This is a genomic window from Actinacidiphila epipremni (assembly GCF_012034175.1).
GTDB classification, from domain to species: Bacteria; Actinomycetota; Actinomycetes; order Streptomycetales; family Streptomycetaceae; genus Actinacidiphila; species Actinacidiphila epipremni.
This window is the reverse complement of sequence record NZ_JAATEJ010000013.1, coordinates 1-57671: the sequence shown is the minus strand read 5'-3', so window position 1 is coordinate 57671 and position 57671 is coordinate 1. Positions and strand designations below refer to the sequence as shown.

45 protein-coding genes (1 of these 45 running past the window's edge) are annotated in these 57671 nt (G+C 72.7%); 25 read left to right on the top strand and 20 right to left on the bottom strand.

Translation table 11 applies throughout. From position 1 onward, the window contains the following. The 3 genes from HCN08_RS35420 to HCN08_RS17575 all read right to left on the bottom strand — a co-directional run. Positions 1 to 1191, bottom strand: the 5' portion of a protein-coding gene (locus HCN08_RS35420) for an ABC transporter substrate-binding protein (RefSeq protein ID WP_240970172.1). It extends 456 nt beyond the left edge of the window; the window shows 1191 of its 1647 coding nt (coding positions 1–1191); it begins with the start codon at positions 1189 to 1191; its stop codon lies beyond the left edge, outside the window. A gap of 55 nt (positions 1192 to 1246) precedes the next feature. After that, positions 1247 to 2287, bottom strand: coding sequence for an LLM class flavin-dependent oxidoreductase (locus HCN08_RS17580; protein ID WP_167984060.1), 1041 nt, complete (start codon positions 2285 to 2287; stop codon positions 1247 to 1249). 196 nt (positions 2288 to 2483) lie between these two features. Continuing rightward, a complete protein-coding gene (locus HCN08_RS17575) occupies positions 2484 to 3929 on the bottom strand; it encodes a DHA2 family efflux MFS transporter permease subunit (RefSeq protein WP_322974508.1) in 1446 nt (481 codons plus the stop codon). 79 nt (positions 3930 to 4008) lie between these two features. Between HCN08_RS17575 and HCN08_RS17570 the strand changes: the two genes are divergently transcribed. Then, a complete protein-coding gene (locus HCN08_RS17570; RefSeq protein ID WP_167984059.1) occupies positions 4009 to 4704 on the top strand; it encodes a TetR/AcrR family transcriptional regulator in 696 nt (231 codons plus the stop codon). A gap of 41 nt (positions 4705 to 4745) precedes the next feature. On the opposite strand, the gene HCN08_RS17565 is transcribed toward HCN08_RS17570, so the two are convergent. The 8 genes from HCN08_RS17565 to HCN08_RS17530 form a co-directional block, all read right to left on the bottom strand. Beyond that, positions 4746 to 5243, bottom strand: a complete 498-nt coding sequence (locus HCN08_RS17565; protein ID WP_167984058.1) for a flavin reductase family protein — start codon at positions 5241 to 5243, stop codon at positions 4746 to 4748. Then, positions 5240 to 6337, bottom strand: coding sequence for an alpha/beta fold hydrolase (locus HCN08_RS17560; RefSeq protein ID WP_167984057.1), 1098 nt, complete (start codon positions 6335 to 6337; stop codon positions 5240 to 5242). The genes HCN08_RS17565 and HCN08_RS17560 overlap by 4 nt, the downstream gene beginning before the upstream one ends. Beyond that, complete coding sequence (locus HCN08_RS17555; RefSeq protein ID WP_167984056.1) at positions 6334 to 7251, bottom strand: 2-oxo acid dehydrogenase subunit E2; 918 nt, start codon at positions 7249 to 7251, stop codon at positions 6334 to 6336. The genes HCN08_RS17560 and HCN08_RS17555 overlap by 4 nt, the downstream gene beginning before the upstream one ends. Next, a complete protein-coding gene (locus HCN08_RS17550) occupies positions 7248 to 7475 on the bottom strand; it encodes an acyl carrier protein (RefSeq protein WP_167984055.1) in 228 nt (75 codons plus the stop codon). The genes HCN08_RS17555 and HCN08_RS17550 overlap by 4 nt, the downstream gene beginning before the upstream one ends. Beyond that, positions 7472 to 9448 carry an HAD-IIIC family phosphatase gene (locus HCN08_RS17545; protein ID WP_322974506.1) on the bottom strand — a complete coding sequence of 659 codons (1977 nt, stop codon included), beginning with the start codon at positions 9446 to 9448 and terminating at the stop codon, positions 7472 to 7474. Before HCN08_RS17545 ends, HCN08_RS17550 begins: the two co-directional genes overlap by 4 nt. Further along, entirely contained in the window at positions 9445 to 10482 is a 1038-nt protein-coding gene (locus HCN08_RS17540) for a 3-oxoacyl-ACP synthase III family protein (RefSeq protein ID WP_167984054.1), read from the bottom strand. Before HCN08_RS17540 ends, HCN08_RS17545 begins: the two co-directional genes overlap by 4 nt. Before the next feature lie 54 nt (positions 10483 to 10536). Further along, positions 10537 to 10944, bottom strand: a complete 408-nt coding sequence (locus HCN08_RS17535; protein ID WP_167984053.1) for an allene oxide cyclase barrel-like domain-containing protein — start codon at positions 10942 to 10944, stop codon at positions 10537 to 10539. 103 nt (positions 10945 to 11047) lie between these two features. After that, positions 11048 to 13630, bottom strand: coding sequence for an RHS repeat protein (locus HCN08_RS17530; protein WP_322974505.1), 2583 nt, complete (start codon positions 13628 to 13630; stop codon positions 11048 to 11050). A 260-nt stretch (positions 13631 to 13890) separates the two neighbouring features. Between HCN08_RS17530 and HCN08_RS17525 the strand changes: the two genes are divergently transcribed. Further along, positions 13891 to 16593, top strand: a complete 2703-nt coding sequence (locus HCN08_RS17525) for a helix-turn-helix transcriptional regulator (RefSeq protein ID WP_167984052.1) — start codon at positions 13891 to 13893, stop codon at positions 16591 to 16593. 80 nt (positions 16594 to 16673) lie between these two features. On the opposite strand, the gene HCN08_RS17520 is transcribed toward HCN08_RS17525, so the two are convergent. From HCN08_RS17520 to HCN08_RS17510, 3 genes are all read right to left on the bottom strand, one after another. Beyond that, positions 16674 to 17441 carry a thioesterase II family protein gene (locus tag HCN08_RS17520; protein ID WP_167984051.1) on the bottom strand — a complete coding sequence of 256 codons (768 nt, stop codon included), beginning with the start codon at positions 17439 to 17441 and terminating at the stop codon, positions 16674 to 16676. 2 nt (positions 17442 to 17443) lie between these two features. Then, positions 17444 to 18217 carry an AfsR/SARP family transcriptional regulator gene (locus HCN08_RS17515; RefSeq protein ID WP_167984050.1) on the bottom strand — a complete coding sequence of 258 codons (774 nt, stop codon included), beginning with the start codon at positions 18215 to 18217 and terminating at the stop codon, positions 17444 to 17446. A 200-nt stretch (positions 18218 to 18417) separates the two neighbouring features. Continuing rightward, positions 18418 to 18954 carry a DUF1697 domain-containing protein gene (locus HCN08_RS17510; protein ID WP_167984136.1) on the bottom strand — a complete coding sequence of 179 codons (537 nt, stop codon included), beginning with the start codon at positions 18952 to 18954 and terminating at the stop codon, positions 18418 to 18420. Positions 18955 to 19080: 126 nt separating this feature from the next. On the opposite strand from HCN08_RS17510, the gene HCN08_RS17505 reads away from it, so the two are divergent. From HCN08_RS17505 to argF, 9 genes are all read left to right on the top strand, one after another. Further along, positions 19081 to 20331 (top strand): AAA family ATPase, encoded by a 1251-nt coding sequence (locus tag HCN08_RS17505; protein ID WP_167984049.1) that lies wholly within the window; start codon positions 19081 to 19083, stop codon positions 20329 to 20331. Next, positions 20328 to 20675, top strand: a complete 348-nt coding sequence (locus HCN08_RS17500) for a nucleotide pyrophosphohydrolase (RefSeq protein WP_167984048.1) — start codon at positions 20328 to 20330, stop codon at positions 20673 to 20675. Before HCN08_RS17505 ends, HCN08_RS17500 begins: the two co-directional genes overlap by 4 nt. Positions 20676 to 20841: 166 nt before the next feature. After that, positions 20842 to 21279, top strand: a complete 438-nt coding sequence (locus tag HCN08_RS17495; protein WP_167984047.1) for a DUF6099 family protein — start codon at positions 20842 to 20844, stop codon at positions 21277 to 21279. A 33-nt stretch (positions 21280 to 21312) separates the two neighbouring features. Then, positions 21313 to 22233, top strand: a complete 921-nt coding sequence (locus HCN08_RS17490) for an LLM class F420-dependent oxidoreductase (RefSeq protein ID WP_167984046.1) — start codon at positions 21313 to 21315, stop codon at positions 22231 to 22233. A 3-nt stretch (positions 22234 to 22236) separates the two neighbouring features. Next, positions 22237 to 23175: a homocysteine S-methyltransferase gene (mmuM, locus tag HCN08_RS17485; protein WP_167984045.1), complete on the top strand. Its 939-nt coding sequence runs from the start codon at positions 22237 to 22239 to the stop codon at positions 23173 to 23175. A gap of 75 nt (positions 23176 to 23250) precedes the next feature. Next, positions 23251 to 24858, top strand: a complete 1608-nt coding sequence (locus HCN08_RS17480; protein ID WP_167984044.1) for a 3' terminal RNA ribose 2'-O-methyltransferase Hen1 — start codon at positions 23251 to 23253, stop codon at positions 24856 to 24858. Continuing rightward, positions 24855 to 27491: a polynucleotide kinase-phosphatase gene (locus HCN08_RS17475; RefSeq protein ID WP_167984043.1), complete on the top strand. Its 2637-nt coding sequence runs from the start codon at positions 24855 to 24857 to the stop codon at positions 27489 to 27491. The genes HCN08_RS17480 and HCN08_RS17475 overlap by 4 nt, the downstream gene beginning before the upstream one ends. Before the next feature lie 138 nt (positions 27492 to 27629). Beyond that, positions 27630 to 28853 carry an arginine deiminase gene (locus HCN08_RS17470; RefSeq protein ID WP_167984042.1) on the top strand — a complete coding sequence of 408 codons (1224 nt, stop codon included), beginning with the start codon at positions 27630 to 27632 and terminating at the stop codon, positions 28851 to 28853. Positions 28854 to 29024: 171 nt separating this feature from the next. Then, positions 29025 to 30038, top strand: a complete 1014-nt coding sequence (argF, locus tag HCN08_RS17465; protein WP_167984041.1) for an ornithine carbamoyltransferase — start codon at positions 29025 to 29027, stop codon at positions 30036 to 30038. A gap of 89 nt (positions 30039 to 30127) precedes the next feature. Here the strand turns inward: argF and HCN08_RS17460 are convergent, their stop codons facing one another. Both HCN08_RS17460 and HCN08_RS17455 read right to left on the bottom strand, forming a co-directional pair. Continuing rightward, the gene (locus HCN08_RS17460; RefSeq protein ID WP_167984040.1) at positions 30128 to 30994 is read right to left on the bottom strand and encodes a geranyl diphosphate 2-C-methyltransferase; all 867 of its coding nucleotides are present in this window, start codon (positions 30992 to 30994) and stop codon (positions 30128 to 30130) included. Positions 30995 to 31107: 113 nt separating this feature from the next. Further along, positions 31108 to 32163 carry a family 2 encapsulin nanocompartment cargo protein terpene cyclase gene (locus HCN08_RS17455; RefSeq protein ID WP_167984039.1) on the bottom strand — a complete coding sequence of 352 codons (1056 nt, stop codon included), beginning with the start codon at positions 32161 to 32163 and terminating at the stop codon, positions 31108 to 31110. A 286-nt stretch (positions 32164 to 32449) separates the two neighbouring features. Here HCN08_RS17455 and HCN08_RS17450 point away from each other — a divergent pair, with 286 nt between their 5' ends. Both HCN08_RS17450 and HCN08_RS17445 read left to right on the top strand, forming a co-directional pair. After that, positions 32450 to 32977, top strand: a complete 528-nt coding sequence (locus HCN08_RS17450; protein WP_167984038.1) for a MarR family winged helix-turn-helix transcriptional regulator — start codon at positions 32450 to 32452, stop codon at positions 32975 to 32977. Positions 32978 to 33140: 163 nt separating this feature from the next. Next, entirely contained in the window at positions 33141 to 33983 is an 843-nt protein-coding gene (locus HCN08_RS17445; protein ID WP_167984037.1) for an SDR family NAD(P)-dependent oxidoreductase, read from the top strand. On the opposite strand, the gene HCN08_RS17440 is transcribed toward HCN08_RS17445, so the two are convergent. Continuing rightward, a complete protein-coding gene (locus tag HCN08_RS17440; RefSeq protein WP_240970171.1) occupies positions 33928 to 35538 on the bottom strand; it encodes a metallophosphoesterase family protein in 1611 nt (536 codons plus the stop codon). The two genes, HCN08_RS17445 and HCN08_RS17440, sit on opposite strands and share 56 nt — an antisense overlap. A 409-nt stretch (positions 35539 to 35947) precedes the next feature. Here HCN08_RS17440 and HCN08_RS17435 point away from each other — a divergent pair, with 409 nt between their 5' ends. Together HCN08_RS17435 and HCN08_RS17430 are read left to right on the top strand one after the other, a co-directional pair. Beyond that, positions 35948 to 37222 carry an IS256 family transposase gene (locus tag HCN08_RS17435; protein WP_167984135.1) on the top strand — a complete coding sequence of 425 codons (1275 nt, stop codon included), beginning with the start codon at positions 35948 to 35950 and terminating at the stop codon, positions 37220 to 37222. Between the two features lie 28 nt (positions 37223 to 37250). Continuing rightward, positions 37251 to 38375, top strand: a complete 1125-nt coding sequence (locus tag HCN08_RS17430; RefSeq protein ID WP_167984036.1) for a tyrosine-type recombinase/integrase — start codon at positions 37251 to 37253, stop codon at positions 38373 to 38375. A 149-nt stretch (positions 38376 to 38524) separates the two neighbouring features. On the opposite strand, the gene HCN08_RS17425 is transcribed toward HCN08_RS17430, so the two are convergent. The 3 genes from HCN08_RS17425 to HCN08_RS17415 form a co-directional block, all read right to left on the bottom strand. Further along, the gene (locus HCN08_RS17425; RefSeq protein WP_167984035.1) at positions 38525 to 40054 is read right to left on the bottom strand and encodes a helix-turn-helix domain-containing protein; all 1530 of its coding nucleotides are present in this window, start codon (positions 40052 to 40054) and stop codon (positions 38525 to 38527) included. A 390-nt stretch (positions 40055 to 40444) separates the two neighbouring features. Further along, on the bottom strand, positions 40445 to 41719 hold the full coding sequence (locus HCN08_RS17420) for a hypothetical protein (protein WP_167984034.1): 1275 nt from the start codon (positions 41717 to 41719) through the stop codon (positions 40445 to 40447). An 83-nt stretch (positions 41720 to 41802) separates the two neighbouring features. Then, entirely contained in the window at positions 41803 to 42660 is an 858-nt protein-coding gene (locus HCN08_RS17415) for a class I SAM-dependent methyltransferase (RefSeq protein ID WP_167984033.1), read from the bottom strand. A 251-nt stretch (positions 42661 to 42911) separates the two neighbouring features. Here HCN08_RS17415 and acnA point away from each other — a divergent pair, with 251 nt between their 5' ends. The 10 genes from acnA to HCN08_RS17365 all read left to right on the top strand — a co-directional run bounded on the left by acnA (position 42912) and on the right by HCN08_RS17365 (position 57621). After that, a complete protein-coding gene (acnA, locus tag HCN08_RS17410) occupies positions 42912 to 45656 on the top strand; it encodes an aconitate hydratase AcnA (RefSeq protein WP_167984032.1) in 2745 nt (914 codons plus the stop codon). A gap of 426 nt (positions 45657 to 46082) precedes the next feature. Further along, positions 46083 to 47504 carry an N-acetylglucosamine/diacetylchitobiose ABC transporter substrate-binding protein gene (ngcE, locus tag HCN08_RS17405; RefSeq protein ID WP_167984031.1) on the top strand — a complete coding sequence of 474 codons (1422 nt, stop codon included), beginning with the start codon at positions 46083 to 46085 and terminating at the stop codon, positions 47502 to 47504. A 42-nt stretch (positions 47505 to 47546) separates the two neighbouring features. Further along, the gene (locus HCN08_RS17400; RefSeq protein WP_167984030.1) at positions 47547 to 48473 is read left to right on the top strand and encodes a carbohydrate ABC transporter permease; all 927 of its coding nucleotides are present in this window, start codon (positions 47547 to 47549) and stop codon (positions 48471 to 48473) included. Positions 48474 to 48483: 10 nt separating this feature from the next. After that, the gene (locus HCN08_RS17395) at positions 48484 to 49407 is read left to right on the top strand and encodes a carbohydrate ABC transporter permease (protein ID WP_167984029.1); all 924 of its coding nucleotides are present in this window, start codon (positions 48484 to 48486) and stop codon (positions 49405 to 49407) included. 298 nt (positions 49408 to 49705) lie between these two features. Next, on the top strand, positions 49706 to 50908 hold the full coding sequence (locus HCN08_RS17390; protein ID WP_167984028.1) for an ROK family transcriptional regulator: 1203 nt from the start codon (positions 49706 to 49708) through the stop codon (positions 50906 to 50908). 139 nt (positions 50909 to 51047) lie between these two features. After that, a complete protein-coding gene (locus tag HCN08_RS17385; protein WP_167984027.1) occupies positions 51048 to 52151 on the top strand; it encodes a sugar ABC transporter substrate-binding protein in 1104 nt (367 codons plus the stop codon). A gap of 259 nt (positions 52152 to 52410) precedes the next feature. Beyond that, positions 52411 to 53199 carry an ATP-binding cassette domain-containing protein gene (locus HCN08_RS17380; protein WP_167984026.1) on the top strand — a complete coding sequence of 263 codons (789 nt, stop codon included), beginning with the start codon at positions 52411 to 52413 and terminating at the stop codon, positions 53197 to 53199. Then, positions 53196 to 54479, top strand: coding sequence for a sugar ABC transporter permease (locus HCN08_RS17375; protein ID WP_167984025.1), 1284 nt, complete (start codon positions 53196 to 53198; stop codon positions 54477 to 54479). The genes HCN08_RS17380 and HCN08_RS17375 overlap by 4 nt, the downstream gene beginning before the upstream one ends. A gap of 221 nt (positions 54480 to 54700) precedes the next feature. Continuing rightward, a complete protein-coding gene (gene dxs, locus HCN08_RS17370) occupies positions 54701 to 56635 on the top strand; it encodes a 1-deoxy-D-xylulose-5-phosphate synthase (RefSeq protein ID WP_167984024.1) in 1935 nt (644 codons plus the stop codon). 143 nt (positions 56636 to 56778) lie between these two features. Next, positions 56779 to 57621, top strand: a complete 843-nt coding sequence (locus HCN08_RS17365; RefSeq protein ID WP_240970170.1) for a DsbA family protein — start codon at positions 56779 to 56781, stop codon at positions 57619 to 57621. Positions 57622 to 57671 lie beyond the last annotated feature (50 nt).

Sequence of the window (57671 nt, the reverse complement as noted above, 5' to 3'; positions counted from 1 at the left end):
GTAGACGGGCGCCCGCACGGTGAGCCGCTTGCCGTTCTTGGTGCGGTAGCCCTGCGCGTCGCGGCCGGTCCAGCCGGCCTCGTCCAGCAGCTTGCCGGCGAGCGTGCGGTCCACCGGCCAGGAGTTGTCGAGCGCGGCGTCGTAGCCGTCGGGCGTGGTGGGCGCGAGCAGGCCCCAGGCGCGCTTGCCCGTGCCGAGGAAGACCGACTTCACCAGCGCGTCGAGGTCGATGGAGCGCTGGAAGGCCTGCCGGACCCGGATGTCGGAGAACAGCGGGCTCTTGGTGTTGAGGTAGAAGCTGTCGACGGCGCCGGGGTCGGCCTTGCTGAGCACCGTCAGGCTGCTGTTGCGGGCGACGGCGGTCTGCTGGTTGGCGGGCAGCGCGCCGGCCGCGTCCACCTGCCGGGAGTTCAGCATGCCGACCCGGGTGGCCGGTTCTGGCACGAAGCGGATCGTGACGCTGTCCAGCCGCGCCGGCCCGGACTGCGCCGCGTCCTTGGGCGCCCATTTGTAGGCGGGGTTGCGGCGGTAGACCCGCTGCTGCCCGCGTACGTACGTGCTCGCGATGAACGGCCCCGTGCCGACCGAGTCGGTGCCGGCGCACAGCTTGTCGGCGCCCGCGGTCAGCGTCTTGGGCGAGGCGATCCCGAGGTAGGTGGTGCTCGCGGCCTGCAGGAACGGCCCGTACGGGCGGCTGAAGGACACCTTCACGGTGTACGGGTCGACGACGGTGGTGGAGACGTACGGGCCGAGGATGCCGGCCGCGTACTGCGACTGGGTGGCCTTGGCGGTGATGTGGTCGAAGTTGGCCTTCACCGCGGCGGCGTCGAAGCGCGTGCCGTCGGTGAAGGTCACGTCCTTGCGCAGCGAGAAGGTGTACGTCTTCCCGCCGTCGCCGATCGTCCACGACGACGCCAGCCACGGCTCCAGCGTGCCGTCCGGCGTCTGGTACACCAGCGAGTCGAAGACCGGGCGCTGCACGAACGACGTGACGTCCTGGGCGCTGACGTGCGGGTCCCAGCAGTCCGGCTCCTGGTCGGTGGCGTAGGTCAGCGAGCCGCCGGACCGCGGGGCGGCCCCGGCCCCGGGCTTGCTGGTGTCGTCGTCACCGCCGCCGAGGCTGCAGCCGGCCGCGGCGACGACGAGGGGGAGGAGCAGGGCGGCGGTGCGGACGGTCCGGCGTGGGTGCATGGGAGCTCCGTGGAAGCGAAGGGTGCGTGTGCCGAGGGAACTGTCGCCACTGCTTCTAAAGCGGAGCTGAAACACTGCGCGTAGAGCCCGGCACGACCGCCTGCGCGGCCTGCGCGAGCAGCTCGAACGACCGCAGCCGCTCCTGCTGGTCGGGCACGACGGTCAGCGCCATCACCTCGTCGGCGCCGGTCGCCGCGACCAGCGCGGCGAGCTTGCCGCGTACGGTGTCGGGTCCGCCGATCAGCTGCGGCTCGGCGAGGTCGTCGAGGAAGGCCCGCTCGGCGGGCGTGAAGGCGTGCGCGGCGGCGGTCGCGGCCGACGGGAAGGCGTCGAAGCGCGGCACGGACCGCATGGCGATCTTGCCGAGCAGGTACGGGGCCGCGACGCGCCAGGCGTCCTTGTCGCTGTCGGCGACCGTGGCCAGCGCGGCCACCAGCGTCCTGGGCGCGCTCAGGTGCGGGGAGGGGCGGAAGGCGGCGCGGTAGGCGTCCAGCGCCGGCACCGTCGCGAACGGGTTGATCTGGTGGGCGTACGCGTACGGCAGCCCCAGCACGCCGGCCAGTTGCGCGCTCGACGGGCTGGAGCCCAGCGCCCACAGCTCGGGGCGGCCGTCGGCGGCGGGCACGGCGACGATGCCGGACGCCGGGTCGGCGGGCGCGAAGTAGCCGTCCAGCTCGGCGATCTGCTGGGCGAAGTCGTCGCCGCCGCGCTCGGGCGCGCGGCGCAGGGCGCGGGCGGTGAGCGGGTCGGTGCCGGGAGCGCGGCCCAGGCCCAGGTCGATACGGCCCGGGTGCAGCGCCTCCAGGGTGCCGAACTGCTCGGCGACGACCAGCGGGGCGTGGTTGGGCAGCAGCACCCCGCCGGAGCCGACCCGCAGCGTGCTGGTCGCGGCGGCGAGCCGGCCGATCAGGACGCCGGGCGCGGAGGTGGCCAGCGACGGGGTGTTGTGGTGCTCCGCGACCCAGTAGCGCCGGAAGCCGAGCGCCTCGATCCGCGGCGCGAGGGCGACGGTGTCGCGCAGGGCGGCGGTGGCGGTGCCCCCTTCGAAGACGGGTACGACGTCGAGGACGGACAGGGGTATCGCGGACTGGCTCATCTCGGGGACTCCTCGTTCTCCGCAAAGGGGTTGTCGCGCAAGGGGGTTTCCGGGGCGCTGGGGCCCGGCGCGGCCGGGGCGCCCGGTTCCGGACAGGAGTTGCCGGACAGGGGTGCCGCACGGGGGACGCCGGGCAGGCGGGTGCCCGCCGGTTCGGGGGAGCGGACCGGCGGGCGGTCGGACGCCCGGCGTACCGTCAGGCGGGGTCCGCGACCGGCTCGGGCGCGGGGGCCGCGGGGACCGGCTGCGGCCGGCCGGGCAGCAGCAGCCCGGCGACGAAGACCACGACCGCGGCGGCCACCGGCCACCAGAAGGCGTTGCCGAACGTGCCCGTGGTGGGCGCGTGGTGCGACCCGCCGCCGGTGAGGATCAGCGCGACCACGGCGATGCCGAGCGAGGCCCCGATCTGGTTCAGGATGAACACCGCGCCGGTCGCGCCCGCGACGGCCTCGCCGGGCACGGTCCGGTAGACCGAGCCCATGGTCGGCGCGCCGACCAGGCCCATGCCGAAGCCCGCGGCGAGCTGCGCGATCGTCAGCAGCACCTGCGAGCTGCCGGCGTCGGACTGCGTGAAGACCAGCGCCCCGGCCCCGATGAGCAGGGCCCCGGTCGGCACCAGCCGCTTGGCCCCGAACTTGTCGGCGAGGTTGCCCGCGACGGGCATGCCGATCAGGGTGCCGAAGCCGAGCGGCGCGAGCAGCAGCCCGGACTCCAGCACGGAGTGCCCGTGCACCTGCTGGTAGTACAGCGGCAGCAGGAACAGCAGCGAGAACAGGCCGCCGCCGAGCAGGAACATGGTGGCCACGCTCGCCGAGAAGCCGCGGCTGGAGAACAGCCGGACGTCCACCAGCGGCTGCCGGGTGCGCAGCGCGTGCGCGGTGTAGCCGGCGAACAGCACCACCCCGAGCGCGAGCCCGACGACCACCTCGGCGCTGCCGAAGCCGTTCGCGCCGGCCCGCGACAGGCCGAACACGATCGCGGCGAAGCCCGGGCACAGCAGCGCCACACCGAGCCCGTCCAGCGGCACCGGGTCGGAGCCGCGCGGCGGGTCGGGCGGCAGCACCCGCAGCGCGGCGACGATCGCGGCGAGCGCGAAGGGGACGTTGACCAGGAACATCCACTCCCACGACAGGTGGTCCAGGATCAGGCCGCCGACGATGGGGCCGACGACCGGGCCCAGCGTGATCGGGATCGAGATCAGGCCCATGACCCGGCCCATGCGCTGCGGTCCCGCCGCGGTCGCCACCACCGTCATCATGATCGGGTCGACCATGCCGCCGCCGAGGCCCTGGAGCACCCGGAAGGCGATCAGGCTGTCGGCGTTCCACGCCACCGCGCACAGCGCGGAGCCGGCGAGGAAAAGCGTCAGGCCCAGCAGCCACATCCGCTTGGCGCCGAAGCGCACCAGCGCCCACCCGGCGATCGGGATGGCGAGCGCCACCGCCAGCAGATACCCGGTCGTCACCCACTCGATGGTCGACAGGGAGGCGTCGAACTCCCCGCCGAGCGTGCTGATACCGACGTTGACGATGGTCGCGTCGAGGTAGGACATCATCCCGCCGAGCACCATCACGCCGACCACGGTGAGCAGCGCGCGGTCCAGCCCCGGGGGCGCGCCCTCCTCCGTCTTCGTTACAGACACAGCAACTCCTTTTTACTGTCCCACGCTACAAACTAAACCGGGTAGTTAAATTCTATGCGTGAGACGGTAGCATGGCCGTATGACGGTTGGCGAGAGCGAGAAGCCGGGCGAGAAGCCGGCGGGCGTGCCGGGCGAGCGCGGGCGCATGGACAAGCGCAGGGCGATCGTGGACGCGGCGCTGCACGTGTTCGCCCGGGTGGGCTACGCGCAGGCCAGCCTGGACATGATCGCCACCGAGGCGGGCGTGTCGAAGCCGACGATCTACAACCACCTCGGCTCCAAGGAGAACCTGTTCCGGCACGTCATGACCGAGACCGCCGCCCGGTCCAACGCCAAGACGCTCCAGGTCCTGCTCGACTTCCCCACCGACCCCGGAGCCCTGCGGCCGGGCCTGCAGGACGTGGCGCACAAGCTCGTCGACTGCTACTGCGACGAGCGCTCCGAGGCGGTACGCCGGCTGCTGTACGCCGAGGCGGTGCGCTTCCCCGACCTCTTCGACGCGGTGCGCGCCAGCGGCCCCGACCAGTTCACCGAGGCGCTGGCCGGCCGGCTCGCCCGGCTCGCCAACGCCGGCCACCTGACGATCAAGGACCCGGTGCGGGCCGCGAACCAGTTCATCGCCCTCATCTACGAGGAGCTGCCCGGCATGAGCGCGCTGGGCACCCGGGCGCTGGACCCGGCGGAGGTCTCCGAGGTCGTCTCGGCGGGCGTCGACACCTTCCTGCGCGCGTTCGGCCCCGACGGCGAGCGCGCCGACGGGGCCGGGACGGACTGAGCGGGCAGGGCATGCCGGCCGGCGGGCCGGCGCCCGCCGGGTCAGCGGCTGAAACCGCCGAACGTACCGCGGTAGAAGAGCAGCGGCTCGCCGTCGGCGATCGCGTCCAGGGCGCGCACCCGGGCCACGACGATCGTATGGTCGCCGGCCGGGTGCTCGGCCTCCACCGTGCACTCCAGCCACGCCAGTGACCCCTCCAGCACCGGCGCGCCGCCCGGCGAGGAGATCCAGGGCAGGCCGTGGAACTTGTCCGTGCCGGACGCCGCGAGCCGGTCGGCCGCCGCGCGCTGCTGCGCGCCCAGGATGCTGATCGCCAGCAGCCCGGCGCCCCGCATCAGCGGCCAACTGCCGCTGGTGTGCGCGACGCAGAAGGACACCAGCGCCGGCTCCAGCGACACCGAGCAGAACGAGTTCGCCACCAGCCCCGCCCGCGTCCCGTCCGCCGGGTCGGCCGCGGCCACCGCGACCACACCCGTGGCGAACCGGCCCAGTACATTGCGCAGACATCGCGTGCCGCCCTCCAGCAGCGCCTCGCTCATGCGACCCGCGCCCGGTCGGCGCCGTACCGCAGCTTCGCGAACTCCCGCGTCAGCGCGGTGCGTTCGGCCCGGTAGCCGCCCGCGATCCGCAGCACCGACAGCAGCGTCCACAGCCGGGTCTGCGCGAAGTGCGACGGCGAGCCGTGCACGTCGTCGTGCGCCAGCAGCCGTATGCCGCGCACGTGCTCACGCAGCAGCCGGGCGTCGCCGGGCGGGATGATCTCGTCGCGCAGGCTCGTCACATGCGCCACCGGCACGCGCAGCGCGGCCAGTTCCGCGGGCGTCAGCGCCCAGTCGCGGATCAGGTCGTAGACCTTCTCCGGGGTGCTGCCGGTCAGATGGGCCAGCGTGTCGGTGGTGATCCGCGGGACGCGCGGCTGCCACCCGGTGTCGGTGAAGAAGTCCCGCACCGGCAGCCCCGCGCCCACCACGCCCTTGATCCGGTCGTCGCGCAGCGCCGCCTTCAGCGCCAGGTGCCCGCTGAAGCTCAGCGCGAGCAGATACGTACGCGACACGTCCGCGCGGGCCGCGACCGCGTCCAGCAGCGCCGGGAACATCGCGGGCGCGTCCGCGTCGTACGGCAGCGTGTTCTCGCCGACGCCCGGCATCTCGGTGACGACGCCCGCGAAGCCGAACGCGTCCAGCTGCGGCAGCACCGCCGCCCACTGCTCCTTGATCGACACGATCCCGCCGGTCATCACCAGCAGGGGCCGCTTCTGCGCGGTGTCCAGGCCCACCGTCCAGCAGCGCACCCGCCCGCCGGGCAGCTCCACGTCGAGCCGCCCGATCGACGGGAAGGCCGCCGTCCGCCAGGCGTCGAAGGCCGCCGTACACCGCTCCAGCGCCGCCTGCCGCGGCGCGCCGTCCACGAACGGGAAGCGGGCCATGTTGTAGTGCACGCTCGCCTCCAGCGGCTTGCCCTGCGCCGCCAGCAGGTCCGCCGCCCGCGTCCACTCCGCCACCCACGAGCCGGGGCCGCCGCCGGGGTCGTCGTGGGCGACGCGGTCCAGGATCGGGTCGTAGTGCTCGGGCGGCAGTCCTTGCGAACTGGTGTGCGCCACCACGAAGTTCTTCAGCTCTGCGATGTCGCTCATGCGTCTCCCACGTTCCCCACGTTCCCCACGTCCCCCACGTTCCGTACGTCTCCCACGCTTTCCAGTGCCTCCTTGACCTCGGTCAGGACGTCCGCGGCCTCGGCGCCGTCGATCACCCGGTGGTCGAAGCTCATGCTCAGCCGCATCACCGGCGCGACCGCCAGCCGCCCGTCGCGCACCACCGCCCGGTCGGCGACCCGGCCCACGCCGAAGGTCAGCGTCGTGCCGCCCACCGAGTGGAAGGAGTCCACCGCCCGGTGGCCCAGCGACGTCACCGCGAAGGTGCCCGTCAGCCTCGGCCGCAGCTCCAGGTTCGCCGCGACCTCGCGGAACCTCAGCCGCGCCTCCTGCGCCGGGCCCTCGTGCACCGCCCGGATGCCGGCGAATTCGGGTGCCGTCTGCGGATCGCTGTCCCGGGCGTGCTCGATGTGCCGCTGGATGTCGGCGAGTTCGGCCTGCTGCAGATCGGGGACGACGGTGCCGAGCACCACCCGCTGGCCGTCCAGTGTGGCGTCCAGCGTGAGCTTGCCGGCCACCGTGTCGTAGCGGGCGATCCGCAGGTCCCACGGCGGGCCCTGCACCGCCGCGTTGGCGTCCGGGTGCCCGGCCAGCACCCGGCCGGCCGCGTGCAGGACGTAGGCGGTCGTGGAGTAGTGCACGCCGGCCGACTCCCGGGCGGCGGCGCGGTGCGCGCGGACCGCGCTCATGTCGACCTCGGTGTCCAGGAAGACCGGGGCGAAGTCCCGTACGACCTCCAGGAAGAACTGCGTGTGCCGGCGCCGGCGCGGCAGCGGCTCACCGGCGGCCCCCGGCACGTTCGCGGTGTCCGGCACGTTCGCGGTGTCCGGTGCATCCACGGTGTCCGGCCTGTTCGCGGTGTCCGGTGCGCCCACCTCCGCCTCCGGCACGCTCATGAGCCGGTCGCCAGCCGGTAGACGGCCTCCAGCGAGGGCGCCTCCAGCACCTCCGACAGGGCCAGCGGCCGGCCGGTCTCGCGTTCCAGCACCGTGCACAGCGACAGCAGGTGCACCGAGTCCCAGGACGGGACCGCGTCGAAGCCCTGCCGGACCTGCTCGGGCGTGACGGACAGGGCGAGTTCGTCGCGCAGCAGCACCACGAAGTCGTCGATGGAATTCATGCGGTCTCGTTCCCTTCCGGCGCCGGCCGCAGCCGCGCGGTCAGACGGATGTGCGCGGGCGGCGGCGGCACGTCCGCGAGGTCGTGCTCGAAGACCGCCTCCGCCGGGCCGGCCTGCTCGCCGCCGGGGCCGTCGCCCGGCTCGCCGTCCCGGCCGGCCACCGGCACGAAGCCCGAACGGAGGTAGAAATCGGCGACCTTGCCGTTCTTCGCGCTCGGCACATAGCGGCCGACGACCCGGCGCGCACCGGTGGCGCGGGCGTCGGCGAGCACGGTCGCGAGCGCGGCCTGCTCGATGCCGCGGGAGAACACCCGGCAGCTGAGCAGGAAGTTGTCCACGTGCACGGTGTCCCCGGCCCGCCGCAGCAGCACCGCGCCGACCAGCCCGTTGTCGCCGAACCGGTCGGCGGAGGCGATCGTGAGCACCTGCGCGTCCGGTGACTGCGCCAGCGCCTCGACGTCCGCCGGCTGCAACCGCTGCGTGGTGAGGTTGAACTGGTTGGTGCGCAGGGTGATCTGCGAGACCCGGGGGATCTGCTCGGCCGCCGCGGGCGCCAGCGTCACCGAGACGCCGAGCTCGCGCAGATAGCCCTCCAGCGAGTCGAAGGTGTCCAGGAAGTCCTGCCGGGCCCGCTCCTCCTTGTAGCGCTCGGGCCGCGCCCGGTCCTCGGCGGTCAGCTCCCGTACGTCGAACCAGCCGTCGCGCAGCAGGTCCTCGACGTGCCGGGCCGGCTCCTCGCCCACCGCCACCACCGCGACGCCCGGCAACTCGCGCCGCACCAGGCCGCGTTCGAAGGAGCTGTCGTCGACGAAGACCACGCTGTCCACCGACAGGTTCAGCTCGCGGGCGATCGCCGCCAGATTCTCGTGCTTGGGCGCCCAGTTGGCCCGCACCTGGAGGAAGTCCTCGTCGCGCACGGCCAGTCCGGGGTGCTCGCGCAGCACCTTCAGCACCGGCTCCAGGTCGTTCTTGCTCACCACGGCCGGCAGCACGCCCTGCGCCGCCAGTTGGCGCACGACCTTCTGGAAGCGCTGGAATGCCTCGCCGCGGTAGCCCTCGGACACCTCGATGCCCTCCGGCCCGACCTCGCCGAGCACCCCGCCCCACAGCGTGCCGTCCAGGTCCAGCGCCAGCACCTTCTTGCCACCGCCGGCCGCCTGCCGCAGCAGGTGCCCGACCTCGCGGGCGTAACCGGCGAGCAGCTCCGCCGACAGATGCGCCTTGGCGTACACGCTCTGCCGTACGTCCCGGGCCGGCAGCCCCGCCGCGAGCAGCGGGTCGAGGTCGACGGTGACCACCTGCGACCACCGCTCCGGCAGCCGCAGCAGCCGGACGTTGGCCTCCCGCCACAGCACGCCCAGCCGGGCGCGCGAGCGCAGGTCCACCAACTGCGCGGTCAACTCCCGCGGCAGCGGCAGGGTGTTGAGGACGAGCGTGCCGCCCGGCGCGGCCTGCGCGAAGACCTCGGCGGCCCGCTCGACCAGCGCCAGCTTGGCGGCGAGGACGCGCTCGGCGTCCGCCACGCTCCACGGCACGGGCAGTTCGCCCGCGACGACCTCCGCGTCCAGCACGCACAGCGCGAACTGCGGGCGGGCGGCGTAGAGATCGCTGTCCGGGGTGAGCAGGTCGAAGACCCAGCTGTCGAAGTCCGACAGCTCCACGCGGGCGAGCAGCCCGTGCCGCGCGGCCTGCGCGACGAGCGCCGGCCGCAGCGCGGAGAGCGTGCCGTGCCCGGTCACCGCGATCCCCGGCGCCGGCGTGCCGGGATGCGCGGCGAGGACCTGCTGCGGATCCAGCCGGGCCAGCAGGTTCCCGGCGCGCAGCACGGCCGCGTCGTCCAGTTCGGCCAGCAGTTCACGCACCCGCGGGTAATGGGCGGCGAGTTCGCCCGCCTCGTGCAACTCCACCAGCCGCGCCCAGGCGTCGGCCGGCGCGGACGGCGGCTCCTGGCGCCGCACGGCCTCCTGCGTCACGGCGCACTCCCCTCAAGCGCGAAACCGGACTTGATCCACTTGCTGGACTCGATCGAGATGCCCAGCGCCCGCCGCCCCGGGCCCAACTCAGCCAGGGCGCGCTCCAGTTGCAGGAAGACGATGGCGTTGCCGCAGTTGCCCGCCTCGTCGACGACCGACACGTCGCGCGCCTGCGGCAGCCCGAGCCGCTTGCTGATGAGCGCGGTCATCCGCCCCGACAGCTGCGGCGGCAGCAGCAGCGCGACGTCCTCGGGGCGCCACCCGGCGTCGTCCAGCAGCTCGTGCAGCACCTCCTGCGACATCCGCGGCACGTGCTCCTCGATCGCCTTGTAGTCCTCGGTCGCGGCCGGCCGGTCGCTGCCGCGGTCCAGCGGGCCGTACCACTCCAGTACGGCCCCCGGCTCGCGGCCGAGGCCCACCAGCCGGGTGAACAGCGACCGGACCGTGGCCGCGCCCGGCGCGGGGTCGGCGGACAGCACGGCAGCGCCCGCCGCGTCGCCGAACAGCACGAAGCTGACCAGCTCGGCGGGCGCCGCCTTGCGCAGGTCCTTGGTCACGTCGTAGAAGCGGGCGATGACGTCGCCGCCCAGCACCAGCACCCGCCGTGCGGTGCCGGCGAGCACCAACTGCCGTGCCAGGTCCAGCGCCTGGACCGCGCCCGAGCAGCCGGACTGGAGCTGGAAGGTGCGGACCTGGTCGATGCCGAGCCGGTCGGCGACGATGTTGACGGTGGCCGGCATCAGCCGGTCCGGGGTCGCGGTGCCCAGCACCACCGCGTCCACGTCCTGCGCGGCGAGCCCCGCGGCCTTCAGCGCCCGGCGCCCCGCCTCCTCCGCGAGGTCGGCGAGGCTGCCGGTGACCGTACCGGTCGCCAGGTCCAGGGCCAGGTGCCGCGACCGGGTGCCGATGAACGCGTCGACCCACTGCTCCCACAGCGCGTCCATGCCGAACCGCCGGCCCAGGGCCGCGTTGTCCACCGGCGGCCCGGGCAGCGCCGACGCGGCCGACAGAATGTGCACGTCCCGCTGGGACATGTGCCGTTCCTCTCTCGAAGCCTCGGGAACCGTGGCCGCATGCCGCGGCCGTGGTCAGTCGGCGAGCAGGATCCGCGCCTCGGCGGACGCCCGCACCCCGGTCATCCGCCAGGAGCGGAAGCCGGTCAGGCCCTCGTAACGGCCGCTGGTGCCGACGGCGGGGTAGAAGACCCACTTGCTGGTCTTCACGTCGTTGAAGTCCGCCCAGCCCTCGGCGTGGATGGTGCCGTCCTCCAGCGTGATGTCCTCGGAGTACCAGCTGAGCAGGCCGTTGTCGCCGGGGCGTATGTAGCGGATGGTGAAGGTGCCGTGGGCGGTGCCGATCAGCTTGCCGCCCTCGTCGTACAGCTCGTCGTCGAAGGTGCCGCCCTGCCCGATCTGCGGGTCCGCGAGGTTCGTCACGTCGTCGACGACCTTGACGACGATCTCCTTGGGCACGCGCAGGGTGATCTGGTCAGCCACGGTGGGTCCTTTCCTGGTCGCGGGATCGCGGGGTCGCGGGGTCTCGTGTGCTGCGGTGGGGGTGCGAGGGGTGCTGCGGTGGGGGGATCGGGGCGTGGGGGGATCAGTCGGTGTGCGGGTCGCGCCGCGGGGTCGGCCCGGCGATCAGCGGCTGCCGGTCGGGCAGCACACCGGGGCCGGTCACGTCGAAGACGGGGCCGCCGGCGGGCGTGGCCGGCGCGGGCGGCCGGGGGAAGAAGCCCTCCCGGCCGTCGCCGGTGGCGAGCACCGTCCACAGGCCGTGCCGGGTCCACGTACCGGAGTTGACGGGGTCGTTGTCGCTGAAGGTGTAGGGCGCGTAGTTGCGCCGCGTCGGGTCGGGCTGCGTGAAGCGGCCCCAGTAGCCGTTGTAGAAGTGGTGGTCCAGCAGGTGGGCGCTGCGCAGCAGTTGGTAGCCGCCCCGGTAGCGGAACGGGTTCGCCGCGGCGGCGTCGCCGGACGGTGTCACGGCGCCGTGCGGGGTGTGGCGGTAGCGGGCGGCGACCGTGCCGTCCTCGTCCAGCAGCGCCAGCACCGAGCCCTGCTGGTCGGTGACCGCCCAGTAGTGCCGGCCCTCGGCGGTGAGCACCGCCAGCAGCGTGCCGTCGGGGGCGCGTACCACCTCGGTGGGCACCCCGTCGTCGAGGACCCGCACGATGCCGAGCGGGGAGTAGGTCAGCACATGGGTGACGGTGCGGCCGTCCAGCGCGGTCTCGGTGATCCGCCGCGGCTGCTCCTGGCCGAGCGCGTCGTAGCGCATGTCGGCCACCAACTGCCCGCCGAAGACGCCGGTGAGCGTCTGGTTGGTGGGGCTGTAGCTGAACGAGCCGGTCGGGTTGACCTCGTCGGTGAAGTTCCCGGCGCCGTCGTAGCCGAACTCGGTCTGCCCGAACCGCACCACCTGGCCGGCGTCGTTGAGGGTGAAGCCGACCTCGCCGAGCCGCACGATGTGGTGGGCGGCGTCGTAGGCGTACGTGACGTCGCCGGCGCGGGCGAGCCGCTTCAGGGCGTCGTAGCCGTACGCCGTGGTCTCGCCGTCGACCGTCGCCGTACGCAGCACGTCGGTGTCGGTGCCGTCCGGCGCGGCGTAGCCATAGGCCGCGCGGAAGAGCTCCGCACCGTCCGCGCCGCGCACCACCAGGGAGGTGCGGCGGCCCGCCGCGTCGTGGTCGATCTCCTGCACCGCGCCGCCCACGTCGAGCCGGGTAAGCCGGCCCGCGGCGTCGTGGGCGAACCGCACGGCGCGCCCGGAGGGGCCCGTGACGGACTCCAGGGCGCCCGCGGCGTCGTAGGCGTACCGGGTCGTGCCGCCCGCCGTGGTGAGCGACAGCGGCGCGCCCGAGGCGTCGTACGCCAGCCGCACCTCCTCGCGCGCGGCGCCCTCGGTGCGTACCGCGGTCGCCAGCCGGCTGCCGGCGGCGGTGCGCACCCACGTGAAGTCGTAGCGCCAGCCCGCGGCGGCCTTGCGCACCACCCGGCCCAGCCCGTCGTACGCGAGGCTCAGCAGCACCTGTCCCGCGTCCTCGTCGGTCACCTCGGTGAGCCGGCCGGCCGCGTCGTGCCGGTAGCCGGTGCGGCGCCCGGCGCCGTCGGTCACGGCGGTGACGCGGGACAGCGCGTCGTAGGCGTAGGAGGTGCGGCCGAGCGGCGCGGGCGGGGTGACGGTGGTGAGCCGGCCCGCGCCGTCGTAACCGAAGGACGTGGTACGGCCGTTGCCGTCGGTGAGGGCGGCCGGCCGGCCGCTGCCGGGGTCGTAGGCGCGGGTGTCGAGCGGGGTCTCGCGGCCGGGCGCCGCGGTGCGCACCAGCCGGCCGCGCTCGTCGTAGGCCAGCAGCAGGGCGCTGCCCGCCGGGTCGTGCAGCGCGGTGGGCAGCGCGGGGTGGGCGGGGTCGTCGTAGCGCGCGGTGGAGCGCGCCGACGTCGGGAGCGTCAGCGCGGTGAGCCGGCCCTGCGCGTCGCGCGTGAAGCGGACGGTGTGGCCGGTGGCGTCGGTGACGGACGCCGGCTGGCCGTGCTCGTCCCACGTCCAGCGGCGCACGCCGCCCGCCGGGCCGGTCACCGCCAGCGGCCGGCCCTCCGCGTCGGACTCGTGGACCGTGACCCGGCCCAGCGGGTCCGTCACCGTGGTGCGGCCCGGCGCGTAGCCGAAACCGACCGCCGCGCGGCCCCCGAGGCCCTGCCAGGCGACCTCCGCGACCGCGCCCGACGCGGTGTAGCGCACCTCCACCGGGCCGCCCTCGGGCGGCACGACCGCCGCCAGCCGGCCCCCCTCGTCCCACCGGTAGCCGGTGACGTGGCCGGTGGCGTCGGTGTGCCGGGCGAGCGTGCCGTCCACGTCGTAGGCGTAGCGGGCCGCGGGCAGCTCCAGCGGGTCCAGCAGCGCGACGACTAGGCCGTCCTCGTCCCGCAGCGCCTCCGACCCGGCCCCGCCGGCTCCTCGCAGCGCCCAGCCCGGCCCGAACCCCGGCTCGCCTTCTGGGGACTTGCCGCTCGCCCGGTATTCGCGCACCACCCGCACCTCGCGGCCGGGAGCGCCGCCCACGAACAGGTCCTGCGCCCGGAACACCAACTCACCGGTGGCCAGGACGACATGCAGCCGCTGCCCGTCGCCGACGGGGAAACGCCACACCGCGGCGTCGGTCACGGGGTCGGAAGGGGACAGGCTCACGGGCGGGCTCCTCGTTCCGGTCGGCGGAACGCCAGCCTCACCCGGCCCTCTAAAGCTGGCCTAAGGGCTCCGGTCGGCCCTTTCCGGCCGCCTCCCATACCCTGTCTGCCATGAAAGGCGTATGAAGCTGCTGTTACGTGCTGCCCTGTGCGGAACCTGTTACGTACTCTTGGGCGAGTCGAAGCGTTCCCGTGCGCCGTCTCGGGTCCTCGTACCCTGAAGACCGCGCGCAGCGGGACGGGGGGAAGGAGACCGCTGCGTTGGCCACCACCACGACCCGAATACGATCTTCCGCGCCGTTCACCGTCCGGGACGGCGAACTCCACCGCCTGCTCGCCGTGTTGGAGCAGGCCGCGGCGTGCCGGGGCGGCTTCGCCGAGGTCGGTGGCGACCCGGGCACCGGCAAGTCCCGGCTGCTGACCGCCCTTTCGCAGCAGGCCCGCGACCGCGGGGTGACCGTGCTGCGCGGCACCTGCGCCGAGGCGACCGCGCACCTGCCCTTCCAGCCGCTCATCGAGGCGTTCGGCAACTGGACCGACGACGCCCCGCAGGCCCTCCCCGAGCTGATCCGCGCGCTCGCCACCCCGCCCGACGGCACCGAGCCCGCCCAATTCACCAGCCGCTGCCGCTTCTTCGCCGAACTGCGCAAGCTGCTCAGTGCATGCGTCGCCACCACCGGCGGCGGCCTGCTGCTCGTCCTCGACGACGCCCACTGGGCCGACCTCGGCACCGTCGAGCTCCTCGACATGCTGGTGCGCTGGCCGCTCACCGGCCAGCCCGCGGTCGTGGTCGCGCACCGCCCCCGGCAGAGCCCCGCGGAACTGCGCGCCGTCCTGGAACGCGGCGCCGAACTCGCCGCCGTCGACGTCGTCCGGCTTGACCCGCTGACCCTCTCGCAGAGCGCCGCGGTGCTCCAATGGGCGGGCGGCGTCGATGAGTTGGCGGCCCTGCACCGCCGGGCCGAGGGCAACCCCCTCTACCTGGGCACCCTCGCCGAGACCGCCCGGCTCGGCGGCCACGACGGCCCGTTCGCCGGCGCCCCGCCCACCCTGACTGCCCGGCTGTTCACCGAGACCGCCCGGCTGAACGCCACCGAACGCGCCGTCCTGCACGCCGCCGCCGTCCTCGGCGACCCCTTCGACGTCGACGGCGTCGCCGAGGTCGCCGGCGTCGACCGCGACGACGCCTGCCGCGCCATCGGCCGACTGCGTGCCCGCGACCTCGTCCGCAACGGCGCGGAACCCGGCCAACTCGTCTTCCGGCACCCGCTGCTGCGCCGCGGCCTGTACGCCGAGGCCGACGGCTGCTGGCGCGGCACCGCCCACCGCAGGGCCGCCGTGCGGCTCGCCGCGGCCGGCGCGCAGCCCCTCGAACTCGCCCCGCACATCGAACGCGCCGGCGCCGGTGTCTCCGACGCCGAGGCCGACGTCCTGGCCGGCGCCGCCCGCGCCGCCCTGCACCTCGGGCGCCCCGCCGAGGCCGCGCACTGGCTGTCGGTGACGCTGCGGCTCGCCGGCCCCGCCGCGCCCGCCCTGCGCGGGCTGTGGCGCTCGGTGGTACGGGCGCTGGCCGCGCAGGGCGCCGCCGACCGGGTCCGGGCGGTGAGCCGGGCCTACCTCGGCGTGCCCGGCCAGGGGTGCGGCGCGCCGTGCGCCGACGTCGCCTTCCTGGCCACCGTGCACGCCGGCCTCGGCCGCCCCGAGGAGGCCCGCGACCTGATCGCGGGCCACCTCGTACGGCTGCCGCCCGACGCCGACCCGGACGAGGAGGCGCTGCTCCAGCTGCACATGCAGCTCGTGCAGGTCATCGGCGGCTCCCTGCCGACCCGCTCCGACGTCGAGGCGCTCATGCGCGGCACCCGGCACGCCGACCCTGTCACCTCCGCGGGCGCGCTCGCGCTGCAAGGGCTGTGCGCCGTCCTCACCGGCGACACCTGCGCCGCCGAGGTCCGGCTGGGCGCCGCCGCGGAGATCCTCGACGGCGTCGAGGGCGTCCCCGCCCCGCACCTGGCCGAGCATCTGCTCGTCCTCGGCTGGGCCGAGGCCCTGATGGGCTGGCACGGCGCGTCCCTCGGCCACGTCGAGCGGGCCGTGCCCGCGGTGCGGGAGAACCGCGACACGCACCTGCTGGCGCCGCTGCTCAACACCCTGGCCTACGCCCACTACCAGTCCGGGCGGATGGCCGACGCCCTCGACGCCGCCCAGGAGGCCCGCAGCACCGGCCGGGCCGTCGGCCGCGCCGACCAGGTCGGCCTCGCCGAGGCCGTCATCTCCGCCGCCCTGGCCCAGCTCGGCGGCAGCGCCGCCCGCCGCCGCGCCGGCACCGGGCCGACCCCCGAGGTGCCGCGCACCCCGCTGAACTCGCTGCTGCACGCCGAGGCCGCGCTGGCCTGCGGCGACGGGGCGAGCGCGCTCGCGCTGCTGGCGCCGACGGGGGCGGCCTGGCGGGTCTCCGAGCCGGTCCCGGTGCTCGCCGCACGCGGCTACGAACTCCTCGCCGCCGCCGCGCTGCTCAGCGGCGCGCAGGACGCCGACATCGAGGAGTGGGTCGGCCACGCCGGCGAGTCCGCCGCCAGCACCGGCCTGCCCGAGCAGAGCGGCCACGCCCTGCTGGCCCGCGGCCATCTGCTGACCCACCGCCGCCGGCACGACACCGCGGCCCGTACGTACGAGGACGCCGTCGACCTGCTCGGCGCCGACACCCCGGCCGGCGTCCGGGCCCGCCAACTGGCCCGCACCGCCCGCGCCGAGGCCGGCCGGGACGGCGCCGGCACGCTGCTGGCCGACCTCACCTCGCGCGAACGCGAGGTCGCCGGGCTCGCCGGGCAGGGCTTCAAGACCAAGGACGTCGCCGAGCGGCTGCACATCAGCCCGCGCACGGTGGACGTCCATCTGGCGCGTATCTACACCAAGTTGGGGGTGGACTCCAAGGCCGCGCTGGTACGGCTGATGGCGGCGGGCTGACCCGGCGCCGGGCCCGGCACCGTGGCGGCGGGCTGCCCGCGGTCGCGGCGCTGCGCGCGGCCCTTCTGGCGGTGGCGGCGTCACACCCGGGCGGCCGGCAGGCGCGAGGCGACCAGTTGCGCCACGGCCGCCCAGTGGTCGGCGAGGAAGAAGTGCCCGCCGGGGAAGACCCGCAGGTCGAAGGGGCCCGTGGTGTGCTGCCGCCACGCCGAGACGTCGGCGAGCGACGCCTCGGAGTCGCTGTCGCCGGTCAGCGCCACGACCGGACAGGAGAGCGGCGCGCCGGGCGTGCCCGTATAGGCGGCGACCGCGCGGTAGTCGGCCCGCAGCGCCGGCAGGATCAGCTCCTGCACGTCCGCGTCGTCCAGCAGCCGGGCGGCCGTACCGCCGAGCCTACGTACCTTGTCCAGCAGCGCCCGGTCGTCGCGGAAGGACTCCGCGGTGCGCCGCGGGCGCGAGGGGGCCCGGCGCCCGGAGACGAACAGCACCCGCGGCCCGGCGCCGCCCAGCAGCGCGGCCGTCTCGTACGCCACCGACGCGCCCATGCTGTGCCCGAGGAACGCCCAGGGCGCCTCGGCCCCGCCCACGCTGTCCCGCAGCACGTCGGCGACCCGCGCCGCCAGCGCGTGCAGGTCCTCCACGGCGGGCTCCCGGTGCCGGTCCTGCCGGCCCGGATACTGCACGGCCAGCACCTCCACCCGGCCCGGCAGCGCATCGGCGAGCGGCTGCCAGTAACCGGCGGCGCCGCCCGCGTGCGCGAAGCACACCAGCCGCGCGGTGGCGCCGGGACCCGCGGGCCGCAGCGTCCGCAGCCAGCCGGCGCCCGCCCGTACCGTGGGCCCGGTCACCGTCAGCCCGCCAGCGACAGGTCGAGGTAGCGGTCCGAGGTCAGGATCGCCTGGTGCATCCGGCGCAGCGAGCGGCACGGCTCAAGGCCCAGCTCACTGCGCAGCACCCGCTGCGCCGACCGGTAGACCTGCAACGCCTCGGCCTGCCGCTCCGAGCGGTAGAGCACCAGCATCAACTGCCGGTAGAAGGACTCGCGCAGCGGATACTGCGCCGTCAGCGACGACAGCAGGCTGATCACCTCGCGGTGCCGGCCCAGCGCGATCCGCGCCTCCACCAGCAGTTCCAGGCACGCCAGCCGTTCCTCCTCGACCCAGGTCGCGAACGCCGCCAGCGCCGTGCCCTCCGCCGTGCCGGCCAGCACCGGCCCGCGCACCAGCGCGAGGGCGAGGTCGAACTCCGCGGCGGCCCGCTCGTGCCGCCCGGCGTGCAGATGCTCCCGGCCGACCCGCACGGCCGCCTGGAAGTCGTCGACGTCCAACTCGGCGCCGCCGCGCCGCAATAGGTAGCCCGCGGGGGTCGTGACGATGGCCCGTCCCTCGCTGTCCCCGGCCGAGACCAGGAACTTGCGCAACTGCGAGATGTACACATGGACGGCCGCCGCCGCCCGCCGCGGCGGCCTCGCCCCCCACAACTCCGTGATCAGGTGGTCCTTGGTGACGCTCTGCCCCGCGCTGGTGAGCAGCAGGGCGAGCAGGGTCTCCATCTTCGGCGCGCTGAGGGTGAAGTGGTCCTGGCCGTTCGCCACCCGTAGCGGACCCAGTAGCTCGTAACGCATCGACACCTCATGCGATAGGGGAACAGTCTTGCGGTCGTGCTCCGCTCTCACAGTCCCCGGACGGGCGGCGTCCGCGCATCAGTGGAATTACGTACGTGGTGGCGATTGGCTGATTACGGACTACTTATCCGGGGCCCCCAGGGGCTATCGCCCACCGACCTGCCGCCCACCGCCTACCTCCTGCCGCACGGCCCTGCTGCTCAACTGCCGCTCAGCTCAAGGAGCTTGGTCACCGTGTTCCAGTTGCGGGCGGTGGCGGCCACGCCCAGCCGCCGGTCGGTGAGCTGCGCGGCGAGCTTGGAGTTGCGGATGGAGTCGGGGAAGTGGGCGTAGATCTCCCGCTCGCCGGCCCGGAAGTCGTCCGGGGCGTACGCGATCCGGTCGATTCCCGCGAGGCGGTCCAGGGGCGCCGGGCCGGCGAGGAAGACCACCAGGAAGCGCGAGCCGTCGACACCGGTCATGTCGAAGGGGTTGCCCTCCACCACCCGCCGCAGATCCCGGGCCGTACGCACCATGCACGTCACGTCCAGGCCCAACTCCGCGGCCAGCGCCCGGTGCAGGCCCTCCGCCAGCACGTCCGGGTCCTCCTCGCCGTGCGAGAGCACCGCGTTGCCGCTCTGCAGATGCGTGCGCACATCGCTCGCGCCGAGACCGGCCAGCAGGTCGCGCAGCGTCTGCATCGGGACCTTCGCCCGGCCCCCGACGTTGATCCCGCGCAGCAGCGCCACGTACCTCATGGTGGTCACGCCCATACGGTAGCGGGACGGCCCGCTGCCCGGAGAACACCCTCCATGTCCCTCGTTCGGGTAACGCCTGCATGCCGGAACGGTTCGGCAGGGCAACCGCTGGCTACCTTCGCGGCCATGAGCATCCAGCCGCTGAGGGAAGCGGGCCACGACCGGCCCGACGTCCGCCCCACCGTCACCGAACTGCGGCTGTCCGCCTTCAAGTCGCACCGCGGGGCCGCCTTCGCACTCGGCCCGCTCACCCTGCTCACCGGCGGCAGCGGCACGGGCAAGTCCAGCGTGCTCGAAGGGCTCGCCGCGCTCGGCCGGCTCGCGTGCGGCGCGCACCTGGCCGAGGCGTTCGGTACCGGGGTGCGCGGCGGGGCCGCGGCGTGCGTGCCGCAGTCCGCCCGGCCGGACGCGCAGGGGCGGCGCGGCCTGCGTATCGGCTGCACGGTGACCGGCCCGGTCGGCCCGGTCCGGCTGGACGTCGCGGTGCAGGTGGAGCCGACGCTGCGGGTCGTCGGCGAACGGCTCACCGGCGCCGGCGAGACGCTGCTGGCGACCGCGCTGCGCGACCCCGCGCGCCCCACCGTCCAGGCCGCCTGGCACACCGGCGGCGAGGTCGCGGTGACCCGCGCCCCGCTGCCCGACGACGTGCTGGCCAGCGCGCTGCTGCCGCTGCGGGTCGCCGGGCGCACGGCCGGGCAGCGGCTGGTGCTCGCCGCGGCCGAGCAGCTGGTGGTGGCGCTGCGCGGCGTCTTCCCCGTCGCCCCGCGGCCCGAGCACATGCGCGCGCCGGTCCCGCGCGGCGACGGCCGGCTGCGCGCCGCCTGCGACAACCTCTCGGCGGTGCTGGCCAGGACCGAGGGCGAGTGCGGCACACGGCACGCCGCGCTGGTCCAGGCGGTACGGGCGGTGTGCAGCGGGCCCGTCGCAGGGCTGACGGTACTGCCCGCCACGCTGCCGCAGGGCGACGGGCGGGCGCCGTTGGAGGCGGTCATCGCGGCGGTCGACCGCGGGCCGCTCGGCATGCTGCCGGTCGACCGGCTCGGCGACGGCGAACTGCGCTTCGTGGCACTGGCGCTGGTGCTGCTCACCGGCCCGGGCGTGCTGGACGTCGACACCAGTACGGAGCTGCTGCCGGCCGGGCAGGTGCTCACCGTGCTGGGCGACGGGCTCGACCTGGGCCTGGACCGCGGGCAGGTACGGGAGCTGCTGCGGCTCGCCGGGGTGGCCGCGGGCCGCGGCCACATCCGGCTGCTGGGCACGGTGCAGGACGCGGCGTGCGCGGCGGGGCTGGGCGGGGTGACGCTCACCCGGCTCGGCGGTGAGTCCGACGGGCTGGGGGCCGGCGCGGGCGGCGATGCGGTAGACCAGTCCGGGTGACCGGACAGCAACTGGACCTCGCGGGACTGCAGCGCCGCCTCGTCGACTTCGCGGCGGCCCGTGACTGGCAGCCCTTCCACACCCCCAAGAACCTCGCCGCCGCGCTGAGCGTCGAGGCGGCCGAACTGCTGGAGATCTTCCAGTGGCTGACCCCCGAGCAGGCGGCGGCGGTGATGGCCGACCCGGAGTCGGCCCACCGGGTCCGCGACGAGGTCGCCGACGTGCTGGCGTACCTGCTCCAGTTCTGCGCGGTGCTGGAGGTGGACGTGCTCGCCGCGCTGGCGGCGAAGATCGACCGGAACGAGCGGCGCTTTCCCCGGCCGGGGGCCGCGCCGGCGGGGTAAGGGCCCCCGCCGGCGCGCGGCGGGACGCTCCGCCGTCTGCACGGGCGGGAAGTTATCCACAGGCGGCAGGAAGTCCCTTTCGCGGCGCGTGCGCGATCTGTCACGCTGGGTGATGTCGGCAGGTGGTGAGGGTCACCATCGCCGCTCACGAGGGGGTGCGCCGGAGATGGACGCGGCACGGCTGGTGGCGGAGTGCGAACGGGTGATGCGCGAGGCGCCGCGGCCCGAGGACGTCATCGAGGAGGCATGGCAGGCGGGCGAGCTGGTCGAGGCGGTGGCCCGGCTGCTGGACTCGGCGGAGGAGCCGCGCCGGCGCCGGGCGGCGCCGCTGCTCACGGCCCCGGGCGCCGGCCCGCCGCGGGCCGCCCGGCTGACCTCGGTACGCGATCCGGCGGGGACGCTGCGGGCGCTGCGGGTGCTGCTGGGCGAGCTCCACCAGGCGCTGGTCGCCCTGGCCAGGGCCGAGCAGCACGAAGGGGCGTATTGGTCCTGCGTGGAGGCGCTGGACGCGGTGGACGAGGCCCGCGAGCAGGTGCGGGCGCTGGCGCGGGGCGAGCGGGTCGCGGGCGGCCCGGGCGCGGGGGAGTCGTCATGTGGCGTTTGACGTGGTGGCGCGCGCAGAGTGCAGGATGGGGGAATGGATCTGCGAATCTTCACCGAGCCCCAGCAGGGGGCCGACTACGACACGCTGCTCAAGGTCGCCAAGGCCACGGAGGAGCTCGGCTTCGACGCCTTCTTCCGTTCCGACCACTATCTGACGATGGGCGGCGCGGGCCTTCCGGGCCCGACGGACGCGTGGATCACACTGGCGGGCCTGGCCCGGGAGACCAGCAGGATCAAGCTCGGCACGCTGATGACGGCCGGCACCTTCCGGCTGCCGGGAGTGCTCGCGATCCAGGTCGCGCAGGTGGACGCGATGTCGGGCGGTCGTGTCGAGTTCGGCCTCGGCGCCGGCTGGTTCGAGGCGGAGCACACCGCGTACGGCATCCCGTTCCCGAAGGAGAAGTTCGGCCGGCTGGCCGAGCAGCTCGCGGTGATCACCGGCCTGTGGGCGACCCCGGTCGGCGAGACGTTCGACTTCGACGGCGAGTTCTACCAGCTCAAGGACTCCCCGGCGCTGCCGAAGCCGGCGCAGGCCAAGGTGCCGGTGCTGATCGGCGGCATGGGCGCCAAGCGCACCCCGGAGCTCGCGGCGCGCTATGCCGACGAGTTCAACGTGCCCTTCAACGGGCTCGACGCGACCGGTACGCAGTTCGGCCGGGTCCGGGAGGCGGTGGCGGCGGCCGGGCGTCCGGCGCAGAGCATGACGTACTCCAACGCGCTGGTGGTGTGCGTCGGCAAGGACGACGCGGAGGTGGCCCGCCGGGCGGCGGTGATCGGCCGCGAGGTGGACGAGCTGAAGGAGAACGGGCTGGCGGGATCGCCCGCGGAGGTCGTGGAGAAGATCGGGCGCTACGCGGAGCTGGGCGCCACCCGCTTCTACCTCCAGACGCTGGACCTCAGCGACCTGGAGCACCTGGAGCTGATCGCCTCCCAGGTCGCGCCGCAGCTGGGCTGAGGCATGCCGCCGCGGTCCTCGCCGCCGCCCGCCGTTCCGCCCGGCCCCGCCGGGCGGCGCTGGCGGCTGCCGGCGGCGGGGTCCGCCCTGGTGCTGGACGGCGGGCTGTCCAACCAACTCGCCGACCAGGGCTGCGACCTGTCCGACGCGCTGTGGACGGCCCGGCTGCTCGCCGACGACCCGGAGCAGATCCTGGCCGCCCACACCGCCTATGCGCGGGCCGGCGCGCAGGTGCTGATCACCTCGGGCTACCAGGCCGGCTACGAGGGCTTCGCCCGCCGGGGCATCGGCAGGAGCGAGGCGACCGCCCTGCTGCGCAGCAGCGTGACCCTCGCCCGGCGGGCGGCGGCTGCCCGGCCGGGGGTGCGGGTGGCCGCGTCGGTCGGGCCGTACGGCGCGGTGCTGGCCGACGGCAGCGAATACCGCGGGCGGTACGGGAAGTCGGTGCGGGAGCTGACCGCCTTCCACCGGCCGAGGATCGAGGCCGCGGCGGCCGAGGGCCCGGACGTGCTGGCACTGGAGACGGTGCCGGACATCGACGAGGCCGAGGCGATGCTGCGGGCGGCGGCGCCCACGGGCCTGCCGGTGTGGCTGAGCTACACCGTCGAGGGCGGGCTGACCCGCGCCGGGCAGCCGCTGGCCGAGGCCTTCGCGCTGGCGGCGGGCCGGGAGGAGGTGGTCGCGGTGGGCGTCAACTGCTGCGCGCCGCAGGACGTGCTGCCCGCGGTCGAGCTGGCGGTCGCGGTCACCGGCAAGCCGGCCGTGGCCTACCCGAACAGCGGTGAGCAGTGGAACGCCGCCGCCCGCCGCTTCGAGGGCACGCCCGCCTTCGCCCCGGCGCTGGCCACCGCCTGGCAGGCGGCCGGCGCCCGGCTGATCGGCGGCTGCTGCCGCGTCGGCCCGGCCCAGATCGCCGCCCTGCGCGCCCACCTCCACGCCTGACCTGCCGCCGGCCGCCCGGCCGGTGCCCGCAAAAAGCCATGGTCGCGGGGGTGGCGGCGGGCGGATACTCGGCGGGTGTTCCTGACGATCTCGACGACGCGTACGGCCGCCGGTCCTGCCACGGACCTCGGCTTCCTGCTGCACAAGCACCCGGACAAGGCCCAGGTCTTCGCCACGTCCTACGGAGACGCCCATGTCTTCTACCCCGAGGCGGGCGCGGAGCGGTGCACCGCCGCGCTGCTGCTGGAGGTCGATCCGCCGGCGCTGGCCCGGCGGGGGCGGGGCAAGGGCAGGAGCGGGGCGGCGGCCGATGCCGCGCTGGCGCAGTATGTGAACGACCGCCCGTATGCGGCGTCCTCGCTGATGGCGGTGGCGCTGCGGACGGTCTTCGCCAGCGCGCTGCGCGGCGAGTGCCGGACGCTTCCCGAGCGGGCGGCGGCGCCGCTGCCGTTGCGGATCGAGGTGCCCGCGCTGCCCGCGCGGGGCGGGGCCGCCCTGGTGGTCCGGCTGTTCGAGCCGCTGGGCTGGCGGGTGACGGCCGAGCCGGTGCCGCTGGACGCCGGCTTCCCCGAGTGGGGCGACTCGCGCTACGTACGGCTGGAACTGGAGGGCGAGCTGCGGCTGTCCGACGCGCTGCGGCATCTGTACGTGCTGCTGCCGGTGCTGGACGACGCCAAGCACTACTGGGTGTCGGCCGACGAGGTGGACAAGCTGCTGCGGTTCGGCGAGGGATGGCTCGCCGGGCACCCGGAGCAGCAGCTGATCACCCGGCGGTATCTGGCCCGCCGCTGGGCGCTGACCAGGGAGGCGAACGAGCGTCTTGAGCTGGTGCGGCTCGCCGACGCCGACGACTCGCAGGTCGAGGACCTGGACAACGCGGTGGAGCAGGACGGACCGGAGGGAGCGGAAGCAACGGAGGGAGCCGAGGGAGCTGAGGGCACGCAGGAGCCGGACCGGACCACCGGCGCGGGCACGCCGGGTGAGCCGGGCGGGGCTGACCCCGCGGACCCCGCGGACCCCGCGGACCCCGTGGAGCCGCATGTGCCGCTCGCGGTGCGGCGCCGGGAGGCGATCCTGGCCGCGCTGCGGGCCGCCGGTGCCGCCCGGGTGCTGGATCTGGGCTGCGGGCAGGGCCAGTTGCTGGCCGCGCTGCTGAAGGAGCCGCGCTTCACCGAGGTCGTCGGCGTGGACGTGTCCGTACGGGCGCTGGAGATGGCCGCGCGGCGGCTGCGGCTGGACAGGATGGGGGAGCGGCAGTCCGCCCGCCTGAAGCTGTTCCAGGGCTCGCTCGCGTACACCGACAAGCGGCTCAAGGGCTATGACGCAGCGGTGCTCAGCGAGGTGGTCGAGCACCTGGACCCGCCGCGGCTGCCCGCGCTCGCATACGCCGTCTTCGGCGCCGCCCGGCCCCGGACGGTCGTCGTGACGACGCCCAACGTCGAGTACAACGTGCGCTGGGAGACGCTGCCCGCAGGCCATGTGCGGCACGCCGACCACCGCTTCGAGTGGACCCGGGGCGAATTCCGGGACTGGGCGCGGGCGGTGGCCGACCGCTACGGCTACGCCGTGGAGTTCGCGCCCGTCGGCCCCGACGACCCGGAGGTCGGCCCGCCGACCCAGCTCGCCCTGTTCACCACGACCGACCCGCAGCTCGCCACCAAGGAGAAGGAGGAGGCGGCATGAGCACCGAACCCACCACCGGCGCAAGCACCGGCACCGCCACCGCCACCGCCGCCGACACTGCCGCCGCGCCGCGCACGCTCGCGGTCACCGACATGGCCCTCGTGGTGCTCATCGGCGCCACCGGCTCCGGCAAGTCCACCTTCGCCGCCCGGCACTTCACGCCCACGGAGGTGATCTCCTCCGACTTCTGCCGCGGCCTGGTCAGCGACGACGAGAACGACCACAGCGCGACCAACGACGCCTTCGACGTCCTGCACTACATCGCGGGCAAGCGCCTGGCGGCCGGCCGCCGTACGGTCGTCGACGCCACCAGCGTGCAGCAGGAGTCCCGCCGCCGGCTGGTGAACCTGGCGCGCGAGCACGACGTGCTGCCGATCGCCATCGTCCTGGACGTCCCTGAGCGGGTGTGCGCCGAGCGCAACGCGGCACGCCCCGACCGGGCCGCCCTGCCACGCCATGTGATCCAGCGGCACCAGCGCGAGCTGCGCCGCTCGCTGCGCGGCCTGGAGCGCGAGGGCTTCCGCAAGGTCCACATCCTGCGCGGCACCGCGGAGATCGAGGCCGCCGTCGTCGTGCCCGAGCGCACCTACAACGACAAGCGGGACCTGACCGGCCCGTTCGACATCATCGGCGACGTCCACGGCTGCGCCGCCGAGCTGGAGGCGCTGCTGGCCGAGCTGGGCTACGTGGACGGCCGGCACCCCGAGGGCCGCACCGCGGTCTTCGTCGGCGACCTGGTCGACCGCGGCCCGGACAGCCCCGGCGTGCTGCGCCGCGTCATGGGCATGGTCGAGGCCGGCACCGCGCTGTGCGTGTCCGGCAACCACGAGAACAAGTTCGGCCGCCACCTCAAGGGCCGCCGCGTCCAGCTCAGCCACGGCCTGGCCGAGACCGTCGAGCAGTTCGCGGCCGAGGACGCGCGCGACCCCGCCTTCCGCGGCCGGGTCGCGGCCTTCATCGAGGGCCTGGTCAGCCACTACGTGCTGGACGGCGGCCGGCTGGTGGTCTGCCACGCCGGGCTGCCGGAGAAGTACCACGGCCGCACCTCGGGGCGGGTCCGCTCGCACGCGCTGTACGGCGACACCACCGGCGAGACCGACGAGTTCGGCCTGCCCGTGCGCTACCCGTGGGCCGAGGACTACCGCGGCAAGGCCGCCGTCGTCTACGGCCACACCCCGGTGCCCGTCGCGTCCTGGGTCAACAACACCCTGTGCCTGGACACCGGCGCCGTCTTCGGCGGCAAGCTGACCGCGCTGCGCTGGCCGGAGCGGGAGATCGTCGACGTGCCGGCCGAGCGGGTCTGGTACGAGCCGGTCAGGCCGCTGGTCGCGCAGGCGCCCGGCGGGCGCGAGGGCCGCCCGCTGGACCTGGACGACGTCGCGGGCCGGCGGATCGTGGAGACCTCCCGGATGGGCCGGCTTGCGGTGCGCGAGCAGAACGCGGCGGCGGCCCTGGAGGTCATGAGCCGCTTCGCGATCGACCCGCGGCTGCTGTGCTACCTGCCGCCGACCATGGCGCCCTGCGCCACGTCCACCGAGGAAGGCTACCTGGAGCACCCCGCCGAGGCGTTCGCCGCGTACCGCAGCGCCGGCGTGGACCTGGTGGTGTGCGAGGAGAAGCACATGGGCTCCCGCGCCGTCGCCCTGGTCTGCCGGGACGAGGAGGCCGCGAGCCGCCGCTTCGGCGTGAGCGGGGGCGTGAGCGGGGGCGCCGGCGCGGGCGTGACGGGGGCGCTGCACACCCGCACCGGGCGGCCGTTCTTCGACGACCCGGCCGTCACCGAGCAGGTGCTCGCCCGGCTGCGGGCCGCCGCCACGGCGGCGGGCCTGTGGGAGCGGCTGGACACCGACTGGCTGCTGCTGGACGGCGAGCTGCTGCCGTGGTCGCTGAAGGCCGCGGGCCTGCTGCGTACGCAGTACGCGGCCGTCGGCGCCGCGGCCGGTGCCGCCTTCCCGCCGGCGCTCGCCGCGCTGGAGGCGGCGGCGGCCCGCGGCAAGGGCGACGTCGGGGCGCTGCTGGCCCGGCAGCGGGAACGGGCGGCGGACGCCCGGGCGTTCACCGACGCCTACCGCCGCTACTGCTGGACCACCGACGGCCTGGACGGCGTCCGCTTCGCGCCCTTCCAGGTGCTCGCCGTCCGGGGCCGCAACCTCGCCGCCGAGCTGGGCCAGGACCAGCAGCTCGCACTCGTCGACGCCATGGTCGGCGCCGACACCTCCGGGCTGCTGCGCACCACCGGCCGCCTGGTCGTCGACACCGCAGACGAGGCGTCGGTGGCCGCCGGCACCACGTGGTGGCTGGAGCTGACCGCCGGCGGCGGCGAGGGCATGGTCGTCAAGCCGCTCGCGGCCCAGCCCCGCGAGGCCGGCGGCGGCCTGGTCCAGCCCGGCCTGAAGTGCCGCGGCCGGGAGTACCTGCGGATCATCTACGGCCCGGAGTACACCCGCCCCGAGCACCTGGCCCGGCTGCGGCAGCGCGCCCTGTCCCACAAGCGCTCGCTGGCCCTGCGCGAGTACGCGCTCGGCCTGGAGGCGCTGGACCGGGTCGCCGCCGAGGAGCCGCTGTGGCGCGTCCACGAGGCGGTCTTCGCGGTGCTGGCCCTGGAGTCCGAGCCGGTCGACCCGCGGCTGTAGCCGACCGCCCCGCCGGTGGGGCCGCGCGCCCGGCCCCACCACCGGAGCCCGCCGCCCGGCTCCACCACCGGGCCCCGCCGCCCGGCCCCACCGGCCCGTGCGTGATAAAGCCCGCCGCAGGTGGGAAGGTCTGGTCTCATGGGATTTCACGTGGACTCCGAGACGGGCCGCCTGCGCAGCGTCATCCTGCACCGGCCGGACCTGGAGCTGAAGCGGCTCACGCCCAGCAACAAGGACGCGCTGCTGTTCGACGACGTGCTGTGGGTGCGCAGGGCGCGTGCCGAGCACGACGGTTTCGCGGACGTGCTGCGCGACCGGGGCGTCGAGGTCCACCTGTTCGGGGATCTGCTCACCGAGGCGCTGGCGCTGCCCGCCGCCAAGGCGCTGGTCCTGGACCGGGTCTTCGACGAGAAGGAGTACGGCCCGCTGGCCACCGGCCATCTGCGGGCCGCCTTCGACGAGCTGCCCCCGCCGGAGCTGACCGAGGCGCTGGTCGGCGGCATGACCAAGCGGGAGTTCCTGGAGCGCTTCGCCGAGCCGGTCTCGGTGCGCTTCCACGCCCTGGAGCTGGACGACTTCCTGCTCGCCCCGCTGCCCAACCACATCTTCACCCGCGACACCTCCGCGTGGGTCTACGACGGGGTGAGCATCAACGCGATGCGCTGGCCGGCCCGGCAGCGCGAGACCGTGCACTTCGAGGCGATCTACCGGCACCACCCGCTCTTCGCCGGCGGCGGCTTCCACGTGTGGTCGGAGGGCCAGCACGCCTACCCCTCGACGATCGAGGGCGGCGACGTGCTGGTGATCGGCGCCGGCGCGGTGCTCATCGGCATGAGCGAGCGCACCACCCCGCAGGCGGTGGAAATGCTGGCCCGCGGGATGTTCGCGGCCGGCTCCGCGCGCACCATCGTGGCGCTGGACATGCCCAAGCGGCGCGCCTTCATGCACCTCGACACCGTGATGACGATGGTCGACGGCGACACCTTCACCCAGTACGCGGGCCTGGGGATGCTTCCGTCCTACACGATCGAGCCGGGCAGCGAGGAGGGCGAGCTGAAGGTCACCGACCACCCGCCCGAGCACATGCACCGGGCGATCGCCGCCGCGCTCGGCCTGGACTCGGTGAAGGTCCTCACCGCCACGCAGGACGTGCACGCGGCCGAGCGCGAGCAGTGGGACGACGGCTGCAACGTGCTGGCCGTCGAGCCCGGCGTCGTGGTGGCCTACGAGCGCAACGCGACCACCAACACCTACCTGCGCAAGCGCGGCATCGAGGTGATCGAGATCCCGGGCAGCGAGCTGGGCCGCGGGCGCGGCGGCCCGCGCTGCATGAGCTGCCCCGTCGAGCGGGACGCCGTGTGAGCCGGGAGACGCGCGGCGGTGCATGCGGGGGATGCGGTGTGAGCAGCACCTGAGCAGGGAATTGCACCATTAGGAGAGCCGAAGCGCGGTAGCCGAGGGGCTGTATAAGAATGCCTGCCCTCGTATAGACTTCCATGGTTGCCGATGAACCACCGACCGAGGAGTCCCCGCATGGCCGTCGATCTCAAGGGCCGCCACTTCGTGAAGGAGCTGGACTTCACGCCCGAGGAGTTCTGGGGCCTGGTCGAGCTGGCCGCCGAGCTGAAGGCCGCCAAGAAGGCCGGCGCGGAGGTGCCCCGGCTGCGCGGCCGTAACATCGCGCTGATCTTCGAGAAGACCTCGACCCGCACCCGCTGCGCCTTCGAGGTCGCCGCCGCCGACCAGGGCTCGGCCACGACGTATCTGGACCCCGCGGGCTCGCAGATAGGGCACAAGGAGTCCGTCAAGGACACCGCCCGGGTGCTCGGCCGGATGTTCGACGCGATCGAGTACCGCGGCGCCAGCCAGGCCGCCGTCGAGGAGCTGGCGCTGCACGCCGGCGTGCCCGTCTACAACGGCCTGACCGACGACTGGCACCCCACCCAGATGCTCGCCGACGTGCTCACCATGGCCGAGTACGCCGGCGGCTCGGTCGCCGCGCTGCGCTCCCGCGGCGCCGCCTTCGCCTACCTCGGCGACGCCCGGTTCAACATGGGCAACTCCTACCTGGTCACCGGCGCCCTGCTCGGCCTCGACGTGCGGATCGCCGCCCCGCGCGCGTACTGGCCGGCCGAGGACGTCGTCACCGAGGCCCGCAAGCTCGCCGAGACCACCGGCGCCACCGTCACCCTCACCGAGGACATCGCGCAGGGCGTACGGGGCTGCGACTTCGTCGTCACCGACGTGTGGGTCTCGATGGGCGAGCCCAAGGAGGTGTGGGCCGAGCGGATCGCCGCGCTCGCGCCGTACGCGGTGACGATGGACGTGCTGCGCGCCACCGGCAAGCCTGACGTGCGGTTCCTGCACTGCCTGCCCGCCTTCCACGACCTCGGCACCGAGGTCGGCCGGCTCATCCACGACCAGTACGGGCTGAGCGAGCTGGAGGTCACCGACGAGGTCTTCGAGTCGGCGCACTCCGTGGTCTTCGACCAGGCCGAGAACCGGATGCACACCATCAAGGCGGTCATGGTCGCCACCCTGGCCTGAAGCCCGGCGCCGCAGGCCCGACGTCCGACGCCCGACGCAGTCCGGCCCCCGGCCCGCCGCGGGCCGGGGACCGGGGGCCGGACCTGCGGTCAGACCCGGTCGGCCGCGATCAGCAGATACTGGAAGCTGCCGTTCTTGTACGCGCTCAGGAACGTTTCCTCGATGCCGGTCACCAGGTGCTCTGCGGTGCTGCGCAGCTCCCAGTACGGGATCGTCGCCGCGGTCAGGTCCTCGACGTGCACGGGGACGAGCCGGTGCCTGGCCATCGCCCGGAAGTATTCCGAGCGCGGGTGGATGTCGCAGATGTAGTGCGCGTTGATCAGCGACACCTCCCGCGACGCCTGCCCGTAGGTGTCGTTGTAGCAGCCGGTGATCACCACGTAGCGCCCGCCGCGGCGCAGCAGCCGGGCGTGCTCGGCGAAGAGCAGGTCCAGCTCGACGTACATCGTCGACTCGTTGTTCCACGACGCCGCGTACTCACCGGTCGGCAGGCCGGTGTCCAGCATGTTGCGGTGGTGGTAGCGCACCTTGTCGTCGATGCCGCGCGCCCGCGCCTGCGCGTTGGCGAAGTCCGCCTGCTTGGTGGACAGCGTCACACCGTCGGTGCGGCAGCCGTAGCGCTGGTGCGCCACCACACTGCCGCCGCCGCGCCCGCAGCCCGCGTCGAACACCCGGTCCGCCGGGGTCAGCGGGCCCAGGTGCGCGGCGAGGAGCTCGGCCTGCGCGTGCTCCAGACGGTGCAGCTCCGCCGTCACCCGCTGCTGCCGCCGCACCGGGTCGGTCTCGTCCAGGACGGACCACTCGACGTCGCCGACCCCGTAGTGGTGGTGGTACAGGTCGTCGATCTTCCCCAGTTCGAGGTTGACCGGGTTCTCCTCGGCGTTCCAGTAGTCCGCGATACGGCTCTGGTACGTCGACTGCGCGGGCAGCGAGACGGTGGTACCGGTTTTGGGCATGGGCAACGCTGGGCTCCTCATGGCACTGGTGACGGGGTCGTACGGAAACGGAAAAAACGGAAAAGACAGCAAGACATGCCGGTTACTGGCGACCGCCCGCCGGCGGCCCGCGGTCACCAGTAGCCGGGCAGGTGGTAGCGGTGGCTGTTGGTCGCGTGCCACTCGTGGTTGCCGGCCACCCAGTCCGACAGGCCGCGGGCGTAGCGGCCGACCAGGGGAGAGGTCAGGGCGAGCGCGGCGGCCTCCTCCTCGAAGGCCGCCATGACCTCGTTGTGGATGTCGATACTGCGGAAGTACGCGTGCTTGAGCCCGCGGCCCTCGTCGGCGGCCACCACCTGCGGCAGGTTGAGGTGCTCCGGGTCGCTCTCCAGCTCCTTGGCGAAGGAGTAGAGGTCGTTGACGATCGTCGTGGCGTTGCACGCCAGCGCCGTGATCCGCTGGACCTCGGGGCGGGCGTACAGCGCCTCGGGCAGCTCGTAGCCGTCCACGGCGTCCACGATCGACAGGCACGGGCGGAAGTTGTTGAACTGCCGCATGACCAGGTACTCCCACACCTTGGGCCGGTAGCGGGTCTGCGCCCACGCCGCCTCGGCGAGGTAGCCCAGGTGCAGCCGGGCGATGTCGTGCACGAAGCGGTCGGTCTGGCTCGGGGTGGCGAACCGGGCGAAGTCCTTCAGCGCCCAGTGGTACGAGCGCAGCGGCCCGTCCGCCTGCATCCCGAGCTCCCACTCCTTCTCCAGCTCCGGCGTGCCGTGGAAGGGGTCGATCGCCGACTGGGCCATCAGCAGCGGGCCGCCGAGGCCGTGGCGGGAGGCGCCGCGGCCCTCGTCCTCCTCGCAGTAGCAGCTGTCGACCAGGTTCTCGGCGAGCAGCAGCTCACCGGCGACCGTCAGCCGGTCGAGGTCGAGCGCCGCCGGGTGCTGGAGCACCACGGCCCGCCCGAACTGGAAGCCGGCGAAGTCGCCGCTCCAGGCCGGCGGGAAGAGGTCCAGCTGCCGCGCCCATGCCTCCAGCCTGCGGTCGACCTCCGCCACCTTCGCCGGATCGGCCGGCGGCGCAGGCTGGTACCGCAGGCCCGGCACCGGCCCGCCCCGCCGGCCGCCGGAACGCCGCAGGCTCGGCGGCCCGGGCAGCAGTCGCCGCTGACCGGCGTTCGCGGGCGCGCTCATCGCGTACTCCACTTCCCTCACTCGGCCGCGCGGCCGACACTGGCGAATCCCACGGCCGACCGGACCCGCGCCCCCCGCGACGCTCCCGCCGGCCACCCACGCACTCAGTCAAGCAGCGGCCGGTGCACCCGGGTATGGCGCGAAAGGGGGAGCTACGCGCAACAGGTGGTGTAAACCCCCGAGTTGACGCAGAACACGCGGGCGCACACCCCCGCACGCCGGTCCCGCCCGCCGTCGCCGGTCACCGGCCGGCCCCATGGGCAGGGCGGCGCGATAGCCTGGGGCAATGGCCTCACCCGAGACGGCGTCCGGCGCGATCCCGAAGGACGCGGGGGCGGAGCTGGCCCGGCTGGAGGTCGCGCTCTCGGCGCTGGTGCGCTGGAGCGAGAGCAAGCACACCCGGGCCGAGGTGGCGCGCCGGGCGGGCAGCGACATAGCGCCCAGCGCGCTGCGGCTGCTGGAGCACTTCGACGTCGCCGGCGCGATGCGGGTGTCCGACATCGCCGAGTGCCTGCGGATCGACATCTCGACCGCCTCGCTGCAACTGCGCCAGCTGCGGGCCGGCGACCTCGTCAGCCGGCACCGCGATCCCGCCGACGGGCGCTCCGGCGTCCTCGCGATCACCCCGCACGGCCGGCGGGTGCTGGAGCGGGTACGGGCGGCCCGCCGCGACCTGCTCGCGGAATTCCTCGGCGACGTCCCGCCCGGCGACCTCCGGCTGGCCTCCGACGTCCTCATCCGGGTCCAGGACCACATGCTCGCGGCGATGGCCGACGCGGGTCACGTCACCCGGACCGACCGGCCGATCGACTGAGCGGCCGACCGGCCGACCGGCTGCGCGACCGCTCGGGCAACCCACCCACCGAACATCGCAGTTGCCCGCCCCACGGGGCATCTGTTTTGATTGATAAAACCAATGCGAATCCAGTGCCGCCGACCCGTGCCGCACCGCTCCCAGCAACCCGCGAGGGAACCCCATGGCCACAGCAGTCCTCACCGGCGGAACCGACGGCATAGGCCGCGCCCTCGCCGAGACCTACCTCGGGCGCGGCCACGACGTGCTCGTGATCGGCACCAGCCAGGACAAGGGCGAGGCGTTCCTGGCCGCCGCCGAGCGGGCCGGCGCCGGCGGACGGGCCCGCTTCCTGCGCGCCGACCTCAGCCTGGTCGCGGAGAACCGCCGCGTCGTCGACCTGGTCACCCGCACCTGCCCCGCGGTCGACGTCCTGGTCCTGGGAGCGCGCTTCCACCGCTCCACCCGGGTCAAGACCGCGGACGGCTTCGAGAGCAACTTCGCGCTGTACTACCTCAGCCGCTACCTGCTCGGCCACGGACTCGCCGGCCACCTCGGCCGCGCGCAAAGCCCCACCGTGCTCAACTTCGGCGGCTGCGGCCTCATGGGCCCGGTCCGCTGGAACGACCTCCAACTGCGCCGCGGCTACCCCGGCACCGGCGCCCTCGCCCATGGCGCGGCCCTGTGCGACCTGCTCGCGGTGCAGTTCACCCGCACCTACCCGGGGATCAGCTACGTCCTGAACCTGCCCGGCGTCGTCGCCACCAGCTTCGCCGGCGAGTACGACCCCGCGACGGCCGCCCATGTCGCCCGGCTGCGGACCTCGGGCAAACCGGTCTCGGCCGCCGTCGCCGAGATCCTGCCCCACCTCGACGCGCCCGCCGCCCCGCTCACCGCTGTCGTCGAGGGCCGCCGGGTCGCCACCGACACCGCGGCGTTCGACCCGGCGGACGCCGCGCGCCTGCACCAGCTCACCGAGCGGCTCTTGGCGCAGGCACCGGCGCAGCCGCCGGCAGCGCAATGGTGAAGTCGTCCTCGACCGGCGGATCGATCTCGTGCTCGCGCAGCCCCGTCGCGGCGAAGCAGCGCACCCGCACCGCCTCCGGCGTGACGTCCAGCCGCAGGAAGCTCTTGAAGAACGGCGGGGTGTACGTCGCCGAGCCCGGCGACAGCACCCGCGTCAGCATCCGCCGCACCGGCAGCCGTATCCGCCGCCGGCTGCCGGGCCGCGCGGCCACGCCCAGCACGGACGCCACGAAGCGGGCCCGCCGGGTCACCGGCTCCGCCGAGGGGCGGGCGGGGGTGATGCCGAGCCGGGCGGCGATCACCGCGGCGGCCTGCCCGGGCGTCAGGTCGAACAGCCGCCGCAGGTGCAGCCTGCGGCCGTAGAGCCGGCTGTAGAAGGCCAGCGAGTCCGCGCGGAGCGGGTAGCAGCGGAAGCGGTCCTCGGTGACGCCGCCGACCGTCACCGGCGGGATGGTGTGGGTGGCGTGCATGAACGCCCCGCCGCCGCCGGAGACGACGTATTCGATCCGCCGCCCGTCCACGTCGACCGGGTAGTGCTGGTAGTTGTGGATGTCGCCGCCGATCGCCGCGACGAAGTGGTTGTCCGGGTCGCGCACGATGGCGTCGACGGTGCCGCCGCCGTCGATCGGGCACGGGTGGTGGACGCCGTCGACGTAGATCGGCGAGCCGGTCACCAGGATCTTCGGCCGCGGCCCGCGCGCCACCCGGGCCAGCCACTCGCCCTGCTCACGGTCGATACGCCCGAGCAGCCCGGTGTCGATCCCGATGATCCGCAGCGGCCCGGAGTCCATCGCCCAGTACGGCCCCGGGTGCCGGGCCGCCTGCGCGGGCCTGTCCCGCAGCCGGCGGGCCTGCGCCAGCCGCTCCTCGTCGATCACCTCGGGCCCGCGCCACAGCAGGGACCGCCACCATGCCGCCGACCCGGCGCGCGGGCGGGGCGCGGCCGGCAGCGCGGGCGCGTCGCAGAAGACCCGCATGAAGCCGGTGAGGCCGTCGTACCAGTCGTGGTTGCCGGGTATCGGGTAGATCGGCGCGTCGTAGTCCTGGTAGGGCCGGAAGAACTTCGTGCCGTACTCGTTGCCGTCGCCCACCGGGTAGAGCACGTCGCTGCACAGCACCGCGTAACGCGTACCGGCCCCGGCCTTGAGCAGCCCGGGCACGACGGCGTACTGCGGGGCGTCGCCCTCGCCGGTGTCGCCGAGCAGCAGGAAGGAGAAGGTGCCGGGGTCGTCCCGCTCGATCAGCAGGTCCGCGCCCGCCGCCCCGCTCTCCACCTGCCGGTGCACCCACTGCCCGCGCTGCTCGCCGGTGGGGTCGCCGAACAGCGACGCGAGCGGCCCGTTGCGCGCCTTCCACAGCGTCCCCGGGTCCAGCCACGACAGGTTCGCCACCCGCGCCGGCATCAACTGCGGGTACGTCCCCGTCTCCTGGCCGCCCCACCCCGCCCCCTCGGTCGAACTGCGCGAGGACGACGGGGCGTTGGCGGGTGACTCAAACGACTTCGGCGGCTCGGACGATTCCGGCTCGGACGGCGACGGCGGCGAGGAGGGCGGCATGCCCCGGACTCTAGCCGCCGCCCCGACACCGGGCGTCAGATGTCGCGGAAGAGATTGGCGAACCCCGTGACCCGCAGCAATGGGCGAGCGATGGCCGCTGACCTGCACGAATGACCTTTCGGCTGTTTCACGCTCGTGCCGGTTGACGGGGCTGGAAGTCCCAGGAAAGTCCCAGAGGACTCAGCACGGGCAGGAGCCACACTTTCGGCTCTGTACAGGGCAGGCGACTGCGCTGTGGGTTGGTGATCGTGGATCGACAGTCTGGCCCGAATGAACGGAACACGCACTGCTCGAACGGCTCGTGGCCGGTGATGAGCATCCCGTGGACCGGGCGGACGTGTTGGCGGGTGATGGGGGAGTGTCTAATAAACGGCGGATCTGTTGATCATGGAGACGCCAAGTGAGTGAGATGACGATCGAGCGCGAGTCCGTGGCTGAGTCGGCCGGTGCGGCCAGGTGGGATGAGCAGTTGATCGCGATGCTGGTCGAGCGGGCCCGGAGCGAGGGTGTGCAGCTGACTGGTGCGGGCGGTCTGCTGCAGCAGCTGACCAAGCGGGTGCTGGAGTCCGCCTTGGAAGGCGAGATCACCGATCATCTGGGCTATGACAAGCACGGTCCGGCGGGGAAGAACAGTGGCAACAGCCGCAACGGCACCCGGGCCAAGACCGTGCTGACCGATGTCGGTCCGGTCGAGGTCAAGGTTCCCCGGGACCTGGCCGGCAGCTTCGAACCGCAGATCGTGCGCAAGCGGCAGCGGCGGCTGACGGGCGTGGACGAGATGGTGCTGTCGCTGTCCGCGAAGGGCCTCACCCACGGGGAGATCTCCGCGCACCTGGCCGAGATCTACGGCGCCGAGGTCTCCAAGCAGACCGTCTCGACCATCACCGACCAGGTGATGGAGGGCATGGCCGAATGGCAGAACCGGCCCCTCGACCGCGTCTACCCCGTCTTGTTCGTCGATGCCATCAACGTGAAGATCAGGGACGGGAAGGTCGCCAGCCGGCCCGTTTACGTCGTCATGGCCGTCACCGTCGAGGGCGCCCGGGACATCCTCGGCATCTGGGCAGGCGACGGCGGCGAAGGCGCGAAGTACTGGCTGCAGGTGTTCACCGAGTTGAAGAACCGCGGCCTGGACGACGTGCTGATGCTGGTCTGCGACGGGCTCAAGGGCCTGCCCGACGCGGTCGAGGCCGTCTGGCCCCGCACCATCGTGCAGACGTGCATCGTCCACCTCCTGCGCAACAGCTTCCGATACGCCTCGCGCGCGGACTGGGACAAGATCGCCAAGGCACTCAAGCCCGTCTACCAAGCACCGAACGAGAGCGCGGCGGCCGAACGCTTCTCGGAGTTCCGGGACGCCTGGGGGAAGAAGTACCCGGCGGTCATCAGCCTGTGGGAGAACGCCTGGGCCGAGTTCGTGCCTTTCCTCTCCTTCGACGTCGAGATCCGCACCGTCATCTGCTCGACGAACGCGATCGAATCCGTCAACGCCCGGATACGCAAGGCCGTCCGGGCCCGCGGGCACTTCCCCACCGAGGCCGCCGCGTTGAAGTGCGTCTACACGGCGCTGATGAGCCTCGACCCGACCGGCAAGGGCCGCAAGCGCTGGACCATGCGCTGGAAGGCACCCCTGAACGCCTTCCAGATCGCCTTCGAGGGCCGGCTCACCCCGGCCAACAACTGAACCGCAACCACCAAGATCAGCCGTTAAATTGACACACCCCTTTGACGCTCTCCAGGACGCCAAGACCTGGCTCGCCCAGGCTCAGACCGACGCTCGCCGTGGCGAGTTCGTCGATCCGCGCGATGGGGCCATCTCGCTCAAGGACTACATCGCCACCCACTGGTGGCCAACCCAGAGCGGGGATCCGTCCACGATCGAGCGGATCGAGCAGAGGGTACGTCGGCACATCGTTCCCCACCTGGGTGCTCAGCCGCTCAACGCCATCGGCACGGAAGTCCTGCGCCACTGGAAGAAGCGGCTGGAAAAGGACCTCGGGCCGACCTCGATCCGTCTCGTCTGGGCGACGCTCTCCAGCATCCTCCAGGCCGCCGTCGAGGATCGTCGCCTCGGACGCAACCCGTGCCGTTCCAGCACGGTCGGCCCTCCGGCTGCCACGCCCGGCAGGGTCGAGGCGTGGCAGCCCGAGCGGGTGCTGGCGGTGCGGGCGGCCCTGCCGGACCGCTACCAGCTCCTCCTCGTGATCGGAGCGGGTCTCGGGCTCCGGCAAGGGGAGGCGCTCGGGCTCGCCCTGGAGGACATCGACTTCGTCAAGGAAGTCGTCCACATCCGGCGGCAGATCAAGATGGTGCGGGCCAAGCTCTGTTTCGCGCTTCCCAAAGGCCGCAAGGTCCGCGACGTACCGCTTCCGCCCAGTGTGGCTCGGGCAATCCGGCAGCACACGGAGCAGTTCGCACCGGTCCCGGTCACGCTGCCCTGGGATGACCCGACTCCTGCCGAGACGCCGGTGGAAGCCAAACACCGGCGGCCGAGGACCTACAGCCTCCTGGTGACGGGACGCGAGCGGAAGGCCATCAACCGGAACTACTTCAACTCCTACGTGTGGAAGCCCGCGCTGGCCACGGCGGGTGTGATCACACCGCTGGAGGAAGGCACCAAAGACGCCGCTCGCGTGTGGGAGCCGTCCCGGGAGCACGGCTTCCACGCCCTGCGCCACTTCTTCGCCTCCGAGGAACTGGAGGCTGGCGAATCGGTTGTCTCCCTGGCACGCTGGCTGGGGCACTCCGACCCCGGGTTCACGCTGCGGAAGTACTCCCACTTCCTGCCCCGCGCCGGCGCACGAGGCAGCGCTGCCATCGACGCGATCTTCGCGTAGCTTCAGCCGTGGCCGGTCGGTAGAGCCCGTGGAGCGTGGCTCGTAGCCTGCCGCAGGCCCAAAGTCCCAGAGAAGTCCCAGAGATGCCGCCGCACCCCTCCCTGACGCGCTAATCAGCAGGTCAGACCGGGTGCGGCGGCATCGTCGTATCAAATGTCGCGGAAGATCTCGATCTGCGCGCCGATCGTGTTCAGCCGCTCCGCCAGGTCCTCGTAACCGCGGTTGATCACATAGACGTTGCGGAGCACCGACGTGCCCTCGGCGGCCATCATCGCCAGCAGGATGACGACCGCGGGGCGCAGGGCCGGCGGGCACATCATCTCGGCGGCGCGCCAGCGGGTGGGGCCCTCGACCATGATGCGGTGCGGGTCCAGCAGCTTGACCTGGGCGCCCAGCCGGGTCAGCTCGGTCAGGTAGATCGCCCGGTTGTCGTAGACCCAGTCGTGGATGAGGGTCGAGCCCTGCGCGGTCGCGGCGATGGCCGCGAAGAAGGGCACGTTGTCGATGTTGAGGCCCGGGAAGGGCATCGGGTGGATCTTGTCGATGGGGGAGCGCAGCTTGGAGGGCCGGGCGGTCAGGTCGGTCAACCGGGTGCGGCCGTTGTCCGCGCGGTATTCGGGGGCCAGCTCGAAGTCCAGGCCCATCTCCTCCAGCACCGCCAGCTCGATCTCCAGGAACTCGATCGGCACCCGGCGGATCGTCAGCTCCGACTCGGTGACGACGGCCGCGGCCAGCAGGCTCATCGCCTCGACCGGGTCCTCGGAGGGCGCGTAGTCGACGTCGCGCTCGATGTGGGCCACGCCGTGCACGGTGAGCGTCGTGGTGCCGATGCCCTTGACCTTCACGCCCAGCTCCTCCAGGAAGAAGCACAGGTCCTGGACCATGTAGTTGGAGCTGGCGTTGCGGATGACGGTGACGCCGTCGTGCCGCGCGGCGGCCAGCAGCGCGTTCTCCGTCACGGTGTCGCCGCGCTCGGTCAGCACGATCGGCCGGTGCGGCCGGACCCCGCCGGTGACCTCCGCGTGGTACGAGCCGTCGGTGGCCGTGACGTCCAGGCCGAAGTGCCGCAGCGCGTTCATGTGCGGCTGGACGGTGCGGGTGCCCAGGTCGCAGCCGCCCGCGTACGGGATGCGGAAGCGGTCGGCGCGGTGCAGCAGTGGGCCGAGGAACATGATGACGCTGCGGGTGCGGCGCGCGGCCTCGGTGTCCATCGCGGGCAGGTCCAGCGTGGCCGGCGGCACGATCTCCAGGTCGTTGCCGTCGTTGATCCAGCGGGCCTTGACGCCGATGCTGCCGAGGACTTCGAGGATCCGGTAGACCTCCTCGATCCGGGCGACCCGGCGCAGCGTGGTGCGGCCGGCGTTGAGCAGCGTGGCGCACAGCAGCGCGACACCGGCGTTCTTGCTGGTCTTGACGTCTATGGCGCCGGACAGCCGGCGACCGCCGACCACCCGCAGATGCATCGGGCCCGAGTAGCCGAGCGAGACGATCTCGCTGTCCAGGGCCTCACCGATCCTGGCGATCATCTCAAGGCTGATGTTCTGGTTGCCGCGCTCGATCCGGTTCACCGCGCTCTGACTCGTGCCGAGCGCCTCCGCGAGCTGGGTCTGTGTCCAGTTCCGGTGCTGTCGGGCGTCGCGGATGAGCCTGCCGATACGTACCAGGTAGTCGTCGGTCATAAGGGTGACCCTATCTCATATATGAGATGAGGCAACGCCAGTGCTGTCGTCCGTGGCGTGCCTCACGCGATCGTGGCGTGTCCGGTTGTGCCGCCGGACTCACCGTACCCAGCGGGTCCCGGGACGCAACCCCTGCCCCACCCGTCACAACCCGGCTGACCAGGGGCTCCGCCGTACGGCACGCCGCCGGTCATGCCGCGACCCCGCCGTTCCCTTCCGTTCCCCGCCGTTCCCCGCCGTTCCCCGCCGTTCCCCGCCGTTCCCCGCCGTTCCCCGCCGTTCCCCGGCCCGTCTTCCCCGGCTCGCCGCCGGCACACCGGCCGCCGCCGCACCGCCCGGCCGGTCCACCCCCGCCCTTCGGCCACCCGGGTGACGCCGTAGGCCCGCCGCTCACCCCTCGTTCGGTACGGCCGCCGCGCCGCCCGGCTCCGCCGCCGGCATCCCCGCCGAGGCCACCGCCGCCGACGCGGCCCGGGCCGCCCGCCGGGCCGCCCGCCGGGCGGCGAACGGCAGCCGCGCGGTCCGCGCCGCCCCGCGCCGGGCCCGCGGCACGATCACCGCCATCAGGCAGGACACCGCCATCCCGATGAGCCCGGCGACCACCCCGAGCTTGGTCTCCAGCGACACCTTCGGCAGCACGAACACCGCGATGTCCAGCCCGAAGGACGCCGCGCTCACCACCGCCAGCGCCGCCGCCAGCCGGTTCAGCCGGGTGTCCAGCTCCTCCGCCCGCTGCGAGGAGGCGGCGATCAGCGAGTTGCTGACGTAACCGAGCAGCTTGTCGGCCCGCTCCTGCGTGTCGTCCAGCCCGATGACCTGACGCGCGGCCAGATAGCTCGCCCGGTGCGTCTGCACCGACTCGATGCGGTAGCCGTCCAGGTGGTGGAAGTCGGCCCACAGCCCGTCCAGGAAGCGGCGGAAGCCGTGCACGTCCGTGCCCTCCTGCCGGCCCCGCGCGAGGTCGGCGAGCACCCAGCGGCCCGCGATCAGCGCCCCGACCAGCAGCGACTGCTGCGCCACCGCGATGTCGGCCGGCTCGGTCATCGTCAGCAGCTCGTCCAGCGCGGTGTCCGGGTCGCGGTCCCAGGCATAGGTGTACGGCAGCAGGATCCGGCAGCCGGGACCCGCCGCCAGCGACGGCACCCGGGCGTCGGCGGCCCACGGCGGCTCCCGCGTCACGAAGTGGCAGTTGTAGCGGGCGGACTGCCGGTCGACCGGCGCGCCCCCGCCGCCGAGCGCCAGGTCCGGCCGCAGCGCGACGTCCTGCACCAGGCCCGCGCCCACCGACGCGGCGAGCACCGCCGTGAGCACCGCCGCATCGGCCTCCCGCAGCGCCCGGTTGGTCGCGGCGTCCAGCGCGTCCAGCTCCGCCAGGTCCAGGGCGCGCAGGTCCCGCGCGTGCCTCAGCGCGTACACCACCAGGACCGTGCCGGCGGTGAGGATCCGCGCCCGGCAGGCCGCGATCTCGGTGCCCGGCAGCGCCACCACCGCGCCGACGACCGCCGTGAGGTCCAGCTCGATCGTGCCGTCCGGGTTGTACGCCAGCGACCGCAGGGCGCCCGCGACCGGCCGCAGCTCGCCGAACCCGGGCACCTCCACCCGCTCCGGGACGACGTCGGGGGTGTGGTGGTGCAGCGGATACGCCCGCGCCTGCAGATGCAGCACCTCCCGCCCCCCGGCGCCCCCCGCCGCGCCCCCAGCCTCGCCGACCGGCCCGGCCCCGAGCGCCCCCGCCGCCCCCGCCCCGCTCATCCGGCGACCGCCCCGGCGGCCCCGGCAGCCCCGGCCCCCGCCACGGCCACGTACTCCGGGATCAGCTCGGACTCCGGCACCTTCACCCCGCCCAGATACCGGCGCTGCAGGTCCTCCGGCCCCACGTCCCGCAGCGGCCGGCCGAACAGCGCGGTCAGCTCGGCGTTGGTCTGGTACGACGCCTCCGGCGGCACCTGCCGGCCGCGGAACCAGGCGCGCTGCGCCTCCAGCACCCGGCTGCCCGAGGCCGCCGCCGGCCAGTAGCTGACCGCGCTGACCGCCGCGCCGCCCGCGCCGAAGCCCGCCCCGAGCCCGGCCACCGCGAGCGCGTCCCGCGGCGGCAGATAGAAGAGGACGCCCTCGACCACATAGGCCACCGGCCGCCCCGCCGCCAGCTCGCGCACCGCCGCGGCCACCCGCGCCCGGTCCGCCTCGGCGCCCAGGTCCGCCCCCAGGTGCACCACCTCCCGCGCCGGCAGCGTCCCGGCCGCGGTCAGCTCCTCGGCCCGGCGCTGCTTGGCCTCGGCCATCGCGGGCAGGTCCACCTCAAGGGCGGCCGGGAAGGGCAGCAGCCACGGGTAGGAGGAGAAGCCCGCGCCGCACACCACCAGCACGGTCGCCGGGTCGGCGGCCAGCGCGGCGGCGAGCACGTCCGCGATCACCCGGCCACGCAGCGCGACGACCAGGTCGTCGTGCGGGTAGACGGCCTCGGCGTACTCCTGCCACAGGGCGCGCACCCCGGGCCGGTCGGCCTCGGGTATCCACGCCTGCGCGAGCGGGTCGGCGGCCAGGTCCGGGCGGCGGGCCCGTGACTCGTTGACGAGATAGGCGGTGAGTGCGACTCCACCGTGCATGGCGCGGGCCCCCCGTATCGGCGCGTGTGCGAGGAGGCATGACGCCTCATCACCACTCCTTCGTACCATCGGCCCACCCGGTCGGCGCAAGGCCGGGCCGGGAAGGCCCCGGCTGCACATGACCCCCCGGCCGTCATGTACTAGAGTTATCTCGACATCGAGATATCTGCCGAGCCGTACCGCGACCGTGGTGCAGACGGTCGTGCGGACACGCGCGCAAGCACGCAAGACGACGCATGAAGGAGACTGCCGTGTCGGCGAACAGCTTCGACGCCCGCAGCACACTGCAGGTGGGCGACGAGTCGTACGAGATCTTCCGGCTGGACAAGGTCGAGGGCTCCGCCAGGCTGCCGTACAGCCTGAAGGTGCTGCTGGAGAACCTGCTCCGCACCGAGGACGGCGCGAACATCACCGCCGACCACATCCGGGCGCTGGGCGGCTGGGACTCCCAGGCGCAGCCCAGCCAGGAGATCCAGTTCACCCCGGCCCGCGTGATCATGCAGGACTTCACGGGTGTGCCGTGCGTGGTGGACCTGGCCACCATGCGCGAGGCGGTCAAGGAGCTGGGCGGCGACCCGGCCCGGATCAACCCGCTCGCGCCCGCCGAGCTGGTCATCGACCACTCGGTGATCGCCGACCGCTTCGGCACCCCCGACTCCTTCGCGCAGAACGTGGAGCTGGAGTACGGCCGCAACAAGGAGCGCTACCAGTTCCTGCGGTGGGGCCAGACCGCCTTCGACGAGTTCAAGGTCGTCCCGCCCGGCACCGGCATCGTCCACCAGGTCAACATCGAGCACCTGGCCCGCACCGTCATGGTCCGCGGCGGCCAGGCGTACCCCGACACCCTGGTCGGCACCGACTCCCACACCACCATGGTCAACGGCCTGGGCGTGCTCGGCTGGGGCGTGGGCGGCATCGAGGCCGAGGCCGCGATGCTCGGCCAGCCGGTCTCCATGCTCATCCCGCGGGTGGTCGGCTTCAAGCTCACCGGCGAGCTGCCCGCCGGCACCACCGCCACCGACCTGGTGCTCACCATCACCGAGATGCTGCGCCGGCACGGCGTCGTCGGCAAGTTCGTCGAGTTCTACGGCGAGGGCGTCGCCGCGACCTCGCTCGCCAACCGCGCCACCATCGGCAACATGTCGCCGGAGTTCGGCTCCACCGCGGCGATCTTCCCGATCGACGCCGAGACGGTGAGCTACCTGCGGCTGACCGGCCGCTCCGAGCAGCAGGTCGCGCTGGTCGAGGCGTACGCCAAGGAGCAGGGCCTGTGGCTGGACCCGGCCGCCGAGCCGGACTACTCCGAGAAGCTGGAGCTGGACCTGTCCACGGTCGTGCCGTCGATCGCCGGCCCCAAGCGCCCGCAGGACCGCATCGTGCTGTCCCGGGCCGCCGAGCAGTTCGCCACGGACGTCCGCAACTACGTCACCGACGACGAGGAGGCCGGCAAGGAGTCCTTCCCGGCGTCCGACTCGCCGGCGGCGCCTGGGGGCACCTCCCAGGCCGCAGGCTCTGGGGGAGGGGTGCCGTCCAAGCCGACCCTCGTCACCGCCGAGGACGGCACGATGTACGAGCTGGACCACGGCGCCGTCACGGTCGCCGCCATCACCTCGTGCACCAACACCTCGAACCCGTACGTCATGGTCGCCGCCGCGCTGGTCGCCAAGAAGGCGGTCGAGAAGGGCCTGACCCGCAAGCCGTGGGTCAAGACCACGCTGGCCCCGGGCTCGAAGGTCGTCACCGACTACTTCGACAAGGCCGGCCTCACCCCGTATCTGGACAAGCTCGGCTTCAACCTCGTCGGCTACGGCTGCACCACCTGCATCGGCAACTCCGGCCCGCTGCCGGAGGAGGTCTCCAAGGCGGTCAACGAGGCCGACCTCGCCGTCACCTCCGTGCTGTCGGGCAACCGCAACTTCGAGGGCCGGATCAACCCGGACGTCAAGATGAACTACCTGGCCTCGCCGCCGCTGGTGGTCGCGTACGCGATCGCCGGCTCGATGAAGCTGGACATCACCAAGGACGCGCTGGGCACCGACCAGGACGGCAAGCCGGTCCACCTGGAGGACATCTGGCCGACCGAGTCCGAGGTCAACGACGTGGTGGCCTCGGCGATCGGCGAGGACATGTTCCGCAGCTCCTACAGCGACGTCTTCGCCGGCGACGCCCAGTGGCAGGCGCTGCCGATCCCGACCGGCAACACGTTCGAATGGGACCCGCAGTCCACCTACGTCCGCAAGCCCCCGTACTTCGAGGGCATGACGACCGAGCCGGTGCCGGTCACCGACATCGAGGGCGCCCGGGTGCTCGCCAAGCTCGGCGACTCCGTCACCACCGACCACATCTCGCCGGCCGGCGCCATCAAGGCCGACACGCCCGCGGGCCAGTACCTCACCGAGCACGGCGTGCAGCGCCGCGACTTCAACAGCTACGGCTCGCGCCGCGGCAACCACGAGGTCATGATCCGCGGCACCTTCGCCAACATCCGGCTGCGCAACCAGATCGCCCCCGGCACCGAGGGCGGCTTCACCCGCGACTTCACCCAGCCGGACGCACCGGTGGCGTTCATCTACGACGCCTCGCGCCACTACATCGAGCAGGGCATCCCGCTGGTGGTCCTGGCGGGCAAGGAGTACGGCTCCGGCTCGTCGCGCGACTGGGCGGCCAAGGGCACCGCGCTGCTCGGCGTCAAGGCGGTCATCGCGGAGTCCTACGAGCGCATCCACCGCTCCAACCTCATCGGCATGGGCGTGCTCCCGCTGCAGTTCCCCGAGGGCGAGAGCGCGCTCACGCTGGGCCTGACGGGTGAGGAGACCTTCTCCTTCACCGGCGTCACCGCGCTCAACGAGGGCACCACCCCGCGCACGGTGAAGGTCACCACCGACACCGGCGTGGAGTTCGACGCGGTGGTCCGCATCGACACGCCCGGCGAAGCGGACTATTACCGCAACGGCGGCATCATGCAGTACGTCCTGCGGTCCCTCATCCGGCAGTAGGACGGCACCTCCCAGGCCGAGGTAACTCATGAGTAACACGGACCGCGCCCCCTGAGACGGGGGGCGCGGTCCGTCCGTTTTGCGCAGGCCAATCAGCGGATCGTCCGCGAAGTGTCCAACGGCGACGCTCTGACCTGCGGCTTTGTCGTCCCGCATTTCGGACAGGTCTCAACTCGGGAAAGCTTGCCGACCAAACGCGCACTTGATCTTGCCCTGCTGGAGAGAAGTGGACTATACCTGTCGCGTCCAAGGAACCCCGCTTCGGCGCGGGACCCGGGCGGGGGAATCGGCAGGTCGGGACTGCCGGTGATCGGTAGAGTTCCCTGCCTCACTGGATGCACGGTTTCACTCAAGCTTCAACGTTCGCGGTCGTCGGCGGATGTCGCTGCACCGCATGAGTCCTGTGGAGAAGGCGAGGACTTGAGCATGGGATCCGAGATCAACCGGCGCGATGCACTCAAGCGGGCAATGGCGGTGGGCCTGGTGGCGATTCCGTCGGCGTCGGTGCTGACGGCGTGTGCCACGTCCAGCGGCGGGGACAAGAACAAGCCGGTGGCCACGGGCACGAAGTCCGCGGCGAATCCACTGGGCGTCAAGAACGGGGCGCCCCTTGAGGCGTTCGTCTTCAAGGGCGGATTCGGCGACGACTACATCAAGTCGGCCGAAGCCGTCTACAACTCGACCTACGGCACGACGGTCAAGCACACCGGCACCCAGGCCATCGGTCCGAAGCTGCAGCCGCGTTTCGCCAACAACACGCCGCCGGACTTCATGGACAACTCCGGCGCCGACAACCTCGACACCGCGGCCCTGGCCAAGGAGGGCAAGCTCCTCGACCTCACCCCGCTGCTGAACGCGCCGACCATCGACGACCCGTCCAAGAAGGTCAGCGACGTGCTGATCGCCGGCACGGTCCAGCAGGGCCAGTTCGGCTCGCAGGCGATGTACGCGCTCAACTACGCCTTCACCGTCTACGGCAGCTGGTACAGCAACAAGCTGTTCAAGGAGAAGGGCTGGACGTACCCGCAGACCTTCGACGAGGCCATCGCGCTGGGCGCCAAGGCCAAGGCGGCCGGCATCGCGCTGTTCACGTACCCGGGCAAGTACCCGTACTACGTGCACTTCGACATGTTCGCCCAGTTCGGCAAGGTCGGCGGCAAGGACGTGCTGAACGCCATCGACGACCTGGAGGACGGCGCCCTGCAGGTGGACGCGGTCAAGCAGGTCGTCCAGTACTACGAGGAGCTGGCCGCCAAGAAGCTCTTCCTGGCCGGCTCCGAGGGCAAGACCCACATCCAGATGCAGACCGACTGGACGAAGTACAAGGCCGCCCTGGTGGCCGACGGCTCGTGGGTGGAGAACGAGGCCGCCCCGACCATGCCCAAGGACTTCGACCTCGCCGTCGGCCCGCTCGTCGGCGGCGGCCCGAGCGACAAGCTGCCCTTCGGCACCGTCTACGCAGCCGCGGGCGAGCCCTTCATCGTGGCCGCCAACGGCAAGAACCCCGCCGGCGGCATGGAGCTGCTGCGGATCATGCTCTCCAAGAAGCAGACCGACAACTTCACCAACACCATCAAGTCGCTCACCTGCGTCCAGGGCGCCGCCGACGGGCTGACCCTGACCCCCGGCCTGGCCTCGGCCAGCGCCGCGCTCAAGGCCGCCGGCGACAACGTCCTCAACGCGCGCATCCAGGACTGGTACGTCAAGCTCAACAACGAGACCATCGGCAACCTGACCGCGCAGCTGCTGACCGGACAGATCAACGCGGCCAAGTGGATCGAGCAGGCCCAGAAGGCCTGCGACGCCACCAAGAAGGACTCGTCCGTGCCCAAGTTCAAGCACGTCTGATCCGCATTCCCCCTAACGGCTGAGACGAGAGCGACCGGCGACATGCGACACGGCAAGTACCGGTTCATCATCGGATTTCTGGCGATTCCCCTGGCGCTGTACGGGACCCTTGTGATCTCGCCCTTCGTCCAGGACTTCCAGATCTCCCTGACGGACTGGACGGGGCTCACTCCCGACAAGCATTACATCGGGTTCGACAACTACCGGAAGATCATTCACGACCATCTCTTCTGGCAGTCGCTGTGGCACAACGTGCTGCTGCTGCTGATCGTGCCGATCGTGACCCTGGCGTTCGGTCTGTTCTTCGCTTTCATGCTCAACGTCGGCGGCCGGCGCAAAGGCAGCGCGTCGGTCGCCGGCGTCAGGGGCTCGGGTTTCTACAAGATCGTCTTCTTTTTCCCGCAGGTGCTGTCCGTCACCGTGATCGCGATCCTGTGGCAGCAGATCTACAACCCCGATCCCGAGGAGGGCGTGCTCAACGTCATCCTCAAGGACGTCGGGCTCGGGTCGCTCACCCAGTCCTGGCTCGGCGACCCCAAGCTCGCGCTCGCCTGCATCATGGCGGTGATGGTGTGGGCGAACGTCGGCTTCTACGTGGTGCTCTTCTCGGCCGGCATGTCCTCCATCCCGACCGAGATCTACGAGGCGGCGCTGCTGGACGGCGCCAAGCGCTTCACCACCTTCTTCAAGGTCACGCTGCCGCTGCTGTCCGACACCGTCGCGACCGGCTGGGTCTACATGGGCATCATCGCGATGGACGCCTTCGCGTTCGTCCAGCTGATGTCGGTCAACAACGGCGGTCCCAACGAGAAGACCGACGTCGTGCCGCTGCTGCTGTACAAGACCGCCTTCCGGGACAACAGCCAGTACGGCCTCGCGGCGGCCATGGGTGTCGCGATGCTGGTCGTGACGCTGCTGTTCGCCGTACTGACGCTGCGGCTCTCGCGCCGCGAGCGCATCGAGTTCTAGGGGTGGCGCGATGACTACCGAGACGATCGACGAGGTCCCCGGCTCCGCGCCGCGGAAGCCCGGCTCGCCCGCCGCCTCGGCCACGGGCTGGAAGTGGCGGCGCAGCGAGGGCGGGGTGCTGAACGCCTTCAGCCACGCCTTCCTGGTGATCTGGGCGCTCATGGTGGGGCTGCCGCTGCTGTGGGCGCTGTGGAGCTCCTTCAAGAGTTCGGGTGACATCCTCAGCCACCCGATGTCGTTCCCGACCCACTTCAAGTTCGACAACTGGTCGCACGCCTGGACCAAGGCGCACATGGGCCGCTACTTCGTCAACACGATCATCGTGGTCGGCTTCTCCACCGCCGGCACGATGCTCTTCGGGTCGATGGCGGCCTACGTGCTGGCCCGGTTCGAGTTCCCCCTCAACCGGCTGATCTACTTCCTGTTCGTCGGCGGCATGGCCTTCCCCGTGGTGATGGTGCTGGTCCCGCTGTTCTTCGTGACCACCAACCTCGGCATCATCAACACCCTGCCGGGGTTGATCCTGGTCTACATCGCCTACTCGCTGCCCTTCACCGTCTTCTTCATGACGTCCTTCTTCCGCACCCTGCCGACCTCGGTGGCGGAGGCGGCGCTGGTGGACGGCGCGTCCCACACCAGGACGTTCTTCCAGATCATGGTGCCGATGGCCCGGCCCGGCATCATCAGCATCGGGATCTTCAACGTGCTCGGGCAGTGGAACCAGTACCTGCTGCCGCTGGTGCTCAACCAGGGCGACACCAGCAAGTGGGTGCTCACCCAGGGGCTGGCCGACCTCGCCGTGCAGCAGGGCTACCAGGGCGACTGGGGCGGTCTGTTCGCCGGCCTGTCGATCGCCATGCTGCCGGTGCTCGCGGTCTACATCGTCTTCCAGCGCCAGGTGCAGGCCGGACTCACCGCGGGGGCGCTGAAGTAGCCCGCCGGCCCGCGATCCCCCGCCCGCACACCCTACCGCCCGCCGGCTTCGACGGGCCCGGCGGCTCCGCTCGCGCGGAGCCGCCGCTCGGCGTTCCCGGTGGCGAATCGCGTAACGGTGTGGTTCTCCCCCTTGACGGGACATCACCCCAAACACTCAACTTAGAGTTCACATGTTGTAGACGACGGGGTCTCACTGGTGTGCTGGCGGCACATGCCGCCGCCGGCTTTCCTGCGGAACGGCCCCGTCCCGTGCGGGCAAGCGGACACGGGCCGCCTGCCGGGCAGGAGTGGATGTCGTGGAGACACCGGGTTCGCAGTCGTCACTGCACCGGGCCAATCTGGAGCGTGTCGTGCGCGCCGTCCGGCTGGCCGGATCGCTCACCCAGGCGGAGATCGCGCGCAGCACCGGCCTGTCGGCCGCGACCGTGTCGAACATCGTACGCGAGCTGCGGGACAACGGGACGGTGCAGGTCACGCCGACCTCCTCGGGTGGTCGGCGGGCCCGCAGCGTGGCGCTGTCCGGGGACGCCGGGATCGTCGTCGGCGTCGACTTCGGCCACTCCCACCTGCGGGTGGCGGTCGGCAACCTGGCCCACCAGGTGCTGGCCGAGCAGTCCGAGCCGATCGACGTGGACGCCTCGGCCTCGCAGGGCTTCGACCGGGCCGAGCAGCTGGTCGCGCGGCTGGTGGAGTCCACCGGCATCAGCCCCGGCAAGGTGCTGGGCGTGGGCCTGGGCGTGCCGGGCCCGATCGACGTGGAGACCGGCGCGCTGGGCTCCACCGCGATCCTGCCGGGCTGGAGCGGCATCAACCCGCGCCAGGAGCTCTCCGACCGGCTGGGCGTCCCGGTCCAGGTCGACAACGACGCCAACCTCGGGGCCCTGGGCGAGCTGGTGTGGGGCGGCGGGCGCGGGGTCAAGGACCTGGCCTACATCAAGGTGGCCAGCGGCGTCGGCGCGGGCCTGGTCATCGACGGCCGGATCTACCGGGGCCCGGGCGGCACGGCGGGCGAGATCGGCCACATCACGCTGGACGAGTCGGGCCCGGTGTGCCGCTGCGGGAACCGCGGCTGCCTGGAGACCTTCACCGCCGCCCGCTACGTCCTGGAGCTGCTGCGCGGCAGCCACGGCGACGGCCTGACCGTCCCGCGGATGGTGCAGCTGGCCCGCGAGGGCGACCCGGGCTGCCGCCGGGTGACCGGCGACGTCGGGCGGCACATCGGGATGGGCGTGGCGAGCCTGTGCAACCTGCTCAACCCCAGCCGGGTGGTGCTCGGCGGCGATCTCGCCGAGGCCGGTGAGCTGGTACTCGGGCCGATAAGGGAATCGGTGTCCCGATACGCTATCCCCAGCGCCGCACAGCGGCTGTCGGTCGTGCCGGGTGCGCTGGGGGCGCGGGCCGAGGTCCTGGGCGCGCTGGCCCTGGTGCTGTCCGAAATGGGTGATTCGACCCTTTTGGATGGAAACCACCCTGTCGACACACCGGCCTTTTCGGCATAACTGAGCGTTCACGCTGCTAACGAAACGCGCCGTTGCCATCTCGTTAAGTGTTTACTTCTTGACGACAGGGCGTCAGCCGGAGTTGACTTCCCAGCACCTCGGCCGCGGTGTTGCGGCCCTGTCAGGGAGGCAACTTCACATGAACGCAATGACGCGTCGGATCGTCATCGGGACGGCAGCCGTTTCGATGGCGGTCACCTTGGCCGCGTGTGGCAAGGCGGGCGACGACAAGAAGGACTCCGGCTCCACCGCCGGCGCCAGCAAGAGCGCCAACAAGACGATCGGCCTCCTCCTCCCGGAGAACGCCACCACGCGGTACGAGAAGTTCGACCGGCCGCTGATCGAGGCGAAGATCAAGGAGCTGTGCCCGGACTGCACGGTTGACTACGCCAACGCGGCCGGCGACCCCGCCAAGCAGGCGCAGCAGGTCAACACCATGATCACCAAGGGTGTCGGCGTCCTGATCCTGGACGCGCAGGACTCCACCGGCATCAAGTCCTCGGTCCAGGCCGCGGTCGACAAGGGCATCAAGGTCGTCGCGTACGACCGTCTCGCCGAGGGCCCGGTCTCCGCGTACGTCTCGTACGACAACGAGAAGATCGGTGAGCTCCAGGGCCAGGCGCTGCTCGACGCCATGGGCCCCAAGGCGACGCCGTCTGCCAACGTTGTCATGATCAACGGTGACCCGGCCGACCCGAACGCCGCCATGTTCAAGGAGGGCGCTCACAAGATCCTCGACGGCAAGGTCAAGATCGCCTACGAGCAGTCCGGCCTGTGGAAGGACACCGTCGCCGCGCAGAAGATGTCGGCCGCCATCACGCAGCTCGGCAAGGCCAACATCGCGGGCGTCTACTCCGCCAACGACGGCATGGCCGGCGGTATCGCCACCGCGCTCAAGGGCGCCGGCATCAACCCGCCGCTGACCGGTCAGGACGCCGAGGTCGCCGGTCTGCAGCGGATCCTCGCCGGCACCCAGACCGCCACGATCTACAAGGCGTACAAGCCGGAGGCCGACGCCACCGCCGAGATCGCCGTGGACCTGCTGCAGGGCAAGGACTTCAAGTCCGTCGCGGACACCACCGCCAAGCAGACCTCGGGCACCGAGGTCCCGGCCAAGCTGCTGCCGGCCACGTCCATCACCAAGGCCAACGTGAACGTCGTGATCCAGGACGGTCTGTACACCAAGGACCAGATCTGCACCGCGCAGTTCGCCGCCGCCTGCGCCGCCGCGGGCATCAACTAGTCCCACCTCCCGCCGGGTTCCGGTCGTCTCCACGGCCTGAACCCGCACCGTGAGCCTGTCCGGCGCCCCGTCCCGACTCAAACACCCCGCTAACGGGACGGGCGCCGGGCGGAAACGCTTGCGGTGGGCGGGTTTTCGGAGCACGGGGGTCTACCCCTTCTCCGTTCACTTTGTAATCTTGTAATCCGTGCATTACGCACTCCCTCCGCGGCTGTTCGGTTCAGCACGCGGCATCCCCGCCGGTCAGGCGGCGAAGGAGATGGTTTACGTGTCCGCTACGCCCGTGCTGGCGTTGCGCGGGGTCTCCAAGCGATTCGGTGCGGTCCAGGCCCTCACCGACGTCGACTTGGAGGTCCACGCCGGAGAAGTCGTCGCCCTCGTAGGCGACAACGGTGCCGGCAAGTCGACCCTGGTCAAGACCATCGCGGGCGTCCACCCCGTCGACGACGGGGTCATCGAGTGGGAAGGCCGGCCGGTGCACGTCAACCGGCCGCAGGACGCCCAGGGTCTTGGTATCGCCACCGTGTACCAGGACCTCGCGCTGTGCGACAACCTCGATGTGGTCGGCAACCTCTACCTCGGCCGGGAGCTGCTGCGGTTCGGCAGCCTCGACGAGGTCGCGATGGAACAGCGTTCCCGTGATCTTCTGAACACGCTGTCCATCCGCATCCCCAGCGTCCGGATCCCGATCGCCAGCCTCTCCGGCGGCCAGCGCCAGGTGGTGGCCATCGCCCGCGCGCTGATCGGCGACCCCAAGGTCGTGATCCTCGACGAGCCCACCGCCGCCCTCGGCGTCGAGCAGACCGCCCAGGTCCTCGACCTCGTCGAGCGGCTGCGCGAGCGCCGCCTCGGCGTGATTCTGATCAGCCACAACATGGCCGACGTCACGGCCGTCGCGGACACCGTGCACGTGCTGCGCCTCGGCCGGAACAACGGTGTCTTCCCGGTCAAGGGCACCACCAACGAACAGATCATCGCGGCCATCACCGGCGCCACGGACAACGCCGTGACCCGCCGCCTGGCGCGCAACGCGGAGGCAGCGAAGTGAGCGACAAGACCACGATCCGCAAGCCGGTGGACGAGGTTCCGCCGCCGGCGGTCGCCACCGTCGACCCCCGGCTGCTGGTGCGTGAGGAGGGCTTCAAGGGCTACCTCACCGAGTTCAAGCGCAAGCTCAAGGGCGGCGAGCTGGGCTCGCTGCCGGTCATCGTCGCGCTGATCATCATCTGGACCATCTTCCAGGTGAAGGACGACCTGTTCCTCAGCTCGGCGAACATGGTCAACATCAGCTTCTTCATGGCCGGCACCGGCATGCTGTCCATCGGCCTGGTGTTCGTCCTGCTGCTCGGCGAGATCGACCTGTCGGTCGCCTCCGTCAGCGGCCTGGCCGCCTCGGTGTTCGCCACCCTGACGGTCAACCACGGCCTCAACGACTGGCTCGCGGTCGTCCTGACCATCCTCACCGGTGTGGCCATCGGCGCCTTCCACGGCTTCTTCTTCGCCAAGATCGGCGTGCCGGCCTTCGTCGTCACCCTGGCCGGCTTCCTCGGCTGGACCGGCCTGATGCAGTGGCTGCTGCGCGGCACCGGCAGCCTCACGATCGAGGACAAGGGCCTGCTCCACATGCTGGGCCAGCGCTCCTTCTTCATGGACCAGTCCATCGCCGGCGGCTACATCCTGGCCACCCTCGGCGTCGCCCTGCTGCTCATCGGCTCGCTGATCGACCAGGCCCGCCGCCGCAAGGCCCGGGTGCCCTTCCGGCCCACCAGCGAGATCCTGCTGCGCACCGTCGCGCTGGCGGTCGTGTCGTACGTGGCCGCGTACGTGCTGAACAAGTCCGCGGGCATCCCGAACGCCCTGGTGTTCTTCCTGGCCGCCCTGGTGATCTGCGACTTCGTCCTGCGCCGCACCACCTACGGCCGGAAGATCTTCGCGGTCGGCGGCAGCATCGAGGCCGCCCGCCGCGCCGGTATCAACGTCGCGCTGATCCGTATCACCGTCTTCGCGATCTCCGGCGGCTTCGCGGCTCTGGGCGGCCTGTTCCTGGCCGGCCAGACCTACACCGCGACCCTGCAGGCCGGTACCGGCAACCTGCTGATGCTCGCCATCGCCGCCGCCGTCATCGGCGGCACCAGCCTGTTCGGTGGCCGCGGCAACGTCTGGTCGGCGCTGCTGGGCATGCTGGTCATCCAGTCCATCCAGACCGGTCTCGACCTGCTCAACATGGACCAGTCGATCCAGTACATGATCACCGGCGCGGTCCTGCTGGCCGCCGTGGTCGTCGACTCGGTCTCCCGGCGCACCCAGCGCAGCTCCGGCCGCGCGTGACCGCGTAACCCGGGAAACACCCGCACCACCCGCACCACCCGCGCCGCCGGGCGGACCTGGGCCTCCAGGACCGCCCGGCGGCGCGGCGCGTGACGGACATCGCACGGGGCGGCCGACGCGCCGGTAACCGGAACACTAGAATCTTCCGGAGGCCGGACCGGCCGGTGCGACAACGCGGTCGCACGGCAGAGCGCCGGGCTCGACAGGCTAAGGAGGAACGGGTGGCACTGCTGACCCGGATCAACGGACCCCGCGATCTCGACCGGCTCGCCCAGCCCCAGCTGGTGGAGCTGGCCGCCGAGATCCGCTCCTTCCTCGTCGACGCGGTCTCCAAGACCGGCGGCCACCTCGGCCCCAACCTCGGCGTGGTGGAGCTGACGATCGCGCTGCACCGGGTCTTCGACTCGCCGCGGGACCGCATCCTCTTCGACACCGGCCACCAGAGTTACGTCCACAAGCTGCTGACCGGCCGGCAGGACTTCAGCCGGCTCAAGAGCACCGGCGGCCTGTCCGGCTACCCCTCGCGGGCCGAGTCCGCGCACGACGTCATCGAGAACAGCCACGCCTCCACTGTCCTCGGCTGGGCCGACGGCATCGCCAAGGCCAACGAGCTGCTGGGCCGCGACGACCACGTCGTCGCCGTCATCGGCGACGGCGCCCTGACCGGCGGTATGGCCTGGGAGGCGCTCAACAACATCGCCGCCGCCAAGGACCGCCCGCTGGTCGTCGTCGTCAACGACAACGAGTGGTCGTACTCGCCGACCATCGGCGGCCTGGCCAACCACCTGGCGACACTGCGCACCACCGACGGCTACGAGCAGTTCCTCGCCCGCACCCGCGAGGTCCTGGAGCGCACCCCGCTCATCGGCCGCCCGCTCTACGAGACGCTGCACGGCGCCAAGAAGGGCCTGAAGGACTTCATCACCCCGCAGGGCATGTTCGAGGACCTGGGCATCAAGTACGTCGGCCCGATCGACGGCCACGACATCGAGGCCGTGGAGTCCGCGCTGCAGCGCGCCCGCCGCTTCCACGGGCCCGTCCTGGTGCACTGCATCACCGAGAAGGGCCGCGGCTACACCCCGGCCGAGCGCGACCGCATCGACCGCTTCCACGGCATCAGCCCGATCCACCCCGACACCGGCCTGCCGCTGTCGGCCGGCGGCGCGGACTGGACCTCCGTCTTCGGCGACGAGATGCTGGAGCTCGGCAAGGAGCGCTCCGACATCGTCGCGATCACCGCCGCGATGCTGCACCCGGTGGGCCTGACCAAGTTCGCCGAGGCGTTCCCCGACCGGGTCTTCGACGTCGGCATCGCCGAGCAGCACGGCGCCGTCTCGGCGGCGGGCCTGGCCACCGGCGGCCTGCACCCGGTCTTCGCCGTCTACGCCACCTTCCTCAACCGCGCCTTCGACCAGGTCCTGATGGACGTCGCGCTGCACAAGTGCGGGGTCACCTTCGTCCTGGACCGGGCCGGCGTCACCGGCAGCGACGGCGCCTCCCACAACGGCATGTGGGACATGTCGATCCTCCAGGTCGTGCCGGGCCTGCGGATCGCCGCGCCGCGCGACGCCGACCAGGTCCGCGCCCAGCTGCGCGAGGCCGTCGCCGTCGAGGACGCGCCCACCGTGGTGCGCTACTCCAAGGGCGCGGTCGGCCCCGCCGTGCCCGCGGTCGGCCGGATCGGCGGCATGGACGTGCTGCGCGAGCCCGCGGGCGGCACCGAGCAGCCCGACGTGCTGCTGGTGTCGGTCGGCGCGCTCGCCCCGATGTGCCTGGAGATCGCCGCGCTGCTGGACGCGCAGGGCATCACCAGCACCGTGGTGGACCCGCGCTGGGTCAAGCCGGTCGACGACGAGCTGCCCGGGCTCGCCGCCCGGCACCGCCTGGTGGTCACCGTCGAGGACAACGGCCGGGTCGGCGGTGTCGGCTCCGCGGTCGCCCAGGCGCTGCGGGACGCCGAGGTGGACGTGCCGCTGCGCGACTTCGGCATCCCGCCGCGCTTCCTGGAGCACGGCTCCCGCAAGGACGTCATGGCGGCGATCGGGCTGACCGCCCCGGACATCGCCCGCCAGGTCACCGGTGTGGTCGCCACGATCGACGCCCGGTTCTCCGACGAGGAGGCCGGCGCCGTCCTCGGCGAGCCCGACGCCGGCTGACCGGCGGCCCCCGAGCCGGTGCCGCCGCCCCGCCCCGCGGCCGGGCGGCGGCCCCCGAGGCGGTGGCAGGCCCGTTTCCCGCGGGCCCGGAGCCGATGGTAGAAATGCGCGAAGGCAGTGCGATGATCGAGGTGGCGTAGCACATGACGCAGTCCAAGGGCCCCGGCACCAAGGGCGGTTCGGCCCCCGGGATGAAGAAGCGCAAGGGCCTGGTCGCCCGGCTGCGGCCGTACGCGGTCGCCGTCGCGGCGATGGTGGTGGTCTTCGGCATCTCCGCGGTGATCGGCGCCCACGTCCGGGCCGGCAAGGACGACAAGGTCTCGGCCCCCAGCGGCGCGGTGGCCGCCGCGGCGCAGCCGGGCGCGTCACCGAGCCCCACCGCCGGCGGACCGCTGCTGGACATCCCCGTCAAGCCGTCGGTGCCCGTCACCGTCACGGTCTACGAGGACCTGCGCAGCCCCGACTCCAAGGCGTTCCAGGACGAGTACGGCGCGACGATCCAGAAGCTGCTGGCCGGCGGCCAGGTGCAGTTCCAGTACCGCCTGGTGACCGCGTCCGACAAGACCTACGGCGGCAAGGGCGCCCAGGTGGCGGCCAACGCCGCGGCCTGCGCGCAGGACCAGGGCCGCTACAGCGCGTTCGTCGAGCAGCTGTGGAAGGCGCAGCCCGCCGACCCCAAGGACGACGCGCTGGCGAGCGTCAAGCTGATGAAGAAGCTCGCGCACAAGGCCGGCAAGATCAAGGCCGACACCTTCGAGCCGTGCGTGGAGCAGCGCGACCACGAGGGCTGGGTCATCAAGTCGCAGCAGGACTTCGCCGCCTCCGGCTACGGCGACGTGCCGGTCGTGCTGATCGACGGGGTGCCGGTCAAGGACGTCAGGACGAGCCTGACGCCGCAGTCGCTCACCTCGAAGATCCAGGCGGAGGTCAAGCGGGTCGTCGCGCTGGCGTCGACCCCCACCGACACGCCGGCCCTGGCCGGCTGACCCCGCGGGGCCGCAGGACATCGCGAAGGGGCCGGGCCACTCGGTGCGAG

Coding starts and splice junctions, on each gene's coding strand:
- HCN08_RS17580 (WP_167984060.1), bottom strand. CDS start 2,287: ATGAGCCAGTCCGCGATACCCCTGTCCGTCCTCGACGTCGTACCCGTC.
- HCN08_RS17570 (WP_167984059.1), top strand. CDS start 4,009: ATGACGGTTGGCGAGAGCGAGAAGCCGGGCGAGAAGCCGGCGGGCGTG.
- HCN08_RS17565 (WP_167984058.1), bottom strand. CDS start 5,243: ATGAGCGAGGCGCTGCTGGAGGGCGGCACGCGATGTCTGCGCAATGTA.
- HCN08_RS17560 (WP_167984057.1), bottom strand. CDS start 6,337: ATGAGCGACATCGCAGAGCTGAAGAACTTCGTGGTGGCGCACACCAGT.
- HCN08_RS17555 (WP_167984056.1), bottom strand. CDS start 7,251: ATGAGCGTGCCGGAGGCGGAGGTGGGCGCACCGGACACCGCGAACAGG.
- HCN08_RS17550 (WP_167984055.1), bottom strand. CDS start 7,475: ATGAATTCCATCGACGACTTCGTGGTGCTGCTGCGCGACGAACTCGCC.
- HCN08_RS17540 (WP_167984054.1), bottom strand. CDS start 10,482: ATGTCCCAGCGGGACGTGCACATTCTGTCGGCCGCGTCGGCGCTGCCC.
- HCN08_RS17515 (WP_167984050.1), bottom strand. CDS start 18,217: ATGCGTTACGAGCTACTGGGTCCGCTACGGGTGGCGAACGGCCAGGAC.
- HCN08_RS17510 (WP_167984136.1), bottom strand. CDS start 18,954: ATGAGGTACGTGGCGCTGCTGCGCGGGATCAACGTCGGGGGCCGGGCG.
- HCN08_RS17505 (WP_167984049.1), top strand. CDS start 19,081: ATGAGCATCCAGCCGCTGAGGGAAGCGGGCCACGACCGGCCCGACGTC.
- HCN08_RS17495 (WP_167984047.1), top strand. CDS start 20,842: ATGGACGCGGCACGGCTGGTGGCGGAGTGCGAACGGGTGATGCGCGAG.
- HCN08_RS17490 (WP_167984046.1), top strand. CDS start 21,313: ATGGATCTGCGAATCTTCACCGAGCCCCAGCAGGGGGCCGACTACGAC.
- mmuM (WP_167984045.1), top strand. CDS start 22,237: ATGCCGCCGCGGTCCTCGCCGCCGCCCGCCGTTCCGCCCGGCCCCGCC.
- HCN08_RS17475 (WP_167984043.1), top strand. CDS start 24,855: ATGAGCACCGAACCCACCACCGGCGCAAGCACCGGCACCGCCACCGCC.
- HCN08_RS17470 (WP_167984042.1), top strand. CDS start 27,630: ATGGGATTTCACGTGGACTCCGAGACGGGCCGCCTGCGCAGCGTCATC.
- argF (WP_167984041.1), top strand. CDS start 29,025: ATGGCCGTCGATCTCAAGGGCCGCCACTTCGTGAAGGAGCTGGACTTC.
- HCN08_RS17460 (WP_167984040.1), bottom strand. CDS start 30,994: ATGCCCAAAACCGGTACCACCGTCTCGCTGCCCGCGCAGTCGACGTAC.
- HCN08_RS17455 (WP_167984039.1), bottom strand. CDS start 32,163: ATGAGCGCGCCCGCGAACGCCGGTCAGCGGCGACTGCTGCCCGGGCCG.
- HCN08_RS17450 (WP_167984038.1), top strand. CDS start 32,450: ATGGCCTCACCCGAGACGGCGTCCGGCGCGATCCCGAAGGACGCGGGG.
- HCN08_RS17445 (WP_167984037.1), top strand. CDS start 33,141: ATGGCCACAGCAGTCCTCACCGGCGGAACCGACGGCATAGGCCGCGCC.
- HCN08_RS17440 (WP_240970171.1), bottom strand. CDS start 35,538: ATGCCGCCCTCCTCGCCGCCGTCGCCGTCCGAGCCGGAATCGTCCGAG.
- HCN08_RS17435 (WP_167984135.1), top strand. CDS start 35,948: ATGACGATCGAGCGCGAGTCCGTGGCTGAGTCGGCCGGTGCGGCCAGG.
- HCN08_RS17425 (WP_167984035.1), bottom strand. CDS start 40,054: ATGACCGACGACTACCTGGTACGTATCGGCAGGCTCATCCGCGACGCC.
- HCN08_RS17415 (WP_167984033.1), bottom strand. CDS start 42,660: ATGCACGGTGGAGTCGCACTCACCGCCTATCTCGTCAACGAGTCACGG.
- ngcE (WP_167984031.1), top strand. CDS start 46,083: ATGGGATCCGAGATCAACCGGCGCGATGCACTCAAGCGGGCAATGGCG.
- HCN08_RS17400 (WP_167984030.1), top strand. CDS start 47,547: ATGCGACACGGCAAGTACCGGTTCATCATCGGATTTCTGGCGATTCCC.
- HCN08_RS17395 (WP_167984029.1), top strand. CDS start 48,484: ATGACTACCGAGACGATCGACGAGGTCCCCGGCTCCGCGCCGCGGAAG.
- HCN08_RS17385 (WP_167984027.1), top strand. CDS start 51,048: ATGAACGCAATGACGCGTCGGATCGTCATCGGGACGGCAGCCGTTTCG.
- HCN08_RS17380 (WP_167984026.1), top strand. CDS start 52,411: ATGGTTTACGTGTCCGCTACGCCCGTGCTGGCGTTGCGCGGGGTCTCC.
- HCN08_RS17365 (WP_240970170.1), top strand. CDS start 56,779: ATGACGCAGTCCAAGGGCCCCGGCACCAAGGGCGGTTCGGCCCCCGGG.